The following is a 55,528-nucleotide window of genomic DNA, read 5'->3' as shown; positions in this document are numbered from 1 at the left end:
GGGGAAAACTACGAACTGGACTATCTGCGCCGACTGGGTGATCCCGTAGCCTTCCCGCTTGCGTCGAGGTGAGCCTTACTTTTCAATCGGGCCAAGGACCACGTTCGCCCACGCGCCGTGCAACGATTCTTGATCCGACGGCTGGAAGAGACCAGCGAGAGCATCGCGGTAGAGGCGAGACAGCTCGTGACGGTTGTAGTAGGACGAGCCACCGCACGCGCGAATTGCCTGCTCAACTGCGCGAAGAGTGGCCTCGGCGGAAGCATTCTTTGCCGCCGACAACTGTGGCATCCAGATCGGACCACGGTCAACACCGGCATCAATGTCGCGAGCAAGCTCGCGGATCTGCGGGCCAACCGCGTTCATTGCCAGCGCGGCCTCGGCGATACGCCAACGAATATCCGGATCGTTCGAGTACACCGTCTGGTTCTTCACCGACTTGCGAGTCTTCACGTGCTCGGCAGCGACCTCAACCGCACGCTCGCCCACGCCCTGGTAGGTGGCGCCCAGCAGAATTTCGAAGTTCGAGAAGATGCCGAAAACAACCGGATCCTTTGACGGGCCGGGCTCGCAACGAGTCAGAATACGATCGGCGGGCACGTGAGCGCCCTCGAGGATCGTCGTATTCGACTGGGTCGCGCGCATGCCGAGCGTGTCCCAATCATCCTTGATCGTGAAACCGCCATCTTCGCGGTGCATGATGCCGAACACCGAGTGCGGGCCGTCCTCGCCCGAATCATCGCGACCGAAGGTCAGCAGGCGTGTCCACACGGGAGCAAGAGACGTGAAGACCTTCGTGCCTTCGAACGAGTAGCCACCCTTGCCATCCGGCGTCGCCTTCGTGATCGAACCGAAAAGAACCAAGTCGTTACCCGGCTCGGAAATGCCGAACCCGAAAAGCTCACCGGCAACCGCGTCGCGCAGGATCAGTTCGCCGCGATCGTTTCCGTTGCGCACTAGGTGACGGCCGAGGCCCACGATGATCTGGTGCATATTGATGCCAAGCGCCGTGCCCGGAGCTGCCTTCGCAAGTCGCGTCTGCTCCGCTGCAATTTCAACGAGGCTCAGGCCTGCGCCACCGTATTCCTTCGGAACAAAAGCGGCCAGGTAACCAGCTTCGCGCAGGTCAGCCAGATCGTCTGTCGGGAACGTGTTCTCTTGATCGTGAACGGTAGCGCGCTCGTGAATACGAGCAAGCAGGTCATCAGAGAGGAAACCCATCGTGGTCCTTTCACACAGTTAGCTTTCCCTAACACGCTACTCTTTCTGGGCAAAAATGCACTTCGACTTTCAAAAGCGAACGTACGACAGACCATAGTTGTGTTGCGAACCTGCCGAATCGGCCACTTTTCGAGTAGGTTAAAGACGTGAGTCAACCGCATCCCGCACTTAGCCCTCGTCAGCGCTTCCTTCAAGAACGCCAGCGTCGCCAAAACATGACGTTCGCTGTGACGATCGTCATCATGCTCGTTCTTGCATTGCTCAGTGCGCTGATTCTGACGGGAATTGTTTCAGCTCCCTTTGGCAACTCCTTCTCGAAAGCAGAAAAGTTCGCCACCAGCGGTAAAGTACCGTGCCCACCGGAAAAAGCACTCCCGGTTGACCCCGCATCGGTGAAAGTTCAAGTTCTAAACACCACGTCGCGTCAAGGCATCGCCTCTGACGCAACAGAAATGCTGACCGCAGCAGGCTTCGCCCCCGCTGAACCGGGTAACTACTCCACCGAATACGCTGGAACTGTTGAAATTGATACCGGCATCGCTGGCGTTGTTGACGCATACACGGTCGCGCGATTCTTCCCGAACTCGAAGGTCGTCCTGACCGACGCAACCGACAAATCTGTCACCGTTCTGCTGGGCACGTTCTATGACGGCGCATTGAGCGCTGATGAAATCCAGCAAATCCTCAAGTCCACCGATGCTCTTACAGCTCCTGCCCAGTGCCTGCCCCTGTCTGATGATGACCTTGAGCTGATCGCAAACGGTGGGCAGCTCGGCGCACAGTCGGGCCAGTCCGGGCAATCGGGCGAAACCCCTGAGTCCGGCGCGCCTGAAGAAGCTGCGACGGAAGAATCTGCTTCCTGACTGCTAGGTCGGTTCGACCTGGTATTCCTAGCGCCTAGGCATACCTGTTCTTGTGCTAAAACGCGTGCTATCCACGCGTTTATCCGGGTAATATCCAGTTTCCTATCGCGCCCAGAGTAGGTATTCAAGCTGAAGATGTAGGCGCGGCCTCGTACCCCAGCACCCTAGAACACGGAACGGAAATGTTCCCTCAACGCGTCCCCGTCTGAGCCGAACCACACCGGAATCGAACTCGGCACTGTGCGTAACGCATCCGGATACAGGCATTCGAAAGTACCGTGCGACATAAACTGCTCAATCTCCGACAATGAGCGGATCGCAATCCCCGCAACATTCTCAGGGTGCTCACGCGCGAACTCAGCGTAAATCTCCGGATCGCGCTGCCCATCATCGCCAACCAAATACCACTTCATCGACGGGAACATCCGAGCAAGCCTTCGCAACTCGCGACGCTTATGCTCAAAACCCGAGCGGAACCAACCCGTATTCGACGGCCCAAAATCCGTCATCAAGAACCCGCCACGCGGATAATTCAGGCGATCCAGAAAGTCGCGAAGTGCGGGCACAACATTCCACGCACCCGTCGACAGGTAGATAAGAGGAGCGTGCAACGCCTCGTGCTGGGAGTCGACGGAAGTCTGGGGGATTGTCGATTCAGCCGAAGTTACGGGAGTGTGCTTGTCCTTGGTTTGGGGGTGGGGGGCGTGCGAGTGAGCCGAAGCTTGGCGGTGAGCCGAAGCTTGGCGGTGCGCCATGTCCGCTAAATACGTCAGGAAGCCCGCCATCCCAGGAACAGCCTCTCGCGACGACACACGGTCAACGAAGGAATGCTTCGCGGCAGTGACCAAACGCGGGAGCATCGTCACCATCACCGTGTCATCAATGTCAGACACGACGCCGTACTTTTCGTTATCACCAGCGATGCGTAGGGAAACGCAAACGGGCTTCCCCGCGCGGATCCTCTGCGACCCGTGTCCCGTCTGCCCCGACAGGCGGAGGGCATCTTGCGTTGTCAGACTCTCGCCTTCGCCGATGCCTAGGGTATGAAGATCCCCCTCGTGTAGAACCTGCATCCACGCGTCATGCCAGCCCGGTGTCAGACCATGCCCTTCGACGGTCAGGTCAATGTAGCCACCGCGATCAGCGAAAGTAATTCGACGTTGGCAACCAACCGTGACCAGAACAGGCTGACGAGGAACCTGGGCATCAAAGAACTGGCGCCACCCGCGTCGCTCGGCCAGCCACGAACGCTGGTCGGCGGTGCGTTCCATGAGCACGCGCCCCAGGATGCGCGCTCTGCGCGTGGAGCCGTGCCCACCGAAGCCGACAATGCCGGGGATGAAGCCCCACTCTTCCAATGCGCGTGCGAGGATACGGGAGCTTGCCTCGCCAACTGACGAGGTCAGTGCGAGCAGAAATGACGGGGTTTCGTCATCGATAAGCGGTTCGGCGAGCATGTATCTCCTGAGGGTCAGCTTCCATTGTGCCCGATTTGTTGCCCGTCCGCGTCCTGCTCCTGCGTTGCATGGCCCGACGCGGAGGGGGTGTTGCTTTCGTCTGGCACGGGTGCCACTTCGGCAGTCGAGGTTGCGCCACTCGTCGCGTTACGCACGATCTTCAGTCCAGCCAGCATGACCAGCACCATTAGCCAGGCTGCGACCACCATGAACAGATATCCGCCGTACGATCCGCGCGTGTCGATGGCAGGGCCGGCAAGAGCTGACCCGATGGACAAGCCGAGGTTGAGGGAGGTCGACATCCAGGTGAGTCCTTCGGTGAGGGATTCAGAGGGGACGACTCGCGCGACGATCATATTGACGTTCGTCATGGTGGGCGCGCATGCGACGCCTGCGATCAGCATGATGACGGCCATGACGGGGAGTGAGTGTGCCAGAAGGTACGTGCTTGACCCGATGGCGAGCGCGAAGACGCCGATCGCGTAGAGCTTCCACATGGGGGCTTGCCAGGTGCGCGAACCGTAGACGAGCGCAGCGAACATTGATCCCAGCGAGAAGAGTGCGAGCAGGACGCCCGACATTGCGGGGTAGCCGAGTGCGTCCGCGAAGTCGACGACGGCAACGTCGTTTGCTCCGAACATCATGCCAGCGCCGACGTAGGTAAGGGCGAGGACAATGACGGCGGGTGTGCGGATCACGGATGAACGGCGGTGACCGGTAGGTCGAGGCGAGGGTTCAGGTTCGGTTGCGCGCTGGCTAAAGAATCCGATGCCTCCGATGATGACAAAGATGACGATCAGGATGATGCCGAGTGCCGGGTGGAAAACGGTGCCCAGGACTGTCGAGAGTACGGGGCCGAGCGTGTAGACGACTTCGTCCATCGCGGATTCGTAGGCGTATGCGGTGGTGAGTTGGCGGGGGCGTTGTACGGTTTTTGCCCAGCGTGAGCGGACGAGCGCGGATGGGGATCCCCAGGTCGCTCCGGCAAGTGCTGCGAAAAGGCAGACGAGGCCGGGATACGCATGAAGCAGTGCGACCACAAGCATGCCGGACACGCTAGCGACAGAAATGATCAGGGACGGCACCATGATTTTTGTTTGGCCGTATTGGTCGACCAGTCGGGACAGTGTGGGTGCGGCCAGAGCTGTCGCGATGATGTTCACGGCGGATACTAGGCCAGCAAGGCTGTAGTTACCGTAGGTTGCCTTGATCAGTAGGATGATGGATATACCGATCATCGACATGGGCAGTCGCAGGATGAGCCCGGAGATCGAGAATTTCCATGCGCTGTTGAGGCGTAGGACTTCCGCGTATGACTTGAACACCTTTGCATTCTATCGATGTGGCGAACTGGTCTCATGGAGGGGTTGCTCACCCCTATTCGGTGACCTCGAAGGTTTCTTGCTGGCCCTTTTCGGCGTAAGTCATGGCGTGGTTGACGAAGTTGTCGTGGCCGCTTCGAGGAACCACACGCGGATGTGCTTGCTGACGTGGACCTGCAGTGGGTGAGCCTTGTATTGGAATGCGGTGCCGTTGAAGGTCATGATGTCGGGAGGGACGGTGGCAAGTTTTGGGTTATAGGACAAATTGTGTTGCTGGGGGGGTAGTCCCAGACGTTGTTGTATGGGGTGGAGTGGCGTAGTTCGTTTCATGCGATGGCGTCTGCCCATTGTGGGATAACTCCGTCGGTTTGGTGTTTCAGGCTGGCTTGTTTCCAGGCGTTTTCTATGTAGGTGTCGGTAGGCATGGGTGTAAGGATTTGCGTGGCTGGTAGCGGGGGCGAAGCTGTCCCGGCAAGACCGTTCTTAATGGGGCTACTGAGCTGTGCCTTCTTAGCCCATGTGGTGGTGAGTATCCCTGCAGGGACAGATCGGTTTCGCAACACAGGAGGCCGTCAGGATTCTGGTGAATCCCGACGGCCTCGTCAAACGAATGTCTTGCTACTCAGACTTAGCTAAGGGCATCAGACACAACCTTCTTCGCGGCCTCCTGGACCTGGGCAAGATGCTCGGCCCCCTTGAAGGACTCGGCGTAGATCTTGTAGACGTCCTCGGTGCCGGACGGGCGAGCGGCGAACCATGCGGACTTGGTTGTCACCTTCAGGCCACCGATCGCAGCGTCGTTACCCGGGGCGCGCACCAGCTTCGCGGTGATGGCCTCGCCAGCAAGCTCCGTCGCAGTCACGTCGTCAGATGACAGGGCTGCAAGCTTTGCCTTCTCTTCACGGCTCGCGACCGCATCAATACGGGCGTAGGCCGAAGCGCCGAAGCGAGCAACCTGATCATCGTGCAACTGCGACGGTGTCTTACCGGTGACAGCCGTGATTTCGGAAGCCAGCAGAGCAAGGATGATGCCATCCTTATCCGTCGACCAGACCGTGCCATCCTTGCGCAGGAAGGAAGCTCCGGCAGATTCCTCGCCACCAAAAGCGACCGACGCATCAAGCAGACCGGGGACGAAGTACTTGAAGCCAACCGGAACCTCGATCAGCTTTCGGCCGATGGATTCAGCAACGCGGTCAATCAGCGACGATGAAACAAGCGTCTTGCCGATCGCAGCATCCGTCGGCCAGTTCGGGCGGTGCGTGAACAGGTACTCGATCGCAACTGCCAAGTAGTGGTTCGGGTTCATCAGACCGTCGGGGGTGACGATGCCGTGACGGTCCGAGTCAGCATCGTTACCGGTAGCAATGTCATACGGAGTCTTGTCATTAGCGTCCGGCGTCATTAACTGGCGCAGGGAGGCCATTGCATACGGGGAGGAGCAGTCCATGCGGATCTTGCCATCCCAGTCCAGCGTCATCAACGGCCACGCCGGATCAACGGTCGGGTTCACAACCGTCAGGTCCAGGTCGTAACGCTCAGCAATCGCTGCCCAGTAGTCAACCGATGCGCCACCCAGCGGATCGGCACCGATACGAACATTGGCGCGACGAATCGCGTCAATATCAATGACGGTATCCAGCTGGTCGACGTAGTAGGTCAGGTAGTCGAACTTCTCCAGGTGCTCATCGTTGAACAACGAGGTGCCGATGATGCGCGGAACCTTGCGCCAGCCATCTTCGAGGATCTGGTTTGCGCGGTTCGCGATCCAACCGGTGGCGTCCGTATCAGCCGGACCGCCGTGAGGCGGGTTGTACTTGAAACCACCATCGCGCGGCGGATTGTGTGACGGGGTAACAACAATGCCATCAGCCAAGCCCGGGCCGGATGTGCGCAGAGCCTTGGGCGCGCCATTGGCGCCAAGGATGGCAACAGAAACCGCCGGGGTGGGCGTGTAGGAATTACGAGCATCAATCTTCACGCGCACACCGGCGGCAGCCAGAACTTCAAGAGCGGTGCGCCAGGCGGGCTCGCTTAAAGCGTGGGTATCGCGACCGATAAACAGCGGGCCATCAAAACCCTGGGCTGCACGGTACTCAACGATCGCCGCGGTGGTTGCAACGATGTGTGCTTCATTGAAGGTGCCATTCAGGCTCGATCCGCGGTGACCGGACGTACCGAATGAGACGCGCTGTTCGACCTTGGCCGGATTGGGCTCGATGTCGTAGTAAGCGGAAACGACCTCGTCGACGTTAATGAGGTCTTCTGGAAGGGCGATGGTGCCAGCTCTTTCATGCATGGTCACAGTCTGACACTCGCGCGCCGAAATGGGGAGTCATTTTCGACTGGCGAAACAAAATGGGTAGGTGAATAGGTAAGTGGAGCCGGCCTCGTCGATGAATGAAAAGCGAAAAGTGACAGTATTCGTGAACCGAATTCGCAGACGAGTCACCAATACCGCTAGTATATGTAACGCCGGTCACTCCGGTGCGCGTACGTGACCATGCAACGAAGATGATGCAGGAGGCCCTCGTGGGGTGGTTCGACTCTATTGAGCACAACAGGTGGCTATCAGCCCAAATGCAAGCGTTAATCGCCGAAGCGGAAGGGGCGATTGTGCCCACGGGCTTCGCGCATCTGACCGATCAGGGCGAACCTGACCCGACCCGAAGCATCGACCTTGCCGTCACTGCGCGAATGGCATACGTCTTCTCGCTGGGTGTTCTGATGGGCCTGCCTGGCACACGTCGCTACGCCGACCATGCCATCAAGTGCATGAATCGCTACTTCGTTGACCCTGTCAACGGGGGCATGTGGACCTCCATCAAGTCTGACCCTGACGCCGACGGACACGGCGTCCCGTGGGATGACGGCGTCCGTGACAAGTCGCAGTACCACAACGCGTACGTGATCCTTGGTGTTGCCGCAGCCGCGGTCGCCAACCGCCCGGCTGCCCACGAATTGCTGACCACCCTGCTCCACGACCAAGAACGCCACTGGATCGAACCAAATGGCCTAGTCGTTGATCAATTCGACGAAGCATTCACGCAAGCGTTGCCGGTACGCACTATGGGCACTCTGCTTCACACTGCCGAGGCCTACCTTGCTGCCGCCGAAGCGACCACCGACCCCGTCTGGCTCGAACGCGCCGAAGCGATGGCGGCCTTCGCGTATCGCACCGCGTCCACAAACAACTGGCGCCTGCCCGAGTACTACGACAACTCATGGCGGCCGCTGACCGGAGAACCTCAGGGGCAGACCGACGGGCGTCGCGTCTACCACGGCTACGTCACCGGCCACGCTCTGCAGTGGTCGCGCCTTGCCCTGCAGATTCGTGCCGGCCTACGTTCCATGGATCGCACCGTGCCCGACTATCTGATGGAAATGGGCCTCGAACTATTTGAACGCGCCCGCGTTGATGGTTGGCGTCGTTGCGACGGCGAACCCGGTTTCGCCACCTGCGTTGATGCCATGGGTGAGCCCGTCCCAGGGGAAGATGAGCACCAGCAATGGGTTGTCTGTGAGGGCATTACCGCGGCGGCGTCCCTGCGTCGTGCCTACCTAGATGACGGCGTCACTCCCGGCGAGGTTGAGCACTTCGAACACTGCTACCGTTCCTTCCTTGATTTCGCTAATGACTACCTGATTTCTCAGCCGGGACGCTGGGTTCGTCGCCTCGACGCGCACAACCAGTCCGTTGTTGCGGCGAAGTCGTCGCGCTGGGATGTGTACCACGCTGTTCAGGCGATGCTTGCCGTCCGAGTTCCGCTCTGGCCGCCCTACGCGTCCTCCCTGTCGCGCGGACTGTTGGATCATCCGGAAGAGGCGCCGTCGGATAAGAAGTCGTGGAACCTGTTCCACTTCCGCCACTGAGAATCTCAGTGGGGTGGTGGTTTCGTTACTGATTGACGAGGCCGGCCACGCTTGACTGATCTTCTCGCTTACCGTGGGGCCACGGATTGTGTCATCATGATGCATTCCGTGGCCTCAGGTGTTTGTTCGGTTCTGAGTTTGAATGTTTTTCATGTACTCTGAATCCCACTGGAGGGCTGACCGAGTGGCCGAAGGTGACGGTCTTGAAAACCGTTGTGTCAGCAATGGCACCGGGGGTTCGAATCCCTCGCCCTCCGCTCTGGTATGTGTCGCGACATTGTGTTGTGCAATGTCGCGACACTTTTTTGTGCACCTCGTATGTCGTCGATGGGGTGGCGCTTAACCCGGCTTTATCGCAATTTTTGGTTCATCTTTTTGACTTCGGCGCGAGCCACTAGCCAATTGAATAGCCAAATCAGTAGATAGATAAGCGCTATTGTGATGATTACGCCGAGCATATCGAAGTTAGATCCCCACCATTTAAGGTAACTGCCAGCTGCGATGCCACAGATAAGTATGATCCCGAAATGCAGGGCGGTATTGAGGATAAGCGGGCGGGTTTCGTTACGGTACAGCAGCCCCGCAAAACTACTAATGATGCCGTAGGCTGCGTAAATAAGCCGCTCAATTAATACTGCCACGTTTTTGTTTCCAAAACTGTTTAAGAATTCTGGAACTCCCGGGTAACAGCTAGAGGAGGAAAGAGAAGAAAAAATAAGTTCAATACTGGTGCCGATAGTGATCCCAATGCAAGCCCCTACCAGGGTGAGACCAATTATTTTTTTAGTTTCCATGGGTTTTATCCTTTGCGTGAGTTAGAGGTTTTCTGCGGGGGTTAGATTCCGAGTTTGGATTTGAAAGCTGGAAGTTGCCGGCGGGAGACGTAATAGCGCGAGCCATCTTTTAGCTGCACACTAATCGTTGCCGAGAAAGAAAGATCAAGTTTCTTAATCGCGGCAATATTGACAATCTCCGATTGTGAAATACGTACGAAATCGCCTGCAGGTAGAGATTCTTCGAGTTCGTACATTCGGGCTTTGATCCGCCAATCACCCTTACTGGTGTGAGCAAACACCGCTTTCTTTTCAGTAAAGAACGCGAGGATCGCACGCACTTCCAACACCGTGGCGTCATTGCCACTTGTCCCGATGAGGCGGCGAAGCGGGCGCTCGACTGCGGGGGAGGAAGAGCTATCTAGGCTACCGGAAGCAAGCCTTTGAATCGCTTGCACCTCAGCATCGACCTCCCGCGCCGTTACCTTCACGATAGTTTCAGTTACGGTGGGATCAATCGTGAGCGTGAATTTCATTCCGTTCCAACTCCTTTCCTCTCTCACTTACCGGCGATAATCCGTAAAACCAGGACGTTTGCGTATCTGCTACTTACAGTTAAAAGCCTTATTGCCGGCAGTACAAGTAATCTGAACTAAGCGGTATAAAAACCACGCCAAGCGGGAGGGTTTTGAGGCTCCCGCCCGTCCGCAAAGGTAGATTTTCTACCCTGAAAGTATCCCCAGAAAATGTCCGTGGTTACTGCTGCCCTGAGATCTTGCGTGCAGTCGTTGTGGCGAAGACGCTACCGGGTCTATCTGTAATTTCTAAATACTACTTCTGTCATGAAAAGTACGTGGTGCCTCATGTCAATTTGAGCGCGAAATGAAGTGTCTTGGGTTTTGTTCTGCTTCTTAAATTGGGTGCCAGTTGTCTGGCGTGGGTCTGGTTATAAGTTGTGATGATCTTGGTTGGGGTGTGGTGCTCAAGAGCTTCGTGTAGCCGCTTGGTGTTCTACCAGTGAGCCCAGTTCATCGTCGCGAACTCGACCTCCGTCACTCCTGCTCAGGTCTGGGAGTAGATCAGCTCGGTCTTGTATAGCCCGTTGATTGTTTCTGCTAGAGCGTTATCGTAAGAGTCTCCAACTGTTCCAGTGGACGAGGCGATACTATGCTCGGCAAGCAAACTTCCATAAGCGCTGGAGACGTACTGAGAGCCATGATCACTGTGGTGGGCCAGCGAGGCGAGATTCCCCTTTGGCCTGGCTAATCGCCTGATCAAGGGCTTCCAATGGCAATGCCTCGGTTCGCATGGTTGATCAGGTGGACCAGCCCACAATCATGCGTGAGAATACATCGGTGACAAACGCTGTGTAAACGAACCCGGCCCGGGTGCGGACATAGGTAATATCAGCAACCCAGAGCTGATGGGGGTGCTTAGCGCGGAAGTTACGCTCCATAAGGTCTGGTCGCCTATCCGGTACGTGTGTGGGCTGAGTAGTGATCGGGGATCTGCCCCGACGCGCGCCACTGACACCCTCATGGACAATGCCGGGTCCTGTTTTAACCGCTCCTTGACAAGACACACTGCTCAAGCTTTGAACTCTTGCGAATAATGTTGGGCCATAGCCCTTATCCTCCTCGATAAAACCGAGGAACAAAACCCAGGACCCTTCAAAACCAGCTGAAGAAAACACCTTCCGACAACTTCGCCTCAACCAATGGGTCAAACAAAACGTGCGGTGGATGCCCATGCACGTGTGGAACCAAAACTCTGCCCTTGTTGATCTTTCTGATCTGGAGGGGCGGGTGTGTTACGGCGGGCTGGATCTTGGGGCTAATGAGGGCTAATGCCCGAATCTTAGGGGTGCTGGACGGGCTTTATTTGGGTCAGGGTGCGCGGATAGATGCGTGCCTTCACCTTTGAAATAAGGTGAGCCTAATGTAATGTAGCCATGCCTAAAAAGTCCCAGAAATGAGAGTAGACATGAAAGTTCAACTGCGTGTTGCTGGAGTCGCTACATGTGTGGTTCTTGCTACCAGCATCCTAGTCACCCCGACGGCATGGGCGGCCGGGGCGAACCTGACCGGCGACCGATACAGCCCGGCTTCGAGCATGTTCGGAACCATGCGTGCGCGCTACGCTGACACTCAGCCGGGACCCATAATGGCTCTCGGCGACGCTACCGTCCAGCCACTTGCCGCCAGCCGTTTCGACGTTGAACCGAAAGCAGGCGTCAGCGTTGACTACACCGTGTCGATCCCGCTTCAGCAGGTGAAGGAAGAAAAGAAGGCAACATTCGTCGTCGAAAACGAAAAGGGGCGACTCACTAACTACGACGTCGAGTTTCTTATCGACACCAAGGACCGGAAGCATCTGCCTGCAACCTGTACTCCTGCCAGCCAAAAGATGCCCGAAGGATCAACTGTTGAGGTAACGTGCACGCTTCCCGACAACGCCTACTGGCTCAGTGCATACCATAATCCCGCGTCAGAGTGGGGTTATGAAAGGTATGGAGCCTGGCAGATTGCCTCGCAAGCCCAACCGGAGCCGGGCAAACCTGTTTTTCCTGCTGACCCCGTCGTTACGATCGATGGGAAGCGTGCCACTGGCACTATTGAAAACAATGTCTGGACTGCAACGGTGAGCGTCACTCGCACCGCTCCGGCAGATCACGACATGACTGAAACGCACACGCCGGTGGTGAACGTTGACGGTAAGGATCTGGCAAACGTCCCCTCGTTCACGGTCGCAACCAGCGCAAAGGCTCCTGTTGCCCCGACCGTAAACGCGTTGTGCGACATTGATTCGAAGTCCCAGCAATCGGTGACTGTGGAGTCCTCAAAAGCTGAACTGTCGGGCACTGCAACCGTTACTCACCAAACCAAGGATCGTTGGCAGTACAAGGGGATAACGGGGCAAACCCAAAAGAGTGTCACCGAAGGTGAAGAAGCCTCTTTCGAACTTGTCGCCAATGCTGAGCAAGTTGCTAACCCCCAGGCGGATCTTTACGTTACATATCTGACGATTAAGCATGCAGGTATCGAATCAACGAACTGGACTGCTTCGCTTAATAATGATGCGGAGGGAACCTGCTCGCCCGATCCGCTCTACCTTCCGAAGGTGGATGGCAAGGGCGCTCCTGGCGAAGCAAACCTTGCGTGTGTTTCCAAGAAGAAGCCCGACTACGTTCTGCTGGATTCAAAGGATGACCCGCAGATCCAAGCTACCTTAACCCTGGGTGCAGTTGCAGATCAGTCCAAGGTTCAAGCGTGTGCAGTTAAAGCTCCAATGCTTGAAGTTGACGATCAGCCGGTTGCTGGAACGGTTGATGGAGACACGTGGAGTGCGAAGCTACCGACCCAGATCTTGAAGCCTACGGTGAAGGTCCCTGCAACTCAGACGCTTCAGATTCTTTTCGAGCAGTCCATGCAAGAGCCGGTAACTATTCGTGCACTTGCGGTGGCAAAGCCTAGCGGTGGGAAAAACGAAGTGGCTACACCATTGAGTGGGAGGCCGATGAAGAAAGCTGAATCCACGCTTGCACTCACTGGTGCATCGATTGTGGGACTTCTCGGAGTGGCAGTGCTTGTTGGTCTAGCGGGTGTTGGTGCACTGATATCTCGTCGTCGCAAGGATGAAGACTCGGTAACGGTTGATCGTTCGTAACAGTTGATCGTTCCTGAGGACGAGAGAACTCGGCTCGACTGAGCCGAGTTCTCTCCATCGGGGAGTGCCATGCTTTCGTAATGTGATTTCGATGTGCCAATTTCCCTCACGGCATCGAAACCCGTTAGAATCAGTGGGTACTTCCGTACTGGAGACGTGGCTGAGTGGCTGAAAGCGCACCCCTGCTAAGGGTGTGTACGTGTTGAAGCGTACCGCGGGTTCGAATCCCGCCGTCTCCGCCCTTGAAGCGCTAACCGCCTAGAATGAAACCAGTCCAATTTTTGGGGCTAGTCCATTTCAACGAATGGCGGGGTTGTGTTGTGGTCGCCGGTTCCTGTGGCGTGATTGGCGTTACGTTATGGGCATAATTCCACCGCGCTTCTATGGGCATAATTCCACCGCGCTTCGCACATGCGGTGAACGTATTCCGCGACAATCGTCCAAATCATAAACTGATGGCATCGGTTAAAAGACGCACTTGGGTCATCAAAGGAGTCCCACACCATGCAGATCGGTATTTTCAAGACGGCTGACGAAGTTGCAGACGTCGCTATCAAGGAATTGATTGATGTCCTGTCAGTCGCCGACGTGAAGACGCTGGGCGTTGCTACGGGTTCTACTCCCTTGGCTCTTTATGCTCGTATTCGCGATGCTCACGCAGCGGGGACGTTCTCTCTAACGGATTTCAAGGCGTTCGCGCTTGACGAGTATGTCGGCATCGCCGAGGACCATCCGGAGGGCTACCGTAAGGTACTGTCCCGCGAGCTCGTCGGTGATGACAAGACCGGCCTGACCGAAGAAAACCTCAATGTTCCCAACGGTTTCGCCGACGATCTTGAGGCTGCAGCGAAAGGCTATGACGAGGCAATCAAGGCTGCTGGTGGCGTGACCCTGCAGATCCTCGGCATCGGTTCAGACGGTCATATCGGCTTCAATGAACCGGGCGGTTCGCTGGTGTCGCGCACGCACGTTGATGCGTTGACCAAGCAGACTCGCGAAGATAACTCTCGGTTCTTCGACGGCGACGTGAGCCAGGTTCCGACCCGTTGCATGACGCAGGGCCTGGGCACGATCATGGATGCGAAGCACCTGCTGATGATCGTCACCGGAGAAGGCAAAGCTGACGCGGTTGCAGCGATGATCGAGGGTGGCGTTTCGGCTCTCTGGCCGGCGTCCATCATCCAGATGCACCCCAGCGTCACGGTTCTGCTCGACGAGGCGGCTGCCTCAAAGCTCGCCCACAAGGAGGTGTACACGAACGCGTGGGAGATCCTGCGATGAGCGCCGCGGGTGCACTCCCAGTCAACGGACTGGTCGACGAGGACTCTGTCGTCACTCTAACCGGGCAGGTACTGGACGCTGACGGTCACACGCGTGGTTCCGGCCTGGTTGTGAAGGATGGTCGCGTTGTCGAGGTTCTGCCGTATGACGAGTCCGTGAAGGGCTGGATTACTCCGGGTTTCATTGACATTCACTGCCACGGTGGCGGGGGATGCTCGTTCCCGGATGAGCCGACGTTTGAAAAGATCATGACGGCGATCAACGCTCACCGTCAGATGGGGACGACGGCAATGCTAGCGTCAACGGTGTCGTTGGTGGACCCATTGCCGGCGATCCGCGAACTCGTCGTAGCCTGCGAGTCCGGTGATCTGATTGGCATCCACATGGAGGGCCCGTACATTTCGCCTCACAAGTGTGGTGCGCAGAATCCGGAAGCGGTACGTAACCCCGACCTTGATGAGCTACGCACGTGGCTTGAAGCGGGCAAGGGTTACATTCGCTCGATGACGATCGCTCCCGAAGTGGAAGGTGCTACCGAGGCTGCGAAGCTCCTGTTGGACTACGGCGCAATCCCGTCGTGGGGGCACACGGTGTCGTCGGGGTCTCGTACTCGCGAGGTCATCGCCGAGACGACCGCCTACGCGAAGCAGATCGGATTCAAGACTCTGCCACAGACTGCGACGCACCTGTTCAACGCAATGCCTGGGATCACGCACCGTGCTCCTGGTCCTGTCCGGGAACTGCTCGTTGCTGCTCGTGCGGGTGAGGTCGCCGTTGAACTGGTTGCTGACACGATCCACGTGGACGCTGACTTGGTGTCTGACGTCGTCCGCTTCGTCGAGCCTGAAAACCCACACGGCGTTGTCTTCGTGACCGACGCGATGGCGGGCGCTGGTATGCCCGACGGTCATTACCAGCTAGGTGGCTTGGACGTGGACATCACTGACGGTGTTGCTGTTCTTGCAGGAACGGACACGATTGCCGGTGGCACGGCTCGTATCGCCGAGGAACTGCAACGCTTGGTGCGAGGCGGATTCTTGAGCATTGAACAGGTTGTTCGCGCAGGCGTTGGGGCGCCCGCCGCGGTGCTCGGAATCGAGGGACGCGCTGGCGTGACCCTCACTTTCGAGCCTGGTGTCGTCCTGAATGCCGTTGTCTTTACCGAGGACTTTGAGGTTGCTGAGGTCTACAGGGAAGGCCAGCGTCTGAAGTAGGCCAATCTGGTCGCTGTTTTCACGCATTGAGCGCACGGTGTCCCCGCTGACGAGCACGTCGGCGGGGACACCGTGGCGTATAGGGCATACGTGTGCTGTGTTGGAATGCCTCCGCGGACTACGGCTCATCTATGAGTCGTGACTTCTACGAGCCCTTCTAAGCCGTAGCTCCCTCAAGATACTCGCGTAGAAGAAGCGCCTAGAAAGACGTGCCCGCTGTCTGGGAAACCAGGTAGCGGGCACGCCCTATCAGGAGGGGGTAGTGCTCTGACATTCTCGTCAGATTGTGGGGGCGCAGGCGAGCCTTCACTGTGGCTTTACGGCGCGTGCAGCTGCGCGCGCCGCTACAGGAGCCGCCGCGGCAATTGCTTCAAACTCCCGTTCGCCATGCGAGGCTGACACGAACCACGCTTCGAAGAGCGACGGTGGCAAGGAAACGCCGGCATCAAGGAAAGCATGGAAGAACGCCGGGTGACGCCACGTGTCCTGCGCCTGCATTTGGGCGTAGTTGACCAGTGGAGCTTGCGCGGCCTCGTCCCCAAACGCGATGGAGAACAGTGAACCGGCGCGCTGAATGCCGAAGGGGACACCCTCGGCGACAAGGGCAGACGACACGATGTCGATGACCGTCTGCGCGGCTGAGTCAACATGGTCGTACACGCCCTGATCGGCAAGCTTCAGGGTGGCAATACCGGCTGCGGTCGCCAGCGGATTGCCGGACAGGGTTCCTGCCTGATAGACGGGACCGAGCGGAGCCAGCAGGTTCATCACATCTGCGCGTCCGCCGACCGCCGCCAGTGGCATACCGCCACCGACAACCTTCCCGAACGCGAAAAGATCGGGTGCCCAACCACCTTCGGATGCTGAACGCAAGCCCCACATTCCGCCGGCGGAAACGCGGAAGCCGGTTAATACCTCGTCCAAGATCATCAGCGCACCGTACTTTTCAGTGACGCGACGAATCGCTAGGTTGAACGATCCGGGATCAACGACGCCCATATTGGCCGGCGCACCTTCGCAGATGACGGCAGCAATTTCTTGACCGCGGGTGGCAAAGCATTCTTCGAGGGCCACCTCATCGTGGTAGGGCAACACGATCGTCTGAGCGGTGACCGCAGTCGGCACGCCCGCGGATCCGGGCAAACCTCCGGTAGCAACACCCGATCCGGCGGCCGCAAGCAAGGCGTCAGAATGCCCGTGGTAGCAGCCGGCAAACTTCACGATCAGGTCGCGACCGGTCGCTCCGCGTGCCAGACGCATGGCGGTCATGGTGGCTTCAGTGCCGGTGGAGACGAAACGGACGCGCTCGGCGGCGCTCACCCTGGAACGGATCAGTTCGGCGAGTTCAACTTCCGCCTCGGTCGGCGCACCAAACGACAAGCCTTTCGCTGCCGCCTTCTGAACGGCTTCGATGACTGCTGGATGCGAGTGTCCCAGCAGGGCGGGTCCCCATGAACACACCAGGTCCACGTATGTGCGCCCAGTCGCGTCCTTCACATATGCGCCCTTCGCGGATGTGATGAACGGCGGGACGCCACCGACGGATCCGTACGCGCGCACGGGAGAATCAACTCCGCCGGGAATCACGCCTAAAGCACGGGTGAATAGTTCTTCGTTGGTGGTCATCGGGTTCTCCGTATATTCATGAGTCTAACGTCGTATAGAAATTGACGAGGCCGGTCAGTTTCGCGCTGTTTTGCGCAGTTGCCGGGTGTCGCTGGGTGGTGCGCGGGTTTACTTTCGAAAGCGCTTGGCAACTTCAAGCGCCCAATAGGTGAGCACCATGTCAGCGCCTGCGCGCACGATCGCGGTGATGGATTCGTCGATGATGGCATCGCGGTTGATCCACCCGTTTGCGGCGGCTGCTTCGACCATGGCGTATTCGCCGGACACCTGGTAGGCGGCAACTGGGACGCTCGACAGTGAAGCGACTTCAGCCAAAACATCAAGGTAGGCAAGCGCGGGCTTGACCATGACGATGTCAGCCCCTTCCTCGATGTCGAGCAGAACCTCGCGCACGCCTTCGCGCTTGTTCGCGGGATCCTGCTGGTAGGTGCGACGGTCGCCTTTCAGGGTCGAGTCGACGGCTTCGCGGAATGGGCCGTAGAACGCGGACGCGTACTTTGCCGAATAGGCAAGGATGGCAACGTCTGCGTGCCCATTATCGTCAAGCGCTTCGCGGATTGCGCGCACCTGGCCGTCCATCATCCCCGATGGGGACACCATGTGGGCGCCGGCTTCAGCCTGAGACAGAGACATCTTGACGTACAGGTCTAAGGTTGGATCGTTGTCAACGCGGCCCTGTTCGTCGAGGACACCGCAGTGCCCATGGTCAGTGAATTCGTCGAGGCAGGTGTCGGCACAGATGACGAGTGCATCGCCCACTTCTTCGGCAATGGCAGTGATGCCACGGTTCAGAATCCCGTCTTCTGCCCACGCCTGCGAACCGGTCGGATCACGCACCTCGGGCACACCAAACAGGTCAATCCCGCCGATGCCAGCTTCGGCGCACTCGGCTGCGTAGCGACGCAACGAATCAATGTCGAACTGGAACTGGCCCGGCATTGAAGTGATCGGCACGGGAGAGTCGATGCCTTCGCGGACGAACACGGGTGCGATCAGTTGCTGGGCGCTCACTCGAGTTTCGCGGACGAGGCCACGCATCGCAGCAGACTGTCGAACTCGGCGGGGGCGGAAGAATGGAGCGGGAGAAGTCATGGAAAGTCAGATCCCTTTCTGTGGTGAATGACCAGCATGTGTTTCAAGAATGCGCTTGATACAGTCGGCAACCGCGTCAGGAGTGGGATGATCGGCGACAATGACCTGAGCTTCGGGAGCGATCTCTGCCATCGTTGTGGCGCTCGCCTGTCCCAACACAATGACGGGGATATGGGGGAATAAGTAGGGCGCAACGTCTTTCAAAGCTCGCGCTGATGAGGGGGCGGTGATGACCGTTGCGGCCACGTAGGTGGACGAGCACATTCTGGCAAGCTCGAGAGAATACCGTGGAGCGATCGTGACCGTTGTGTAGACCGGGTAATGACGGACAGGATAGCTGGCCTCGCTCAGTATCTGGCGAAGCTGAACCCTGGCGATTGCCGACTGTGGAAGTAGTACTTCACGAGTCTGGACACTGCGCTCGCGATCGAAAGCGACAACAGCGTTCGCCAAGTCCTCCCCGGACCCTTCGGACTGCAGATCAACGTCGATGCCGAGCGCTTTCAATGCTTTTGCTGTGGCGGGGCCAACCACGCCGATGCGCGCGCCTCGTTCGTGCACGCACTTCATATAATCGACAAAATTCTCGATGCGATGTGCGCATACGCGAATTGTGCGCGCTGAAGTAAACAGAATCCATCCGCACGAACCCGTTGCCGCGTACGTCATGAGATCATCTGCGAAACGCTTGCACTCCTCGTCACTCACTGTGGTGCGAGTGAGTTCCAAAGATTCAGCGTGAACGTGCACGTTCGGAGTCGAGAGGGCTTCGATCGCCTGCCCAAACGGGTCGGGGCGCTCCTTAGAATGCGGGCGCGTGATGAAGACGTGTGCGTCGGTGCTCATTTCGTCTGATTCTTCGTGGCGTGTATGTCAGCGACTTCTTCGGCCCCCGCCCCAAGCAGGGTCTGCGCAAGCGCGCGTCCCAGTAAGATTGCGGCCTCGTGCGTCTTGGTGGAGATCGCGGACGTGGAATCGTGGACCTGGGGAATGGGGCACGAGGCCACACGTTCAAGCACCTGGCTGCCATCGGTCGCGATCACGCGTCCGTGCAGGGTCAATACTCCGTCGTCGATTGTGCCAAGCGCTCCAAGTGGTGCAGCGCATCCGGCACCCAATGCGTTCATGAGCGAGCGCTCTGCAGTTACGCCGATGTGTGTTGCCGGGTCATCCAACGACGCAACAAGAGCGATCAACGCGGGATCCCAGTCGGATCGCACTTCAATAGCCAGTGCCCCTTGGGCGGCGGCAGGAAGCATCTGATTGGTCGGAAGGTACTGTGCAATCGCCTCTGACATGCCTAAACGGTTGAGCCCTGCGGTTGCTAATATGACGGCGTCCAGATCTTCGTTGATGCGTGCGAGGCGCGTCGGAACATTGCCACGAATATCGACGATCTGAATGTCGGGGCGGGTAGCCAGAATCTGCGCACTACGCCTGGGAGAACCCGTGCCAACCTTTGCGCCTTCTGGAAGCTCTGCCAACGGCGCGCCACCTCGCGAACAGAGAGCGTCGCGAACATCCTCGCGCGGTGGCATCGCGACGAGGGTCAAACCGTCAATATCGTCGGTCGGCAGATCCTTACACGAATGCACGGCAATATCGCATTCGCCAGCCAGTAGAGATTCGCGCAGGCGGGCAACGAATACCCCGGCTCCCCCCAGCTTCGACAGAGGAGTTGGGTCAACGTCGCCGTGAGTCGTGATATGAACAAGCTCCACGCGGACGGGGGTGCCCGCATGTGTGCCAGCTTCCTCGATCGCGTCCGCCACCATCTGCGATTGGGTGAGGGCAAGCTTTGAAGCTCGCGTGCCCAGCTTGAGGACGGGGGTATCGGAAGCGGGGATGGGGGAGTTCATGGTCACCATTGCAGATTAGACGAGATGAGGGTAATTCGATAATTGATAGTGACAAAAGTCGGTTCTCTTCACGTAATTCTTCGGATTCAATTATTTTATGACAGAGTGAATTAAAAACTATCTGGAGAGTCGGAATTTATGTGACAGATATTCGGCAATAGGTAATGACGTAATTCGTGTTTCAGGATTAAATGAATTCTTTTCACCTGCCGAAAAGGAGTGAGCGCCTCTCACCCCGTACGCGCTGACGTGCATCTGCCACCACGCTGGCGATTCCGGAACCTGATACCCACGCCCCACAAATCAACAAGCCGGGTAATGATTCCGCCTTCTGACGCAGGGCGCTGATTCGACGAGCCAAGTCGGGTGTCGCCTGCGCCAAAGTGCCATTCCAGTGAATCACCCTGTGATTGATCACGTTCTCGGCTCCAAGATCCGTACCGGTCAGCACGCTAGCGTCATGCAGAAGCTCGCCCAGTGATGGCGTTCGATCTTCATCCCCTGGCCGACCGTGAGACAGGCGAAGAAGATGAACGTGCTCCCCGTGAGCCTCTCGCAATTCGTCGGCAATCCATGCCCACTTCACATCCAGCTGAGAAAGTGCTTTCGCGCCTACAGGGCACTCGGCAACGCTAGAAATATCGGGCGAAACCAGCAATCCAGGACCAACCGGAGCGCTATCCAGTGCCTCTGCTCGAACAGCGAGGAAAGACCGCACAATCGGCGCGCCCGGCGCAAACGCGCATTCTTGGGCTTCCGGGAACAAAGGGGTGAGCACACGCAGAGCGGGTGCGTGCGAACACGCCAGAATGACGCGACTGGCTGTGAGCAGACGTCCGACCGACGTTCGACGAGGTTCTGCGGAAGGAGCTCCAGCCGGGGTCGTATCGCGAATATCCACCTGCCATTGGACGGTGCTCGAGTTGCTGGCGCTGAGAGATGCGCGACAGATCGCTTCCGCGCCGCAACGCGTCGCAATCGCGGAACCCTTTGCCAGAATCTCAGCTGTAAGGGCGTCGATCAGAACCTGCATTCCACCCTCGATGCTGACGTCGCCACGTGACCCGCTCGACTTTTCCAGTCGTGCGCCAACAGCCTTCGCAAGGCTCCCGTGATGGAGTAGGTCAGCGCGCATCCCGGGTAGTACGCGGTCGACATCCAGCTTCTCAGGATCCTGCGAGTGAATGCCAGCAACCAGCGGGCGGACCAAGCGATCAAGCACGACTCGCCCCATGCGGGCTTCAATAAACGAGGCCACGTCGGCGCATTCGGCGCCGACGTGGGGAGGTAAAGTCAGGTCTTCGCATGCGCGCATCGCCCCTTGATCCCCAAGAATTGCCCGGACTTCTGCCGATGCTGGGTCAGAAGGGATGCCCATCATCGAGTCCGATGGGAACCGGTGAAGACCCCATGTGGTGTGGAGAGAATGAGGAACGGGCGGCAGGAAATAATGCGAGCGCCCTCCACTGGGTGCTGTGACTTTCAGCCCCAGCTCTTCAGCCATGGAGGTCATCGCGGTGCCTCGTAGAGCAAAACTCTCCGCGCCGATGTCGACGTGGGCACCACCCACCATCATTGACGCGACCTGCCCGCCCACATAGCCTCGCGACTCAACAAGCAGGGTCGTCTGGCCTGCTTTGACGGATTCCCAGGCGGAAACAAGTCCAGCAATTCCGCCACCGATCACGATCGTGTCCCAGTGATTGCGGGACAATTCGTTTGTCGATGAGATCGTGCGATTTCCGGCGTTCATAGCGAATGCACCAACTCGACCAGACGTGTCAGAACGCGTGGATCTGTGTCCTTTGGAACGCCGTGAGCAAGGTTGAAAATATGGGACGGTGCGGCCTTACCCTGACGAATAATCTGACGCACCTTTGCTTCAAGAATGTCGAATGGAACGGTCAGGTAGGCGGGATCCAGATTGCCCTGCAGGGGAACAGTATCGTCAAAAAGCGCGGATGCTGAGTCCAAAGAAATGCGCTGGTCAACGCCGATGATATCGCCACCTGCATCATGCATCGCGGTCAGCAACTGCGGTGTGCCTGTGCCGAAATGGATCATTGGGGCGCGCGTTCCAGTTGTTGAACTCAGGGCGCGACCGGCAACCTCGATCGCACGCGCTGAATAGGGGGACACGTGGCGCCGATAATCGTCTTCGCCCAGCACGCCAACCCACGAATCGAACAGCTGAGTGGCTGATGCGCCAGCCGATACCTGCTCGGCGATAAACGCTCCGGTGACATCTGCGCACCACGTCATCAGCCGATCCCATGACTCCGGATCCGAATACATGAACGCTCGAGCTTCGCAATGGTCGCGAGAAGGTCGGCCGGCAACCAGGTAGCAGGCGAGGGTAAAAGGTGCGCCACCAAAACCGATCAGGGGAGTGGACCCAAGCTGGGCAACTGTCATGTGTACGGCTTGGCGGATCTGCTCAATTCCGGGCGCGATTGAAAGCGACGCTCCGCGCTCTGTCAGACGATTAACGTCATCCGCGCAACGAATCGGAGACGCGATGACAGGGCCAACGCCCCCCACTATCTCCACATCCACCCCCGCAAGTCGCAGGGGAACCATGATGTCCGAATAGAACACCGCTGCGTCAACCCCGTGGCGACGAACCGGCTGTAGTGTCGCCTCACTTGCCAATTCGGGAGTCAGGCACGCGTCCAACATTGATGCCTGCGAGCGTGCGCGCAGCTCGCGGTACTCGGGCAAAGAACGTCCTGCCTGGCGCATAAACCAGACGGGGGTCGTGGCTGGTCGACGGCCTGACACTGCTTGCATGAACGAAGACTCGGCCACGGGTGACGTGGTGGCCTTCGTCGCCAAGGGCGCGTTGTCCGAAAGGGTCACGGTTTTCCTTACATGGTGGGGGCAGATTCAACAATTTGTTTTTATGTCAAAGTGTCATTTATTTTATCTGTCAGATTGTCGTTAAATGAATTTCCAAAATGATTCACATAAATTGTGAATCATAGGTTTAATTATGGTTTGATTGCGACGAAATGGGAATTCATATTTTATCCGTCAGCCATTCCGACCAGGGCCTTGATGCCGTGGCCGAGGCTAGTCGCACCACCCCGTCGATTGTCGATGAATTCCTCAAAGTCGGAGTGATCGACGGTGCGGTCACGATATCGACCTGTAACCGCGTCGATATTGTTGTCGACTCCGCTGAATTCCCGGTGGCGCTGAGTGAACGACTCGATGCGGTGACATCGCGCTCTGGTCGGGACGCTGTCGCCTACCTGTTTCGCGTTGCCTCGGGCTTGGACTCCATGGTTATCGGCGAACGTGAAATTGTCGGTCAAGTCCGTCGCGCAGCTGAAGTGGCCACGCAACGGGGGACGATCACTCCCGCTCTTTCGCGCCTCTTCCAATCCTCGTCCGCGGTGTCACGCAAAGTAGCTGCGAAAACAAGTCTTGCTGGCCATGGACGCTCCATTGTTCACGTCGCCCTTGACCTAGCGAAGGAAATACGAGGCGACCTCGGCGACCAACGCGCCATCCTCTTTGGAACCGGGTCCTACGCGGGTGCAACTGTCAGTGCCCTGCGCGACTATGGCGTCCGCGAGATCGGAGTCCACTCAGCGTCGGGGCGCGCCGAAGCGTTTTGTGAAGGTCACGGTGCCCGTCCAATTGTCCCCGACACCATTGATGACGAGCTTGCCCACGCGGACCTCATTGTTTCGTGCAGAGGCAGTGGTCAGCCGGTCTTGACCGCAGATCAGATCCGCGCGGCCGTATCCACCCGAGGCGCCGACAGCCCACTGATCATTGTGGATCTTGCGTTGGTTCCCGATATTGAAATCGACGATTTCGAAGCAGACCAGGTGGTTCGCATCGGCTTGGACAACGTCTCTGATCGCCTGCCCGCGGTCCAACGTGAAGACATCGACATCGCCGAAGCCATCATCGCCGACGCTGTCACAACCTTCGTCAACGTCGCCCATGGGGCGGATGTTGACCGTGCGATTGTGAACCTCAGAAACGCAGTTGACGCGATCGTCGAAGAAGAATGTGCCACTCTTTCTCACCGTGATGAGGACGAGGCCGCGCGCACTGCTCGAGCCCTCCACCACTTGGCGGCGCGTTTGGTGAACGCGCCCTGCCGTACTGCCAGGGCAGCAGTAGCAGACGGAAATGCGCATGAATACCTCGAAGCGCTTGAACGAGTCCTTGGAATTGGAGCAGAAAATGTCTGATCTGACCGCACCCTACGATGCGCTTCTCGTGGTTTCCTACGGTGGCCCGAACGGCCCCGACGACGTACTCCCTTTCATGCGTAACGCCACGAAAGGCAAGGGGATCCCGGACGAGCGCCTGCTGGAAGTCTCTGGTCACTACGGACGTTTCGGGGGAGTCAGTCCCATCAACGCCTGCAACGAGGCCTTGCTAGAAGCTCTGCGCGAGGAACTGCACTCACGAGGCGCGGACATCACTATTGGTCTCGGAAACCGAAACTGGCACCCCTTCATGTCGGAAACGATCGCGGAACTTGTCCAGGGTGGTGCCCGCAGAATCCTGATGATGCAGACCTCTGCCTACGCCTCCTACTCCGGATGCCGGCAGTACCGCGAAGATGTCGCTGACGCACTCGCCCTGCTCCCCGATGGTGGCAAGGACGTGATCGTCGATAAGGTTCGCTCGTACCACGATTCCCCCGGCTTTCTTACCGCCCAGATCGACGTTGTCAGCGAATCAGTGAAGACGCTACTCGATCGAGGAACTGTGATTGACGATTTGCACCTCGTCTTCGTCACCCACTCCATCCCCACCCCGATGCAGGGCGGATCCGGTAATTCCGACAAGACCGGCTCAGACTACGCGGGTCAGCATCTCGCGCTCATGGAACTGATCGTCCCCGCAGTCGAAGAAAAGCTTGGACTCAAAGTAGGAACGCTGAAAACCGACTTGGCTTTCTGCTCGCGTTCGGGCAACCCGAACGCATCTTGGCTGGAACCCGACATCAATGATCGGCTCGAAGAACTCAAAGCCGAAGGCGTCAAAGCCGTCTCATGCGCACCCATCGGCTTTATTTCCGACCACATGGAAGTCGTCTTTGACCTCGACACCGAAGCCAAGCAAACCGCTACCGACCTGGAACTCGACTACGACCGCGCGCGCACCGTCGACACACACCCCGCATTCATCGCATCCCTTGCCGACCTCATCCTTGAACGCGCAGCCCGCGCTCGCGGAGAAAACCCAGAACAACCCTCGACCCTTCCGCTGGGCGCGTGGCCGGACGAATGCGCAAGCCACTGCTGTCGCATGATCGAAGGTCTCGACACGGGAAAGACAGTCGTTGCAGGGCCAACCGCCGCGAAGAACGGCGAACTACCCACGCACACTCACCCACGCGACGCACACCACCCCGGCCGAACCCGCCCAGAAAAGTCACGCGAATAAGAACGATGGGCGGCCTCGTCAATCGGAGAAAACTGCCCGCTGAACATTCGTGCCAACTGAAACAAACAACCAAATAGCTTCACACAAAGCTCACATCAAAGGAGAACCAATGAGCCAGACCGGAAAGACCTACTCGCACAAGGATCCGCGCGACGCCACCGACGTCGATATCGACGCCATCAACAACGGCTTCCACTACGGCCTGACCTCGGTCTTCGCGACCGGTGCACCGCTACCGACTGATGAAGTAGAACGCAAGGTCCTGGTTGAGGAAACCCTGGCAGCCATCACCCCCGAGGGCGTGGAACTGCGTGGCACCTACGACCTTGCTGGTCTGCGCGCCGACGCTGACCTGCTGGTGTGGTGGCTCGCCGACGATCCGCTCGCACTGCAGAAGGCCTACCGCGGTCTGCTCGCGTCGCCCCTGGGCGCCTACCTGATCCCCGTCTGGTCCGTCATGGGCCAGCACACCCCCGCAGAATTCAACACCCGCCACGTGCCCGCATGCTTCGCAGGCGTCGCACCGCGCGACTGGATCACCGTCTACCCGTTCGTCCGCTCTTACGACTGGTACCTGATGGAGCCCGAAGAGCGTAGCGCCATCATGGCCGAGCACGGCAAGAATGGCTTCAGCCAGTACCCGGATGTCAAGGGTTCGACCCTGTCCGCATTCGGTATGTCCGACTACGAGTGGATTCTCGCATTCGAGGCTGACACGCTCGATCGCCTGGAGGGCGTGCTTCACGCTCAGCGCTACACCCGGGCTCGCCTGCACGTGCGCGAGGATCGTCCGTTCTACACCGGTCACCGCGTCTCGCTTGGCGAATGGGCTGACGTTCAGCCACAGGCGTGATACTCGCGATGGGGTGAAGCCCCTGACTACATAAACTGACTACATAATCTTTCGGGCTCGTGCCACTACCGTGGTGCGAGCCCGATTGTTGTGACACGCGCGGCCAGGATTCGACGAGTTGGCGAGCTAGGGACTGGCGAACACACTCTGAAGGCGTGGAGCAGAGCTGTTTGGCTCGAATCTCGGCAAGCTTCCATAGTGCGTCGGGAACGTGAATCGTCCGAGGGGTCATTGCTTGGGTTGTGTATTCCCATGCCCGTGGAACCCTCGGTTCGAGGGAGCTGTGAGGGAATCCAGAGTCAATTTCGTCTTTCCAGCGTTCGATGTCTCCGTCGTGCGGTTGCGTTTATGGGCTAGTGGCGAGTCGGAAAAGCGAAGGGGGAGCACCGAAATCTGATTATTCTCACGTTCGTTGAATAAACGGGATCTGAACACCGACTTTTCCTTGCTATTGAGGCGATAATGACGGTGAATATGGGGGAGTGGTTCTTCCCATTTTTCTGCCATGCAAACGCATTTCTACATGGGTACACGTAGGGTTGGACTGTGACCACAGCTCTGTATCGTCGTTATCGTCCAGACACATTCGCTTCCGTCATCGGTCAAGACCATGTGACGGGGCCACTTCGTGCTGCTCTGCGTGCAAACAAAGTGACTCACGCATACCTGTTCTCGGGTCCGCGCGGGTGTGGAAAGACCACGTCAGCGCGTATTCTGGCCCGCTGTCTGAACTGCGAGCAAGGACCGACTGATACTCCGTGTGGAACCTGCCCGTCGTGCGTGGAACTGGCCACCGGTGGTTCGGGGTCGCTCGACGTTGTCGAAATCGACGCGGCCAGCCACGGTGGCGTTGATGATGCGCGTGACCTGCGTGAGCGCGCCACCTTCGCGCCCGTGCGTGATCGCTACAAGATCTTCATCATTGACGAAGCCCACATGGTCACAAATCAGGGCTTTAACGCGCTGCTGAAGCTGGTGGAAGAACCCCCAGAGCACGTGAAGTTTGTCTTCGCAACGACAGAACCAGAGCGCGTGATCGGAACGATTCGTTCTCGTACCCATCACTACCCGTTCCGTCTGGTTCCGCCAGATGTGTTGGAACCCTACCTGCAGCAGTTGGCGGACGAAGAACACGTCAACATTGGCTCCGGTGTTCTGCCACTGGTCATGCGCGCCGGTGGCGGTTCAGTGCGTGACACTCTTTCCGTTCTTGATCAGTTGATGGCAGGCTCCATCGACTCGGCTGTCACGTATGAAACCGCTGTTTCGCTGCTGGGATACACGGACTCTGCTCTTCTTGACGAGATCGTTGATGGCCTCGCTGGTGGCGACGGTGCGGCGGCTTACCGCGTTATTGAACGCATGGTGGATTCTGGTCATGATCCGCGTCGCTTCGTTGAAGACTTCCTTCAAACACTGCGTGACCTGCTGATTATCGCGGTCGCAGGTGACGGCGCAGGCGATGTCCTGACATCCATCCCTGCTGAGCGCCTCGATCGTATGCGCCATCAGGCAGTGAATTGGGGTCCGCGTCCGCTGTCTCGCGCAGCTGATCTGACCGATGAGGCACTTCGCTCCATGACCGGTGCAACATCACCGCGCCTCCAGCTTGAGCTTCTTATTGGGCGCATTCTTGTGCCGACACCTTCTGGCCAGGCCGTTGCAGATATGCCACTTCCCGGCACGGTTGGCATGCCCGGTGGGGGTGCTCCAAGGGAACATCACGGTGCTGATTATGCTGGAAATAAGCCGATTGGTGTCGCCCCTTCAGCTTCTGGCCCCCAGGCGGCTCGCGCTGCGTTGGCGCAGACAGCCCAACGCGCTTCGCGCCCTGATTCGAACCAGCAGAACCAGCCGGCGGATCTGACACCACGTGCCCAAGCTCCTTCGTCTCCACATCGTGATGGGGAATCGGTTCCCGATGCTCCTACCCCAATGCCTCAGCAGGGGTCCTCGTGGCCCGATGTGGTTGTGACCCCTTCATCCTCGTGGGATGACTCGTCGGTCGCCCAGTCCCAGAACAGTGCTCCCGCTGTTGAGCCTGAAGAGCCCGCGCCTGCGCCAAAGGCAGAGCCCCACTCGGTGGACGCGGCCTCGTCAACTGAAGCACCAGCTCGCCAGACACCACGTCAGAACGGCGGGAAGCAGGCGGACATCGTTCGAGCTCGATGGAATGAAGTGCTTGACCGTCTGGCCTCGATGAGCCGCGTCGCATGGTCGCTGATCAACACGAACGCGCAGTTGGGTGCGATCGAGGGGGCGAACCTTGTGCTGGTGTTCCCCTCCGAAGGAATCATGGCGAACTTTGAACGCGGTGGCAGGCATCAGATCGTCTCCGACGCGATCTACGAGGTCACTGGTCTGCGCTATGAACTCAGCGCACAGGTGGGACAAGCATCGGGAGGGCCGGCAGTAACGGCACCTTCGGCACCTGCATCACACCATGCATATTCCGATCCGGCTCACGCCGATCACTCCTATTCAGGTCAGACACCGAACATCCCACTCAACAACAACGCGAACCGAGATGGACGGCCCGATGCTGGATGGGTTTCGGAGCCGCCCCCTTTTGAGCACCGCGTTGTCCAGGCTCCTGACGTCGGTTCACAGGCCCTGGGCGATCCAGCGCCACGTGTTGCCCCCGATTCAGCCCCACACGTCGGCTCTGATCCGGTAGCGTCGGATGACCCGTGGGGTGAAGTAGTTATTCGCACTCCGCACGAAGACGTTGAAGAGCCAGCCCAAGCGCGTGAACCTGAACCGCAGGACGGTCTGAGCGAATCACAACAGGTGCACAACGGCCCGCAACCTCGCCGTGATGACGCTTGGTCAGCTGGGGCTGACTCTGCTTCAACGTGCGTGGATGCGGATCCCGCTTGGCCGCTTGCGGATTCCAGCCCGGGTTTTAAGGTTCACTCGGATTCGTCGGGAGTATCCGATGATCGCCCCTCCGATAGCCACGGCGACGAGCAGGCAGATTCTGACTCTTTAGCTCAGGCAGAACCGGTGCCTACCGGGGGGCCGGTACGCCGTGCCATGAGCGTCTTCACCTACGACGATTTTGACCCGCAAAATACGAGCGATAATCAGCAGACAACGCCCGGTGGTTGGGCGGATGCTCCCGTTGCTCAGACGAACTCGGTGAGCTTTGAAGACTCAGATGATACGGCTCAATCTGCAGGTGATGCCTGGGCTAACGGTGACAACAGCGCTGGTAGCGATGCCCATAATGATGGGCCTATCGATGACGGTCAGGATTCCGCTCCGCTCGACATGGGTGAAGACCTGCCCTCAATGGATGACGAAGATATTGAAACCACAACCATGGTTGGAGTCCCCGTTGTCCTCGACGTCCTCGGTGGCAAGATCATTGAAACAATCCCGAACGGAAGTGAACGTTGACCATGTACGAAGGTGCTCTTCAAGATTTGATTGATGAGTTCGGTCAGCTTCCCGGAATCGGACCGAAGTCTGCACAACGCATGGCCATGCACATATTGGATGCGGAACCAGATGACGTTGCTCGACTCGTCGATGCTATTCAGGCGGTGCGGAAAAAGGTTCACCACTGCTCGGTGTGCGCGAACCTGACAGAAGAAGAAACCTGTTCTATCTGCAGAGACGTCCGGCGTGACCCCACAATGATCTGCGTCGTCGAAGAACCGAAAGACATCCAAGCGATCGAAGCGTCACGGGTATTCCGCGGACGCTACCACGTGCTCGGCGGGGTCATCGACCCGATCCGTGGCATCGGCCCCGAGCAACTCCGCATCCGTCAACTGTTGTCGCGTCTTGAAGACGATCAGATTACCGAGGTCATTATCGCGACCAACCCGAATGTCGAAGGCGACGCAACCGCTGCGTTCATCGTCAGAATGTTGAAGAGCATCGGCGTTTCAACATCGCGTCTTGCCATGGGCTTGCCAATGGGTGGCGACCTTGAATACGCCGACTCGAAGACTCTGGGTCGGGCCCTTGAAGGACGAACCGCCCTGGGTTGACAGTGCCATCCCAGAGCGGTGCGGTGTGTTCGGACTGCAAGTCCGACACAGACGAAGAAACTTAGTCGGTGAGCTCAATGCCGTTGCCGTCGCGGTGCCACTCGCTACCCGGAGCGGACACCAGAATGAGGATGCCTTCAATGAAGCCCCACAGCGAAGCAACACCGAAGGTGAAGATCGTCAGAACCAGCTGAATGATAGCGCGGGTGGTGCGACCAAGGTAAAAGTTGTGGATGCCAAAACCTCCAAGGAAGATGCCCAGGATACCGGCGATAATCTTCGACTTCTGCTGGTAGCCCGCCGGGCCGGAGGGTGCGAATGTAGGCTGGCCGTAAGGCTGTCCCTGCTGGGCGTAAGCTTGCTCTTGGTTGGTGTACTGCGGGTCTGATTGGCCGTTGAACTGCGGAGTCGGCGTTGTCATCGTATGAACTCGTTTCATTGTGAGAACGTTTACGCCACTAAGGTACTGAATACTTACTACGGACACAAGGAAATGTCACGACCTAGACCATGTGTGCAGTGAATGATCACAGGGAACCCACAGCAGGCGAGCGGGACAGATAGTGAGCTAGCGAAACAATCTGGGCATGAGTCCAGCATCTGAATCGTCATGTGTTCGCTCTGATGGCACGCTCGCTCGCATCCTTGGCGTGGATGAAGAGTCTTCGCTTGCCGTCTGCCGTTGTCGCCTAGTGGTTTAACCGTGAAAAGCAGTGTTGGGGGAGTACATCATTGACGTGCTCCCCCAACACTGTTGGTAACGCTTCAGTGCGTCACCGGGTGCTAGGCCAAGAGAGTGCGGTCAGAGAGTCCCTCTCCATCTTTGCCTCGCAGCTTATCGAACTCCGCAAGAAGGGATTCGACAGTTGCATTCTTCTTTTCTTCACCCGCCAACTCGAACATGATGCGACCTTCGTGCATCATGATCAGGCGGTTGCCCATGGAGAGTGCCTGCTCCATGTTGTGCGTGACCATCAGCGTCGTCAGATTCTTCGACGCGACAGCATCTCGGGTCAGCTCGGTAATCAGAGCAGCACGCTTCGGGTCAAGAGCGGCGGTGTGTTCATCAAGAAGCAGGACGCGCGGGTTAGAGAAGGTCGCCATCGTCAGCGACAGAGCCTGACGTTGGCCACCGGACAGCAGACCAACCTTGGCAGTCAGACGATTCTCGAGGCCCTGTTCGAGAGGTGCCAGAATGTCTCGGAATATGGCGCGCTTCTTCGCTGTCAGAGCAGGCCCCAGGGTTCGGCGGTTGCCTCGTGACCATGCGAGCGCAAGATTCTCTTCGATCGAAAGGTGGGGCGCGGTGCCAGCCATCGGATCCTGGAAGACACGCGAAACGTAGCGCGCAACCGCATAATCCGGAAGCTTCGTGATGTCCGTATCATCGATTGTCACGCGTCCCACGTCAGCCTGGTAACGGCCAGAAATAACATTCAGCAGTGTCGACTTGCCGGCGCCGTTTGAGCCGATGATCGTGACGAAGTCACCCTCGTCAAGGTGGAGTGAAATATCGCGAAGCGCCACGCGCTCGTTGACGGTACCGCGGAAGAATGTCTTAGTGACGGCTTCGATATCAAGCATCAGAGCACCACCTTTTCGTTGTCGCGCTCTTCAGGCGTGTGCGTAATGTCAGGTTCGGGAACCAGTGTGTGGGCGCGACGGCGCTCGCGGATCTTCGAGAAGAAACCGACGCGAGGAATCATCAGGGCGAGGAACACGATGATTGCGCTGATCAGCTTCATGTCATTCGCTTCAAGGAACTCGATGCCGAGGGCAAGCTGGATGATGACACGGTAGACGATCGAGCCGATCACGACGAACAGCGAGGTCATCCACATGCCACGCGACCCGATCAGTGCGGTACCGATAATGACCGATGCCAGGCCGGCAACAATCAAACCGATGCCCATCGAAATGTCGGCGTAGCCCTGGTACTGAGCGACAAGAGCGCCAGAGGCGGCAACGAGGCCATTTGAAAGGGCAAGGCCGATAATCTTCATCGTTCCTGTGGGAACACCCTGGGCGCGAGCCATACCTTCGTTGTCACCGGTTGAGCGCATGCCAAGACCGATCTGGGTGGACAAGAACCAGTTGAAGGCGGTGGTGACGACGCCGATCAAGACGGCGAAGATAACGACGGATGCCCACGAGCCGTTCAGGCCCGCCTCGCGCAGGGGAGTGAGGACAGTTTCTACACCACGAAGAAGCGGAACATTTGCTTTGCCGAGAATACGCAGATTGATCGAGTACAGGCCGATCTGCGTCAAAATTCCGGCAAGCAGGGGGTGGATGCCTGCTTTGACGTGAAGGAAACCGGTAATTGAGCCCGCAATACAACCGGCAAAGAAGCCGGCGATCGAGGCAAGCCACGGGTTCTGGCCGGCGGTGATCATGATTGCTGCAACCGCTGCGCCCGTTGTAAAGGATGAGTCGACGGTGAGGTCAGCGATATCGAGTACTCGGAATGTCAGGTACACGCCGAGTGCCATGAGGCCGTAGATCAGGCCAAGGTCGAGAGCTGTAAGCACTGGTTTTCCTTTTCAGGGTTTGTTTTCACGCGCAGGTGCTCAGGAACATTGGTTGTTCACTGAGCACCTGCGCGTGGGTTGCGCGTCAGCGCGTTGAGTTATTCTCCGACCAGGACGGCGGTATCCTTGAGAGCATCCGGAAGAGTCAAACCGATTGCTTCAAGTGTCGTCTTATTGACGGTCAGTTTGTATTCGGTCTGGGATTCGACAGGCATGGTGGCAGGCTCGGCGCCTTCGGTGAGGATCTTGATTGCCATCTGGCCGGTCTGGTAGCCGAGTGCGTTGTAGTCGATGCCGTATGTGGCAAGCGCACCCTTAGCAACGGAATCAGCTTCGCCTGCGATCAACGGAATTTTTGCATCTTCAGCTGCCTGGACGACAGAAGCGAATGCAGAGACGACGGTGTTATCGGTCGGGACGTAGATAGCGTCGACCGTGCCTGCCAGATCCTGGGCTGCCTGCTGAACTTCGGCGGAGTTCGTGATGGTCGTTTCCTTCACGGAAAGGCCTTCGGATTCGGCTATCGTCTTGGCAAGCTTCACCTGGACTTCGGAGTTCACTTCACCGGACGAGTAGATGATGCCGATGCTCTTCGCCCCGGGTGTGAACTGCTTGACCAGCTTGATCTGCTCTTCGACCGGGTTCATGTCGGTGGTGCCCGTTAGGTTCGAGCCAGGGGCGTCGAGCGAGTCTACGAGCTGAGCAGAAACCGGGTCGGTGACGGATGTGAACAGGACGGGAGTGTCAACGATGGATTGCGCAATCGCCTGAGCTGAAGGAGTTGCGATAGCCAGGATCAGGTCGTGATCTGCTTCTGCGAACTTCGCTGCGATCGAAGTTGCGGTTGCCTGATCACCCTGGGCGTTCTGTTCGTCGAACTTCACGTTCAAGCCAGCGTCGGTAAACGCCTGCTTAAAGCCTTCACGTGCCGCATCGAGCGAGGTGTGAGTGGTGATCTGGCTGATGCCGATTGAGTATTCCTCAGACGCGCCGGCTGCTCCCGATTCGGATTTGGTCGATGCTGAGCCGGAGCATCCAGCAAGGACAAGGGCGAGCGCTGCGCCAGTGACGGCACTGATCTGCGCGGTGCGTTTCATGGTGAACTCCACGTGTTGACGTTTACGGTTGGAGGGCCAGCCGGGCTGACCTTCTTCCATGACGCTAACGAGTGAAGTGGTTTCAGGGAGTGGGTGTTCAGTGGGTGAACATAGAGCGGTCGAAAATATCTCAGAATATGAAACCGGCTGCTCTGTTTTCAGCATGCTGATTCTTAGTCGAAACAAAAACGGCTAAAAATCAGGCAAAAACGGTGCTCAATGAAAGAACTCACTCAATTCCAAGAGCTTGGCGCGCGCGATAGCGCCCATCGCCACCATCGAAGGCGCCGACAAGCGCATCGGCGGCTGCGCGACACCGCTCAAGAGAAACCTGACCAAGCTGGGCGCCCACACCGGAAATCGCACTTGATGCCATCGACAGCGATGTCACACCCATGCCCACAAGCACGCACGCAAGAAGCGGATCGGCGGCTGCTTCACCACACACGCCAACGGGCTTGCCCAACCGCAGGCCAGCTTTGACGACCTTACGGATCAGCGCAAGCGGTGCGGGCTGCCACGGATCGGAGTACTCCGCCAGGTTTGCTGACAGACGGTCAGCGGCCATCGTGTACTGGGTCAAGTCATTCGTACCGATAGAAACAAAGTCCACGTACTCCATGATCTGGTCGATCAGGATCGCGGTCGCGGGAACCTCGACCATCACGCCAGCCTTCAAAGACACGCCAAAAACGTCGTTGCGTTCATTAATCAACCCGGCAAACCAGCGTGCTTCAGCGGCAGTAGCGATCATCGGTGCCATCACCCACACGTCGGTGTCGGGGGCAGTCATGGCTGCGACGGCAATCGCGTCCAGCTGATTAGCCAGAACATTCGGGTGAATGCCGTTAATCCGGATACCGCGAACACCCAGCGCAGGGTTCGGCTCATCACGTAGCGTCGCGTAGGCAACGGGCTTGTCAGATCCTGCATCCAGAGTGCGAACCACAACCTTCGAGCCGCTCCATGCCAGCAGTGCCTGAGAATAGGAGCGCGCTTGCTCTTCGACGCTGGGCTCAGTCGGGTGGTCAAGGAATGCCAGCTCGGTGCGCATCAAACCGACGCCCTCAGCGAAGCCGGACTCGTGAGCCGAAGTAGCGCTGGGCCCGTCCTGAACGTTCGCCAACAGTTGGACATGCACCCCATCCGAGGTCTGCGCGGGACCCGTCCATGAACGAATCAGTTCCAGTCGCGCTGCATCAGCCCGGACCTTTTCGAGTGCCACGGCCTCGTCGATTCCGGTTGTGATCGCACCCGTCCCACCGTCGACCAAGACGGGCACCTCCGAAGCGATCTGGTCCACCTGGCGTGCTGCCACGATGCACGGAATCGCCAGCTGACGCGAAATGATCGACGTGTGCGAGGTCGGACCACCTAACTGAGTCACGATCGCGACGCACACATTCGTGTCCAAGCTTGCGGTGTCAGCGGGCGACAGATCATCCGCCAACAGGACAAACGGGCAATCGCAGTCCGGAATACCCGGTTCAGGCACGCCCTGAAGGTGCGCGATCACGCGGTCACGAACGTCGCGCAAGTCGGTCGTGCGCTCCGCCATCACACCGCCGGCAGTCTCGAACATGACGACGAACCGCTCGGTCGCCTTCATCACCGCCTGAATCGCGGGGATGCCGTCGCGGATGCGCTTCGACACGTCCTTCGTCCACGCGCGGTCAGTGGCCAGCGACGAGGTCACGATCAGAACGTCAGCCGCTTGTCCGGTGGTTTTCGAAGCACGATTCATGAGCGAGTCAGCCACGGCATTTGCACAATCAAGGAAGCGACTTACTTCGGCTTCGCGGACATCCTCCGGCAAAGCAGGAGCCGACTCAGGCGGAAGTTCAGGCCTGCGCACCCAGAGTGCCGGGGCGTAGGCAACACCTTGAACAACAGGAGTTCCATAGATTGTGATCGGGTCAGCCATGCGAGCCTCCTTGCTCAACGGGTCACGTGCTGTGACCAGCATAAAAGCTGACTTGGACTCAAGCGATTGTCAACCCTGAGCCTGCACAAGTGACCTAGAAGAGCCCTGATTGATGTTTCGTTTGTCCGCCTATTGTGTTTCCTTTGCCCGTATGGCGGTCGCACTCGAGCTAGATAGGGCGCATCTCTAGGATGAAAGGACGCACGAAGGTGCGTAGTAAAAGAAGAAATGGGGAATCGTGGCACTCATCGTGCAGAAGTACGGTGGCTCATCCGTCGCAGATGTTGAAGCGATGAAACGAGTCGCCCGCCGAGTCGTCGAAACTCACCAGGCAGGACACCAAGTCGTTGTCGTCGTATCCGCAATGGGCGACACTACCGACGACCTGCTCGACACGGCCGCGCAAATCACCCAGCACGCTCCCGAACGCGAGATGGACATTCTGCTGTCCGCCGGCGAGCGCATCTCCATGTCCCTGCTGTCCATGGCAGTCAACGAACTCGGCGTTCAAGCCCAGGCGTTCACCGGCGCTCAGGCCGGCATTAAAACGACTTCACACTATGGGCGTGCCCAGATCGTCGGTCTGGTAACCGAACGCATTGCCCGCACCGTCAAAGACGGCCACGTTGCCATCGTCGCAGGGTTCCAAGGAATCTCCGAAGATGACGACGTCACCACGCTGGGCCGTGGCGGATCGGATACGACCGCAGTCGCGCTCGCGGCAGCCCTGCACGCTGATGTCTGCGAAATCTACACCGACGTCGACGGCCTGTTCTCTGCAGATCCTCGTATTGTCCCCAAGGCGCACCGTCTGCGTCGCGTCACCCAGGAAGAAACCCTCGAACTTGCTGCGCACGGAGCAAAGATTCTGCACCTGCGCGCCGTCGAATTCGCGCGCCGCTACAAGGTGCCGCTCCACGTCCGCTCATCGTTCTCAGAAAAGAACGGCACCTGGATCTTCGACGGTCCAGCAAACCCAGAACTTAAGGGACTCGTTCCCTCAGCCGCACTTGTCGATCCGCAGGAGGACCCCATGGAACAGCCAATCATCTCCGGTATCGCCCACGACCGCTCCCAGGACAAGATCACCGTCACCAACCTGCCGAACACCCCCGGTATGGCAGCGCGCGTCTTCTCCATTTGCGCCGAGGTCGGCGCAAACGTCGACATGATCGTTCAGAACGTTCCAGTCTCTGACTCGACCCGCGCGAACGTGACCTTCACGCTTCCCGAAGGCGATGCGCAGCGCACGCTCAACGCTCTTGAAGCTGCGCGCGACGAAATCGGCTTCGACCAGTTGCGTTACAACCCGAACATCGGCAAGCTCTCGCTGGTCGGCGCGGGCATGCGCACCAACCCGGGCGTGTCCGCCAAGCTGTTCGAGGCCCTGTCTGATGCCGGCATCAACATCGAGATGATTTCGACTTCCGAAATTCGTATCTCCGTTGTCACCCGCCTCGACGATCTTGACCGCGCAGTCCAGGCCGTCCACACGGCATTCGGCCTTGACGCTACCGAATCTGAGGCAGTCGTCTACGGCGGCACCGGGCGCTGAAAGGCGCACCGATCGTCGCTTCGCCCCCCTATGGGGAATATGAGAGAAACGCTAGGTGGCCTCGTCAGTTTAAAATCGCAGACTTCCGCGTGAAAACCACGCCGGATCCCTCGGTCGCCCCACCGTATGGGCGCCCACACCAAAGGAGAAAACAATGACCGGACTGAACGTCGCAGTCGTCGGAGCAACCGGACAGGTTGGCCGAGTCATGCGCACTCTGCTCGAAGAGCGCGACTTCCCCGTGAAGTCGATTCGCTTCTTCTCTTCTGCTCGCTCGGCGGGCACGACTCTGACTTTCAAGGGTGAAGAGATTACGGTCGAAGACGTCGCCACCGCGAACTACGACGGTATCGATATTGCTGTTTTCTCTGCGGGTGCCTCGGCCTCGCTTGAGTACGCGCCGAAGTTCGTTGCTGCCGGCGCGGTTGTTGTCGACAACTCTTCCGCATGGCGCAAGGACTCGGACGTGCCACTGGTCGTGTCTGAGGTCAACCCCGAAGACATCGAGAACCGTCCCAAGGGCATCATCGCGAACCCGAACTGCACGACCATGGCAGCTATGCCGGTCCTGCGCCCGTTGGTTGACAAGGCGGGTGGCCTGAAGCGCCTGTTCGTCTCGTCCTACCAGGCAGTCTCCGGTTCCGGCGTGAAGGGCGTCGAAGAACTCGTGCGCCAGAGTGAAGCCGGCGTCACTCAGAATCTTGCCGGTCTTGCACTGGATGGCCACGCGGTCACTCTGCCCGATCCGCAGGTCTACGTCGCCCCGATCGCATTCGACGTTGTGGCTCTGGCCGGTTCGATCGTTGACGATGGATCGGAAGAGACCGATGAAGAGCAGAAACTCCGCAACGAGTCCCGCCGAATCCTACACATCCCGGACCTCAAGGTGTCGGGCACCTGCGTCCGCGTCCCCGTTTTCACCGGCCACACGCTTTCGATCCACGCCGAATTCTCCGGCGCTATCACCCCCGACGAGGCGCGTTCCGTTCTGGCAACCGCTGATGGTGTACGCATCGTCAACGTTCCGACTCCGCTTGAAGCTGCGGGGCGCGACGAGGTTCTGGTCGGTCGTATCCGCCAGGATCAGGCTGTCGATGACAACTGCGGTCTGGTTCTGGTCGTCGCCGGCGACAACCTGCGTAAGGGCGCTGCCCTCAACGCGATCCAGGTCGCCGAACTGGTGGCAGCTGAACTGCTTGCCTGACCAGGTGCATCAAGCCAATCCTAGGGAAGGGGCGCTGGTGGGATGAAACCCCCAGCGCCCCATTTCTTTACGCGACTTCGTTGTCCGCATCTGAGCTTGGAAGCACCCACCCCGACGTCACATCAAACTCAACCAGTGCACCGACTTCAAAGGGAATTGATGTGTCGGGTGTGCGGACAACCAACGTCCCGATCTCGGTTTCTACGTCATAGGACATATGGGATCTGACGAACGAAGCGGAAATGATTTGCCCGTGACGCCCGATCACCGAATACGGGGCACTGGGAGTCAAATGAATATTCTCGGGCGGAATGCTGATCTGAACGTCTCCCGGCTTCGTGTCGTGGGGAGCAGGAATCGAATAGGTCACAGTCCCACACGTCACCGTTGCCAGAAGAAGCGACGAAGCGGGAGCCTCATCAACACTTTCGACCGTGCCCGACACGATGTTGGGGATGCCCATCAGGTGCGCAACTTCGATGGAACTCGGTTGCGCATACAGCATCCGCGCGGTGTCGATCTGCAGGCACCGCCCCGAATCCAACAGCATGATTCGATCGGCGACCAGACACGCTTCGGTCACATCGTGCGTCACGTAGAGAACTGCACTGCCCAAGCGTCGAACCTCGCGAATCAGGGAAGCTCGGATCGTTGACGCAACGGATGCGCCCACGTGCGCGAGGGGCTCATCCAACAGCAGGACGGAGGGTCGTCGCACAAGTGTCCGTGCCAGAGCGACGCGTTGAGCCTGACCGCCCGACAGCTGGTAGGGGTAGCGTGATGCTAGGCCGACGATACCCATGCGAACCATGATCGAATCGATCAAAGACTCGCGTTGAGCAGGGGGAACATTCGTACTATCCAGCGCGAAAGCAATGTTTTCGTGGACGTTCATATGATTGAACAACGAGGGCGTCTGAAAAAGTAGGCCGGTTGGGCGTTTTCCTGCGGGAAGAGTGGTGATGTCCGAGCCGTCAACGACGATGGAACCACTTCTGGCCGCTTCGATGCCCGCAAGGGTATGTAAGAGCGTTGTCTTGCCGCACCCCGATGGTCCAACGACAGCAAGGATCTCGGCCGGGGCAACGTCGAATGAAATGTCGCTCAGGATGCGTGAGCCACGGTGAACGTCCAGACCACAAACATGCAGTCCGGAGTTCATGTGAGTAGAGGTTGTCATAGGCCCTTCCTGACATATCCGGAGTGACGTGTCGTTGAGGTAATGAATGCGATGCCCAAACTAATCATGACGAGGGCAGATGATGCGGCGAGCGTGCCAAGAGCTAACACTGACCAGTGATCGCCGTGGATGCCAAGTGGAAGAAGCGCAACGGCTGGGAACGCGGAACCGACGGGGACAACGAACGCCGAGGGGGCGCTCATGCACATGAGCAACCCGCTGAGTGCTGCAAATACACCGATCAGTCGACCTGCCAAGGCGGGAATCACCACTGTGAGAGTGGTGCGCGTAGTGCTTGCTCCCAGTTCTTCCGCGGTCCTCATCGCTTGGCGAACAGAGAGCAGTGAGAACGACATCAGGAAATATGAGGCCGGCAGGGCAAGAAGAAGATTGGTGAGAACCACCGTCAGCATGCCACCCGCAATCGAGCCGCCACCCAACAAGCGTGGCAGGATCGTGTGGTCGCCGATTGATATCGGGTGTTGGAAAACTAAGTGAATCAGAATTCCGCCGGCAATGGGGGCGGACAACAAGGCAGTCAGGAACAGGGCGTTGATCGCGTGGGGGAATGCCCAGCGGTGCCTGGCAATCAAGAATCCTATTGCTGCGCTCAGCGGGACGATGCCCAGGATCAGCAGTGATTCTCTGACGGTCTGCCCCAAGAGTTCCGCAGATGCGGTGTGGATGAACCAATTGGACGCTCCGACGAGCATCACGATGATGATTCCTGCACTCATAATTACGAATATCAACGCGAAGGGGATGACGCTTGCGGATAGCGTCGGAAGGTATTCCTTCAGCGGGGTTGGGTACGTTGTCTGCCGGGCTGTGTAACGAGTCAGCGTCAAGCTACGCAAAACGATGAACGTGGTCGCGGACGCGACTCCAACGTAGATGAGTGCGATGTGAGTGGGGACGGAAGAATCGAGTCCTGAGTTCAACGCATTGAGCGCCAACATCGGTAGGTACGGTTCAGCCGACGCGTTCGTGCTTGTTGCTGACACGTCGGAAGCTGCCATGAATGTGGTCAACGCGAATGCGGGGATCAGGGCTGCGCGGATGCGTGGAGCAAGAAGCTTTTTAAAAATGTTTCGCTCGGGGCTCCCGAAAGTGACTGCTGTTTGGACTTCGCCGTGGTTGAAGGACGACAGGATGAAACTCAGCATGAGGACAGCGAAGGGGCTTGCGTTGATGGCAAGGGCGACGACGATTGTTGCCTGCGAGTAGGGTGGGGCGCCCATCCAGATCAGTGCTTGAGCGATGACTGCCGGTGGGATCAGTGCAGGCAAGAGTGCTGGAAGAATCCAGATGAATGTTCGTCGGGAGCGCAGGTACAGGGGGAGTGCGATTGCGATTCCGAGGATTGTCGCGCCCAGTCCGGCTAACGTGCTGATTTTCAGCGTGCGAATGGCAGTGGGGACGAGGTCACTCCATGACAGTTCATCGGCTAGAGGTAAAGATTCAGTGTCTGACACGTGGTGGTTGGCGCGGGGCGCGCCAATGGGGGCGGGTGCGTCCTGGGTGGACGATGGAAGGTAGACGTCTTTCGTCCATCGCTTAATCAGGGTGGCGCGCTGAAGGGAGGCCGCGCTGGGATCATCGCCGAAGATTGATATTCCGAGTGTTTCAAGACGTCGTGAAATGTGTTCGGGGAGGCGCGTACTGACGGGGGATTGGTCTGCGACCTCGGCACCGAGCGCCTGTCCTTCGTCGCTGACAACCCACTGCAGGAACTTTTGTGCGTCCTCTGATTCGCGAGTGCGTCGGGGAAGAGATGCTGCTCCGATTTCGAAGCCGGTTCCGTCAAGTGGGTAGGTGACCATGACGTCGGCGCCATGGTGTGCTTCAAGGCGACAGTAGTTGTCGAAAGTGATGGATGCGGGTGAGCGTCCGATTGCGACAAGGTGTGCGGGGTCGGTTCCTGAGTTCACGTAGGTCAGGGTGTGAGCGTCGACTTGGCGCAGGAATTGGATTGCTTGCGAGGGACTGCCGAAGCGTTCTTTCTGCACGTTCAAGAATGTTGCTGCTGTTCCCGAGGTCAGGGGAGAAGGGACGATCAGGGGGAGGGAAGTTGATGACAGGTCCTGCCACCTTCGAAGACCTTCTGGGGAATGTGTGACCGTTCGTGACTGGCAGAAGGACAAGATGCCACCGTAAATCCCGAACCACGATCGAGAGTGGAAAGCATCGGGTAGCCCACTGGTGTCAACGTCCGGGGCAAGGCGAAGTAGTCCGAGGTTTTCGGCTTGGACGTGCGCTTCGGCTGGACCACCAACCCAGACGTCGAATTCTGAGTGGGCACGGGTTGATATCAGACGAGCAAGGGCTTCTGACGTTGGTACTCGTACGACGTCGACGCTTGTTTCTTCGCGTTGCTCGTAGCGCCTAGCTAGAGCTTCGCACACCGTTGACGTGTTGGAGCACAGGATTCTTAGGCCCGGCTTTGAGTCTGCGAAAAGAAGAAAGAGTGGCGAGATGCTGATGATCCCCACGACCGCCACCGCGATCAGTGAACTGAGGCGGCTTTGGCGTAGGGATTTCATAGGAACCAGACTAGTGCGAGGATGCAGTATCGCCGGCGACCAAGATTGGGAAGTCGCCGGCGATACACATCGGGGAAGAAGGTCACTTATTGGCTACGTGACGCTTCATGAGGGCTCGTTCCTCCTTGCCGACGATCATCATCAGGATGACGGCGACGACGGCAACGACAATAAGGAAGCCGTAGGCGATGTTCCAGCCGAAGTTGTGGATCAGCAGACCAACGCCGGACGATGCCAGGGTTGCGCCGAGCAGGTATCCGAAGAGGCCGGTGAAGCCAGCTGCGGTGCCCGCAACATTCGTGGGTGAAAGGTCGATTGCTTGAAGACCGATCAGCATGACCGGGCCGTAGATCAGGCCACCGATGACGGCGATGAGCAGGTAGAAGACCCAGATGGGGGCGCTGTGAGGCATGAGCCAGTAGGCGAGAAGAGAAATGCCAACGCCTGCCAGGAAGAGGATGCCTGCGCCTGAACGCCAGCCCTTGAAGATCTTGTCGGAAACCCAGCCGCAGAGCAGGGTGCCGGCGATGCCGGCGCCTTCGTAGATTGCGAAGCCAAGGATGCCTTCCTTGACGTTGACGCCGTGAACCTGTTCGGTCAGGTAGATCGGGATCCAGTTGAGGACGCCGTAGCGGAGCGTATAGACGAAGACGTTGGTGACGGCCAGGAGGACGACGACGCGGTTGGTCAGGACGTGCTTGAACAGCATTTCCTTCCACGGCATATCCGAGGTTTCCTTCACCTTTGCCGGGTCGTTGCGGTATTCCTCGATCGGCGGAAGGCCGAGGGCTTCGGGGCGGTCGCGGACAAGGATCAGTGCAATGAGGGCGACGATGAGCGCTGCGATTGCCGGTGCCCAGAAGGCGGGACGCCAGTCAGCATCGGAGGTTGCGAAGGTGTCGAGTGCCCAAGCGGAGAGCAGGCCGACGCCCGCGCCACCAACGTTGTGTGCACAGTTCCAGATCGAGGTCATCCAGCCACGTTCGGTGGTGGAGAACCAGTGGACCAGGACGCGACCTGAGGGAGGCCAGCCCATGCCCTGGAACCAGCCGTTGATGAACATCATGATCGCGAAGAGGCCGACTGATGCGGAAAGAACGGGCACGAATGCGATCAGCAGGTTCATGATTGCCGAGAGTGCCAGGCCGATCGGCATGAAGTAGCGTGCGTTTGCGCGGTCGGACAGCATGGCCATAAAGAACTTCGACAGGCCGTATGCGAAGAGCACTGCATTGGCAACGATGCCGATGCCGGCAGCGTTCATGATGTCGTGTTCCTTTAGGATTGCCGACACTAGTGACACATTGTTACGGATCAGGTAGAAGCCGGCGTATCCGAGGAAGATTCCCATGAACACCTTGAAGCGCCATGAGCGGTACATCGAGTCGACGCGTTCGGGGCTGACGGGCGGTGCTGCCGGTGGCGCCGAAAGGAAACCCAAAGAGTTTGACTGGGAAGACAACAGTGTCTCCTTTAGTTGAAGAGTTAAGACTCAACGATTGTGTCTTCTGGTTGGTGACAATTCGGGCGGGTTTTGGTGGCGTTTGGAAACAGTGCTGTTACCAAAGTGGGCGGGCTACGTTCCAGAGTGTGCGGGCTAGGTGCGTGCGCGCAGTCTGGCGGACATAAGTGGGGGCACGAGGCCCCTTATCAAGCGCGAGTGCTCAAAGTCAGCGTTATGAGGCCTCGATGACGAAACGGTAACCTCGTCCCCTGACCGACTGGATACACGAAGAGTCGATGCCCGCACGTTCTAGCTGACGGCGAAGGCGATACATCGTTGTTTTGATCATGTCGTGTGCGCCGACTTGGTCGGTTGTGGACCAGCCTTCGCTGAGGAGGTCTCGCCAGGGGATGTCCTGGTTTGGTCGCGAGGCTAGGATTGTCAGGACACGCTGTTCGGTAGGGCTGAGCGGAATGACGACTCCGTCCCAGGTTATGCGTTGCATATCAGCGTCGATGGTGATGGGCCCGAGGTGCACGGATTCTTGTTGTCGTACAGGCTGGGTTCGCCTGACGATTGCTTGGGCGCGCAGTGCGAGCTCGCGGGGACTGAAGGGTTTGGTCACGTAGTCGTCGGCGCCTGCCTCGAGGCCAACGATACGGTCTTCTTCATCACCAAGGGCAGTAAGCAAAATGATCGGAACCGCCATGCCGGCGCCACGGATTCTTCGGGTCAGGTCAACGCCTGATCCGGTCGGCGTCATGACGTCAAGGACAACCAGATCAACACTGCGATCTTGAAGGTATTGCCAGGCTTTTGTGGTGTTGGGTTTCGTTTCGCACGTGAAGCCTTGGGTTTCCAGCGCGAAGGCGATGATTGAGAGCATCTGGGGTTCGTCGTCGACGATAAGCGCGTGCTGTCCCATCACTTCCCCTTCGGCAGTACAACGTGGATGACCGTGCCACACTCAGGCAACGAGTCCACCATAATTCTGCCACCGTGCGCCTCGATTATTCGTTGGGAGACCATCAGTCCGATTCCGGATCCCCGGCCATCGGTGGTTTCCGACGTGAAAGCGTCGAACATTTTTTCTTGGGTTTCAGGGGTAATTCCCGGGCCGGAGTCCTCGACGGTGATTTGCGCTCCGCCATCTTCGGTTGAGGCGACGCTGATCGTGATCGGCGAGGTGCCGTCTCCGTGGTGGAGTGAGTTGTTGATCAGGTTCCACATGACTTGCCGGAGCATGGAAGCGTTCGCGTGGATGTTGAGGACTCCCCCGACCGCGTTCACATGGATGGGGATGTCGGTGATGCGTCGCATTTCTCGTGCGGTTGAGGCAACGATGTCTCTCACGTCGACGAGCTCGGTTGACAGTGTTCCGCCACGTGAGAGTTTGAGGTCGGTGATGATTGACTCGGTCAGGTCGATGACCTGCTGAGTGTTCGTTGTCATGGTGCGAACGAAGTGGTGTTGCTGTTCGTTCAGGTCGCCAGCAAGACCTTCTTCGAGCAGTTCGCCGGCTCCGCGGATGAGTGCCAGCGGAGTACGGATTTCGTGGGCGATGATGGCGGGCCGGTATCTCAGCAGATCGTCGCCTGTTTCGTCATCGTGATTCTTCTTTTTCAGCAGGATGGCACCTCGCGTTTTTTCGCCGTTGTGCGCCCGTGAAATGACGTAAATCAGGGTGATTGCGGTTGCAATAAACAAAAGCCACCCGACGATTGTGAAGATCATCGTCGGGTGGCTCATGGTCCAAGTGTGTCGCTAATAGTGCGACTTGCCAAACCTGGAAGGTGGGTTTTCTGCCGGTTTACTTTTGGGATTCGGCAATGGATGCGCGAACCTGATCCATGTCGAGGTCGCGGATCTGCTGGATCAGATCGTCGAGTGCAGCACCCGGAAGGGCGCCGGACTGACGGAAGACGGCGATGCCGTCGCGGAACGCCATGATCGTCGGGATGGACGAGATCTGAGCTGCGCGAGCAAGGTTCTGCTCTGCGTCAGTATCGACCTTGCCGAAGACGATGTCGGTGTGCTTGTTGGAGGCTTCTTCGTAGACCGGACCGAACTGGCGGCACGGGCCGCACCAAGTTGCCCAGAAGTCAACCAAGACGATGGCGTTTTCGGCGACGGTGGTTTCAAAGTTGTCGTTGTGAAGCGTGACGGTGGCCAATGCGGTCTCCTTATGTGCGGGGTTCGAGTGAACCCGAGGTGCGATTGTATGAGCGTGATCTATTGCTGGGAATCGCTTTGATTATTTCGTTGCGGTTTCCCGTTTCGTAGAGTTCAACGGCCTGAGTAGTGAATCTATTCCCTGTGATTGGTTTAGAGGTATGGTGTGCGTCGCACGTCTGTGACGGTAAGGCTGTTTCAGGGGGCCTCGTATCTGCGCGTCAGTGCGCGACCGGGCACCGCATAAAAGAGGCCTGGGTATTGTGCTCTTCGGCTTCGGCGCGCTTTTTCGGCGAGGGGAGTGCGTGGATTTTCTCCGACGAGGCTCCAACTGCGCGCAAGACGAACGCTTCCGATGCTACGCAGAGTGTGCGTCGCTTGTCGGGATCCGAGGGCAGGCGTTGCCCGGACAAGCAGGCGTGGATCAGCGCGACCAGAATGTGCGGGTCCTGCATGGGGATCGCTTCGCACTTCATTGCATCGATGAGGATGTTGAGAAGGAGGTTGCCGATCACGCCTGCATGCTCGTGAAGATGTTCAGACTTTTCCGTCGACATCTGATCGCGCAGGTGAACGCGACTTGCTAGGTGGTAGCGACTGGTCATCTCCAAGTGTGCGTGCACGTAGATGCGGAGGCGCTCAATCGGGTCGGGTTCTGTGTCGATTGATTCGTGAAGAAGTGCCGAGAATTCTGCGGTTGCCTCGTTCATGTAGGCAAGGAGCAGAACTTCTTTATCTTCGAAGTGGTTGTACACAGCGGTGCGTCCGACGTTGGCGCGTGACGCGATCTGCGACATGGTGATCGTGTCGAAAGACTGTTCGGCGAGGAGCCCTCCGAGCGCGTCGAAAAGCTTGTGGCGAGTCAGAGCGCGGTGGTTTTCTAGGGAGTCTCCGATGATCTTAGGCATAGGACTATTCTGACAGATGTACCCCATATGTCGCCAAATTATCTAGGTATTTGGTCATATATTCAGGCTCTTAGCGGTCCGCTGGCTCGAAACCGGATGTGCGTGCAACGGCCATCGCAATCTCAAGATCGCAGCCAATCCAGTCAAGCGTGTCGACCTTGTCTAAAGGAGTCCAGCGGAACTCACTATGGGAACCATTCAAAGTGGGGGCGGGCGCGTCCGGCGCTAGTTCAGCTAACCAGACTCCCATCGTGCGCCCCTGCAGGATCGGCCACCACGTGCCCTCTTCCGTCATTACCTGAGCGCCCACGCGGATGGCGGTGTTCATTTCTTCGCGTATTTCGCGGTGAAGTGCCTGAAGCGGGGCCTCGTCGCGATCGATCTTTCCACCGGGAAGCTCAAATTTTCCTGCCAGCTCGGGCGGGTATGAGCGTGCGGCGCAGAGCAACTGCGTTGGGTTGTCGAGCGAGTCGACGATGGCGGCGGCAACAACTAAGCGGGGCATGACTGCAGTGTAGGCAGTGTGTGGGACGAAGGTAATATAGTGGTCATACGAACTTGAAAAGATCTCCCTTCAACGAGCCGTTGAAACTGCCGATTTTAAGCTTGGCCACACGCGTCCTGATGGATCTCGTTGATCTGATCTGAATTCCAACGGAGTCGAAACCCACGCGGAGGTACTTGCGTGGGGTGGGCGCACCGTCTCTGCCGCTGTTGATCTGCGTGCGCCAGGCTGATGCTGTCGGCCTAGTCAAGCGTTGATCAAGAGGAGGGGCGCGATTCCTTGTGGGACAGCGTCCCTCCTCTCTTTGTCTGTCGCCTTGGCTGACCAGTATGTTTGACCTCTGGTATGATCAAACCTGTTGCCAATGGCGATGAATTGCGGGCGTAGTTCATCGGTAGAATGGAAGCTTCCCAAGCTTCAGAGGCGGGTTCGATTCCCGTCGCCCGCTCCACTTGGACGTCGAAAATGATAAGTAGGCGTTTGCGTTAGCGCGTACGCCCCAAGGGGGTCAAGAAAATCGCTTGCGTTAGCGAGTGTGTAGCGCGTTTGCCCTGACCTGCGGAAATGCTTCCTGAGCACTATCGCTTCCCCTGTTGCCATGATTTCTGGGCATGAGAAAAGCCCGTCCGCGCTCATGCACGAACGGGCCAGAATCTTCATCTCAAATCTAAAGCTGAACCCTCACTACCTCACCAACTCGGAATACGAACCGGATCGTATCTTCGCCTACGATGGCGTGGTCGATGAGTGCGCTCCATTGTGCGGGGTGAAACTCGCTCACCGGTTCCCCTGTCAGATCATTCAGGGTTGTGGTGATGGCGGCGTGCTTGGCGGTGTTCGCTGCGATATCTGCCTCTAGGCTCGCTTTGCGTGCGAGCGTCTTACGGTAGGCAGTATCGAGCTCTGTGTAGTGGGCTTGGTAGGCGTCTTGGTCGAGCGCGCGTTGCTGGTTTTCCGCAATCAGTGCTTCGATCTGCTCGGTCAGCTCCACGATTTTCGCCTGGCAGGCGGCGGCTTGTTCTTCCAAACGGCTCGTATCGAACATGTCGCCAAGCACCTGCGGTAGGTGGCTTTCGTACCGGTGGCGGGCGATCAGTTGGTTGAGCGCTTGCACGAAAGAATCCTTGATCTGCTCGTCTTTCACTGTCGCGCTGCTGCAAGGGTGCTGCCCTGCGTATTTGTGGTTGCATTGCCAGACTGTGTACTTGTATTTCGTGTTCGATGCCCACGTTTTACGCCCATACCACGCACCACACTGAAAGCATTTGAGCCGGGTGGAGAACAACCCGACTTTCGCTGATGATATGTTGCCATGTCTGGTGGAGAGTTCGTATTGCACCTGATCCCAGATATGCGGAGCAATAATCGGCTCGTGATTGCCTGTTACGTAGTATTGGGGTACTTCGCCTTCGTTGACCTTCATCTTTTTAGTAAGGAAATCGGTGGTGAACGTCTTTTGGAGAAGAGCGTCGCCTTTGTATTTTTCGTTGGATAGAATGGAGCGCACTGTCGATGTTGACCATACTTCTTTCCCGCGCGGGGTGAGAATCTTGCGGGCAGCGAGTTCGGTTTTAATCTCACTGATCGCCATCCCGTCAAGGAACAGCTGGTAGATCAGCCTGACGGTCGGTGCCTGGGTTTCGTCGATGACGAGACTGCCGTCCGCTCCTTTCTTATATCCGAGTAGTGATGCGTAGGGAACCATAATCTTCCCATCGGCAAAACGTTTCCTGTGTCCCCAGGTGACGTTTTCGGAGATCGAGCGGGATTCTTCTTGCGCCAGACTCGACATGATCGTGATGAGTAATTCGCCTTTGGTGTCAAAGGTGTAAATATTTTCCTTCTGAAAATAGACCTCGACGCCTGCGTCTTTGAGCTTGCGCACGGTGGTCAAGGAGTCGACGGTGTTGCGTGCGAACCGGGAGACGCTTTTGGTGAGGATGAGATCGATTTTGCCTGCCAGGGCGTCATCGATCATGGTTTGGAATCCCTCACGGTGCTTCATAGAGGTGCCAGAGATACCTTCGTCGCAGTACATGCCCGCGAACTGCCAATCATTACGGGAATGAATGTAGGTGGTGTAGTAGTCGATCTGAGCCTCATACGAGGAGGTTTGTTCTTCCATCTCGGTAGAGACGCGAGCGTAGGCAGCGACCCGTCTGCGTGCCGGTGCGCCAGATGAGGCTGTGGCAGATCGAAGCTTCTTTGTTGCGGGTATCGCTGTGACGGTGCGGCTCATGCCAGCCTCCCCTCACTGGTTAACCCCACTGGTGCAATGGTTCCATCCGCGAGGTGGAAGGTGAGCTGATGCTCGAAGGCCTCAATCATCACGACCTGCTCAGCAACCGCAGCGGGGTCGAAACTTTGGGTGCCGAGCATGTCTGCGCAGGCTTGTTCGAGGAGTGTTTCGCGCAGGTTGTGCCCCCTACAGGGGTTGCCATTCCCGGTGCAGGCACTCCAGCACCGCCAAAACTTATACGAGGTTCCAGACTTGTAGGTGCGGGTTTTGCGTTGATAGTTCTTCCCGCACGCCGCGCAGCAGATCCGCCCGGTGAATACGCCCGTGTTCTTCGACGGGGTCGCAGCCGGGCCCACCTCACGCCTGTACGCGATTTCTGCTTGCACCGCGTCAAACATCGCCTCGTCAATGATTGGCGGGAGGGCTTGCTCGACCCAGTAGCGTGGCAGCTCCCCGTTGTTGAGGGAGCATGTGGGTGCTTGGATTGTGGGGCGGTACATTTTCTGTAGCATTTGGCAGCCCTTGTAGCGCTCGTTTTCGAGCATGCGACGAAACACTGACCCGTAGAACCGTCCCCCTCCCCGAGAGCGTTTACCTTCAGCATTGAGCATCGTCGCGGTTTTCTCCGGGCTAATCCCATCGAGATAATTGGCAAACAGTAAGCGCACAATCTTGGCTTCTTCGTCAATGATGGTGAACTCGCCGTCTGTCCAGTGGTAGCCATAGACAACGAAGGAGTTCGTGCCCCCGTTCTTGTATCGGTTGCGGATCGCCCATTTCACGTTGTGGGATAGCGAGCGGGATTCTTCCTGGGCGAACGACGCCAACAAAGTCAGCAACAGTTCCCCGTCAGCGCTAAGGGTGTCGATGCGTTCGCGTTCGAACCGTACGGCCACGCCAAGGTCTTTGAGCTCACGGACCGTAGCCAGTAGATCGACAGTGTTGCGGGCCAGGCGTGAGATTGATTTACACAACACAATATCGACACCCCCGCGCCTGGCTGCGTCCATCAGGTCTGCCAGGCCTTGTCGGGATTTTGTTGACGTGCCGGTGATACCCTCGTCGGTAAACACCCCGACATAGGCCCATCCGGGTGTGGACTGGATCAGGCGCGAGTAATACGACACTTGCGCCGATAGGGATGCTAACTGCTCTGTGCCGTTCGTTGAGACCCTCGCGTATGCCGCCACGTTGACCAGTTTTGGGGTCGGCGGCCGAACTGGTGTCACCACACTGATGTGTGCCACGTTTTCTCCTTTCGCGTTAGGTCTATACACGCTCTAAAGGCGGTGTTTATCCAGTCGTTTTGCCCACAATCTGTGGTTGATAGATCGGGCTCCACGCCTGGAACAACAACCGGTGAGCACGCTGATGCTCTGCGGGTGTGAGCACGCCCCGACCTGCCAGCATGCTCAAGATGTGAGCGTCCGTGATGAAGGCGAGTTCTCGGGCGAACACGTCAGGTTGGGCCAGTTGATCAACAGGAGCGGCGAGCGTGTTCATGGTCGTCCGCCCCTGGTGCCGAAGCGAGCACGTACATAGCAGGCGTGACAGCAAAACTTTTGACCTGGCTTGTCCACGATCGCGAAGCAGCGTCCGCAGTGCGTACAGGTCTGCTCGCGCATAGGCTCAGTTTTCTGTCGATGCCGCCAAGCTTTATGCCTGCAGGCGGGCGAGCAAAACCGAGCCCGAGCTGCTCCCTGTATAGGGTTGGCACACCACTGGCACACGTGCTCGACCATCACCGGAGCAGCGTCAAGGTTTCGGGTTGTGCAGTACGAGCGGATCTGGTCACGAGTCAGGGCGCAAAACTCGGCAATCGCTTTATACCCCCAGCCCGCCGTGCGCAGGTTACGGATACGTTGTTCATCAAGATCATTCACAGTGGGGTCACTCCCTTCACCCCACTGCCGACGAACCCCCGTTTGTTAAATCCATCCATGAAACGACGAAAAGCCCCGCCACCACCGGCTCCCCGAGGATTGGGAAGTCACAGTGGTGACGGGGCTCGTATGAGCAGATAGATAACTGCCCGAAAAAAGGACATAAAAAAATCCCTCCAAATTTAAAAACAAATTCAGAGGGTAATTTAGGGTATAACAAAATAACCCACCCGAATATCGTTTTTTTATTTGGTGAGTTTGTTCTTTCAAATACGAAACAAAAAGAGCCGATGATTCGTGAATTGTTCCACAATTTCATCGGCTCTGCGTCTTAAGCGTCTGGCTCTTTGATGACAGTTATCTTCAAGTTGTCAACTTTAATCAATCTTTCTTGTCTGCATTTTGGACAATAAAGGGGATAATTCTCCAAAACAGTGTCCTTCCTAATTTTATTACGGGTTTTGCTCCCACAAACAGGACACAATATCCATTCGCATTTCATCATAATTAGTCTCTAATCCTTTCAAATCTCATTTTATATGACTTTTGCAAGCTGTTAAGCTAACTTGTGGAACATATGCCGAACCTTATCTATACGGCTATTCGGGCGGCGGGGTTGGCAAATAAATTTACCAATAGCTGGATGGTATCCTTTTAACTCTGTCAAGCAGACTCCCTGCCCATTTGTGAAATAAGTTAAATCGTTCCTGTATTCTTGAATACATCTAGCAGGGATTTCTCCTTTCAGAATGACCTCGTCATTCTTTATCTGAGTACTTACAATATCTGCACAATACCTTGGAGCATCATGATACGCCCGTGAGAGATATTCCTGCGGTGCATAAATTTCAAAGTGGAGATATGGCTCTAATAGTTCTGTCCCTGCTTTTTTTAAAGCCTGCTCCAATACGATAGGGGAAAGCAGCCGAAAGTCTGCGGGGGTACTTACAGGACTATAATACAATCCATATTCAAAACAGATTTTACAGTCTGTCACTTTCCATCCATACAGCCCCTGCTCGCAGCCATAAAGAACCCCCTCCATAACCGCATTTTGGAACGATTGATTTAAATATCCAAGTGAAACTCTGCTTTCATACTGCACTCCGCTTCCAATAGGGAGCGGCTCTATGGACAACCCGACAGAAGCCCAGAAAGGATTTGGCGGGACTTCTATGTGGATGGTATATTCTGCTTTTCTAAGCGGTCTTTCCATATATATAACAGTAGGCTCTTTTATTTCTGCCTCCACATGATATTTTTCCTCAAGGATGGCACAAATGACTTCCATCTGCACATTCCCCAAAAAAGAAAGTATAATCTCATGCGTTGTAGTATCCACATAATATTTTAAAAGAGGGTCGCCATCTGAAATTTCTGTAAGTGCCCCAAGCAATATTTCCCGCTGTTCAGATTTCTTTACTGCAATCGTTGTTTGGAGCATAGGGAGAGGATTTTCAATAAATTTTCTCTGCGGCAACAGTATTTCGTTCCCCAAAATACTGTTTAGCTGCAAAACATCATTTGGTAAAATTACAATATCACCAGAGCAGGCTGTATCGGATGAATATAATTCACCGTTTGTCGGAACACACATCTCTGTGATTTTTATTTTCTCTTTTTCAGATATTCTAATAACATCCCTCAAATGCAATGTTCCGCTATATATACGCACATAAACAAAACGCCGCCTTTTCTCTGAATATTCAATCTTAAAAACCTGCCCGCATAGTTCAGATTGACCTTCAGGCGTTGATGAATAAAATTTACTGGCAATTACTTCTATAAGCTGCCGAATCCCCAGATTGTTTTTAGCGCTTCCGTGATAAACGGGAAATAACGTTCCGTTTTGGAATCTCCTGTTTTCTTCCTGTTCCAGTTCTGACATTTTAAACGGTTTCCCTGACATATATTTCTCTAATAGTTCATCGTTTCCCATAATTACCGCATCCCACTGTTCCATATCGTCATTGTCCGTTACATTTATATGGGGATGCTGCCCAACCTTTTGCTTCACTATAATTTCCGAAGAAAGCTTTGCTTTCATTTCCCGATATACCATTGGCAAATCAATCCCCTCTTGGTCAATTTTATTGATGAAAAAAATTGTCGGAATCTTCATTATCTGTAGTGCATGAAACAGTATACGGGTCTGTGCCTGTATGCCATCCTTTGCAGAAACTAATAATACTGCTCCGTCTAATACGGATAAAGAACGGTATACTTCCGCCAAAAAATCCATATGGCCTGGCGTATCTATAATGTTGACTTTTACATCCTCCCACTGAAAAGATGTCACTGCTGTCTGGATAGTGATTCCCCTTTGACGCTCCAAATTCATTGTATCTGTCCTTGTTGTGCCTTCATCTACGCTCCCTAGTTCTGCAATTGCACCACTGGTATACAATAAACTTTCCGTTAATGTTGTCTTTCCTGCGTCAACGTGAGCCAGAATGCCTAAGTTAATTATTTTCATGTGATTTTCCTCCTATCAACACCCAAAAAAGGGCATAAAAATACCCAGTGATAAATACTCCTATCACTGGGTAAATAACTCCAATAGCCCCAAAACACTTATATGTTTTCGGGCATATAAAATTACATGATAAAAGTATTCTTAAACTGGGTACAAAAAACTAAGCCCCATATTAAAAGTGAAACGGGACTGCTACTTTTTGTTCCCACTATCAAATTGACAGTTTATTTAAGAATACCTTGCCGCATATTTATTAACTCCTTGTATAATACTGAATCTAATTATATTCCTTAACCCTTTATTTGTCAAGCTGACAAACTAAAGCAGAAAAAGCGGCAGGATTTCCCCCTGCCACTAATCATCTGTTTATGCAAAAATAATTTCCTTTTCCACAATCTCCCTCGCACAAGCCCTTATGTTATTGAGGCATCCTGTCCATTCTAAGGCGTTTTCTGCCTTTAGCTGTTCCGTTATGCCCTGTGCCTGTTTCATACCCTCTATGAGCCTTTCAAAGCGTTCCTGTGCCTGTCTGTTGATGTCGGCAAGGTAGGCGTTTAGCCTGCCGCTTGTAAGAAGATTGGTGTATGTAACTTTACGGTACTGTTTTAGATAATCTAAATGCCGTTGCCCCCAGATGCCTATTGCCTGTTCTTCTTCGGCGGGTACAGTTAAGCACGGTATCAAATAATCCCCTTGCCTTTCGTATTTGCCGCCCAGTTCCTCAAATAATGATTTTGCCATTGTCTGTTACCTCCACATTCTTTTTTATTTTGAATGTCCGCAAAATCCGTCCTACATCAGTCGCTCCGACGTGGCGCGGATGTTTAGTAGCCGAGCTTGGCATTCACGCGCGCCTGAACAGCGGCGTAGAGGTTGCCCAAGCGGCGCTTACGCTCCTCACCATTGCCATAGTCGCCACGGATCACGGCGTCGGCAAGCGCGTCGATGTTGGGCCCTGCTGGCTTCGTCGGCGTGTTGCCAGAGAGCTTCTCGTTCACTCGCTGCTGGACAGCCGCGTAGTTGGCTCCGAGGCGGAGCTTACGCTCCTCCCCGTTCCCGTAATCACCGCGAATGACAGCGTCAGCCAATGCGTCGATGTTCGGTGCTGCAGGAGCGGGTGCTGGTGCGCTACCGCTCATCTGGTCATACCAAGACTGTGCGCGGGACATGTAGGCGGCATGCTGGGAACCAGCAAGAGAAGCCGGGCAAGCCGTGGCAGAGAAGTCTTTGTGCCCGAACACGTTCTTGCCCCACTGGGGTCGGCCAAGGCCGTAGAACTTGCAGATCGCGGCGACGAGGTGTGCTCCGTTATCGAGGCACGCCTCCGACACAGCCCACGGGCTGGAGC

Annotated in this window: 44 protein-coding genes, 3 tRNA genes and 1 pseudogene; 15 read left to right on the top strand and 33 right to left on the bottom strand. The window is 57.1% G+C overall.

Going from position 1 to position 55,528, the window contains the following annotated elements:
• Positions 1 to 75: 75 nt before the first annotated feature.
• Positions 76 to 1,221: an acyl-CoA dehydrogenase family protein gene (locus AC5RE1_RS04255; protein WP_493938399.1), complete on the bottom strand. Its 1,146-nt coding sequence runs from the start codon at positions 1,219 to 1,221 to the stop codon at positions 76 to 78.
• Between the two features lie 146 nt (positions 1,222 to 1,367).
• On the opposite strand from AC5RE1_RS04255, the gene AC5RE1_RS04250 reads away from it, so the two are divergent.
• Complete coding sequence (locus tag AC5RE1_RS04250) at positions 1,368 to 2,084, top strand: LytR C-terminal domain-containing protein (RefSeq protein WP_006680420.1); 717 nt, start codon at positions 1,368 to 1,370, stop codon at positions 2,082 to 2,084.
• A 164-nt stretch (positions 2,085 to 2,248) separates the two neighbouring features.
• On the opposite strand, the gene AC5RE1_RS04245 is transcribed toward AC5RE1_RS04250, so the two are convergent.
• The 3 genes from AC5RE1_RS04245 to pgm all read right to left on the bottom strand — a co-directional run bounded on the left by AC5RE1_RS04245 (position 2,249) and on the right by pgm (position 7,162).
• On the bottom strand, positions 2,249 to 3,541 hold the full coding sequence (locus tag AC5RE1_RS04245; protein WP_493938398.1) for an App1 family protein phosphatidate phosphatase: 1,293 nt from the start codon (positions 3,539 to 3,541) through the stop codon (positions 2,249 to 2,251).
• Positions 3,542 to 3,555: 14 nt separating this feature from the next.
• Positions 3,556 to 4,866: an MFS transporter gene (locus AC5RE1_RS04240; RefSeq protein ID WP_493938397.1), complete on the bottom strand. Its 1,311-nt coding sequence runs from the start codon at positions 4,864 to 4,866 to the stop codon at positions 3,556 to 3,558.
• A gap of 625 nt (positions 4,867 to 5,491) precedes the next feature.
• Positions 5,492 to 7,162, bottom strand: coding sequence for a phosphoglucomutase (alpha-D-glucose-1,6-bisphosphate-dependent) (gene pgm, locus AC5RE1_RS04235; RefSeq protein WP_493938396.1), 1,671 nt, complete (start codon positions 7,160 to 7,162; stop codon positions 5,492 to 5,494).
• A gap of 233 nt (positions 7,163 to 7,395) precedes the next feature.
• Between pgm and AC5RE1_RS04230 the strand changes: the two genes are divergently transcribed.
• Positions 7,396 to 8,736: an AGE family epimerase/isomerase gene (locus AC5RE1_RS04230; protein ID WP_493938395.1), complete on the top strand. Its 1,341-nt coding sequence runs from the start codon at positions 7,396 to 7,398 to the stop codon at positions 8,734 to 8,736.
• Positions 8,737 to 8,906: 170 nt separating this feature from the next.
• Positions 8,907 to 8,993, top strand: a tRNA-Ser gene (locus AC5RE1_RS04225).
• Between the two features lie 93 nt (positions 8,994 to 9,086).
• Here AC5RE1_RS04225 and AC5RE1_RS04220 read toward each other — a convergent pair.
• The 3 genes from AC5RE1_RS04220 to AC5RE1_RS04210 form a co-directional block, all read right to left on the bottom strand.
• On the bottom strand, positions 9,087 to 9,530 hold the full coding sequence (locus AC5RE1_RS04220) for a DUF3021 domain-containing protein (RefSeq protein ID WP_179370014.1): 444 nt from the start codon (positions 9,528 to 9,530) through the stop codon (positions 9,087 to 9,089).
• 41 nt (positions 9,531 to 9,571) lie between these two features.
• Positions 9,572 to 10,045 (bottom strand): LytTR family DNA-binding domain-containing protein, encoded by a 474-nt coding sequence (locus AC5RE1_RS04215; RefSeq protein WP_179370013.1) that lies wholly within the window; start codon positions 10,043 to 10,045, stop codon positions 9,572 to 9,574.
• 779 nt (positions 10,046 to 10,824) lie between these two features.
• Entirely contained in the window at positions 10,825 to 10,965 is a 141-nt protein-coding gene (locus AC5RE1_RS04210; RefSeq protein WP_006680413.1) for a DDE-type integrase/transposase/recombinase, read from the bottom strand.
• 527 nt (positions 10,966 to 11,492) lie between these two features.
• On the opposite strand from AC5RE1_RS04210, the gene AC5RE1_RS04205 reads away from it, so the two are divergent.
• The 4 genes from AC5RE1_RS04205 to AC5RE1_RS04190 all read left to right on the top strand — a co-directional run bounded on the left by AC5RE1_RS04205 (position 11,493) and on the right by AC5RE1_RS04190 (position 15,670).
• Positions 11,493 to 13,175, top strand: a complete 1,683-nt coding sequence (locus AC5RE1_RS04205; RefSeq protein ID WP_493938394.1) for a hypothetical protein — start codon at positions 11,493 to 11,495, stop codon at positions 13,173 to 13,175.
• Positions 13,176 to 13,325: 150 nt separating this feature from the next.
• Positions 13,326 to 13,414, top strand: a tRNA-Ser gene (locus AC5RE1_RS04200).
• A gap of 265 nt (positions 13,415 to 13,679) precedes the next feature.
• Positions 13,680 to 14,456, top strand: coding sequence for a glucosamine-6-phosphate deaminase (nagB, locus tag AC5RE1_RS04195; protein WP_103632955.1), 777 nt, complete (start codon positions 13,680 to 13,682; stop codon positions 14,454 to 14,456).
• Entirely contained in the window at positions 14,438 to 15,670 is a 1,233-nt protein-coding gene (locus tag AC5RE1_RS04190) for an N-acetylglucosamine-6-phosphate deacetylase (protein ID WP_493938393.1), read from the top strand. The genes nagB and AC5RE1_RS04190 overlap by 19 nt, the downstream gene beginning before the upstream one ends.
• A 306-nt stretch (positions 15,671 to 15,976) precedes the next feature.
• Here AC5RE1_RS04190 and hemL read toward each other — a convergent pair whose 3' ends face one another.
• The 6 genes from hemL to hemE form a co-directional block, all read right to left on the bottom strand.
• Positions 15,977 to 17,296 (bottom strand): glutamate-1-semialdehyde 2,1-aminomutase, encoded by a 1,320-nt coding sequence (gene hemL / locus AC5RE1_RS04185; protein WP_493938392.1) that lies wholly within the window; start codon positions 17,294 to 17,296, stop codon positions 15,977 to 15,979.
• Positions 17,297 to 17,404: 108 nt separating this feature from the next.
• Entirely contained in the window at positions 17,405 to 18,388 is a 984-nt protein-coding gene (gene hemB, locus AC5RE1_RS04180; protein WP_179370008.1) for a porphobilinogen synthase, read from the bottom strand.
• A 6-nt stretch (positions 18,389 to 18,394) separates the two neighbouring features.
• Positions 18,395 to 19,234, bottom strand: coding sequence for a uroporphyrinogen-III synthase (locus tag AC5RE1_RS04175; protein ID WP_179370007.1), 840 nt, complete (start codon positions 19,232 to 19,234; stop codon positions 18,395 to 18,397).
• A complete protein-coding gene (hemC, locus tag AC5RE1_RS04170) occupies positions 19,231 to 20,247 on the bottom strand; it encodes a hydroxymethylbilane synthase (protein ID WP_219585493.1) in 1,017 nt (338 codons plus the stop codon). The genes AC5RE1_RS04175 and hemC overlap by 4 nt, the downstream gene beginning before the upstream one ends.
• A gap of 202 nt (positions 20,248 to 20,449) precedes the next feature.
• Complete coding sequence (locus AC5RE1_RS04165; protein WP_103632961.1) at positions 20,450 to 22,000, bottom strand: protoporphyrinogen/coproporphyrinogen oxidase; 1,551 nt, start codon at positions 21,998 to 22,000, stop codon at positions 20,450 to 20,452.
• Positions 21,997 to 23,106: a uroporphyrinogen decarboxylase gene (gene hemE / locus AC5RE1_RS04160; protein ID WP_285068146.1), complete on the bottom strand. Its 1,110-nt coding sequence runs from the start codon at positions 23,104 to 23,106 to the stop codon at positions 21,997 to 21,999. The genes AC5RE1_RS04165 and hemE overlap by 4 nt, the downstream gene beginning before the upstream one ends.
• Positions 23,107 to 23,258: 152 nt before the next feature.
• On the opposite strand from hemE, the gene AC5RE1_RS04155 reads away from it, so the two are divergent.
• The 5 genes from AC5RE1_RS04155 (at position 23,259) to recR (ending at position 30,519) form a co-directional block, all read left to right on the top strand.
• Positions 23,259 to 24,458 (top strand): glutamyl-tRNA reductase, encoded by a 1,200-nt coding sequence (locus tag AC5RE1_RS04155; RefSeq protein ID WP_103632963.1) that lies wholly within the window; start codon positions 23,259 to 23,261, stop codon positions 24,456 to 24,458.
• The gene (locus AC5RE1_RS04150; protein ID WP_181002160.1) at positions 24,403 to 25,665 is read left to right on the top strand and encodes a ferrochelatase; all 1,263 of its coding nucleotides are present in this window, start codon (positions 24,403 to 24,405) and stop codon (positions 25,663 to 25,665) included. The genes AC5RE1_RS04155 and AC5RE1_RS04150 overlap by 56 nt, the downstream gene beginning before the upstream one ends.
• A gap of 109 nt (positions 25,666 to 25,774) precedes the next feature.
• Positions 25,775 to 26,518 carry a hydrogen peroxide-dependent heme synthase gene (gene hemQ, locus AC5RE1_RS04145; protein ID WP_103632965.1) on the top strand — a complete coding sequence of 248 codons (744 nt, stop codon included), beginning with the start codon at positions 25,775 to 25,777 and terminating at the stop codon, positions 26,516 to 26,518.
• Between the two features lie 546 nt (positions 26,519 to 27,064).
• Positions 27,065 to 29,920: a DNA polymerase III subunit gamma and tau gene (locus tag AC5RE1_RS04140; RefSeq protein WP_493938391.1), complete on the top strand. Its 2,856-nt coding sequence runs from the start codon at positions 27,065 to 27,067 to the stop codon at positions 29,918 to 29,920.
• A gap of 2 nt (positions 29,921 to 29,922) precedes the next feature.
• Entirely contained in the window at positions 29,923 to 30,519 is a 597-nt protein-coding gene (gene recR, locus AC5RE1_RS04135; RefSeq protein WP_006680398.1) for a recombination mediator RecR, read from the top strand.
• A gap of 61 nt (positions 30,520 to 30,580) precedes the next feature.
• Here recR and AC5RE1_RS04130 read toward each other — a convergent pair whose 3' ends face one another.
• The 5 genes from AC5RE1_RS04130 to ptsP all read right to left on the bottom strand — a co-directional run bounded on the left by AC5RE1_RS04130 (position 30,581) and on the right by ptsP (position 36,071).
• Positions 30,581 to 30,958: a TM2 domain-containing protein gene (locus AC5RE1_RS04130; RefSeq protein ID WP_493938390.1), complete on the bottom strand. Its 378-nt coding sequence runs from the start codon at positions 30,956 to 30,958 to the stop codon at positions 30,581 to 30,583.
• Between the two features lie 344 nt (positions 30,959 to 31,302).
• Positions 31,303 to 32,103: an ABC transporter ATP-binding protein gene (locus tag AC5RE1_RS04125; protein WP_493938389.1), complete on the bottom strand. Its 801-nt coding sequence runs from the start codon at positions 32,101 to 32,103 to the stop codon at positions 31,303 to 31,305.
• Positions 32,103 to 33,050: an ABC transporter permease gene (locus AC5RE1_RS04120; protein WP_006680395.1), complete on the bottom strand. Its 948-nt coding sequence runs from the start codon at positions 33,048 to 33,050 to the stop codon at positions 32,103 to 32,105. Before AC5RE1_RS04120 ends, AC5RE1_RS04125 begins: the two co-directional genes overlap by 1 nt.
• Before the next feature lie 98 nt (positions 33,051 to 33,148).
• Positions 33,149 to 34,147: an ABC transporter substrate-binding protein gene (locus tag AC5RE1_RS04115; protein WP_103633020.1), complete on the bottom strand. Its 999-nt coding sequence runs from the start codon at positions 34,145 to 34,147 to the stop codon at positions 33,149 to 33,151.
• Between the two features lie 229 nt (positions 34,148 to 34,376).
• Complete coding sequence (gene ptsP / locus AC5RE1_RS04110) at positions 34,377 to 36,071, bottom strand: phosphoenolpyruvate--protein phosphotransferase (protein WP_493938388.1); 1,695 nt, start codon at positions 36,069 to 36,071, stop codon at positions 34,377 to 34,379.
• Between the two features lie 238 nt (positions 36,072 to 36,309).
• Here ptsP and AC5RE1_RS04105 point away from each other — a divergent pair, with 238 nt between their 5' ends.
• Together AC5RE1_RS04105 and AC5RE1_RS04100 are read left to right on the top strand one after the other, a co-directional pair.
• Positions 36,310 to 37,626, top strand: a complete 1,317-nt coding sequence (locus AC5RE1_RS04105; RefSeq protein WP_006680392.1) for an aspartate kinase — start codon at positions 36,310 to 36,312, stop codon at positions 37,624 to 37,626.
• Positions 37,627 to 37,780: 154 nt separating this feature from the next.
• The gene (locus AC5RE1_RS04100) at positions 37,781 to 38,830 is read left to right on the top strand and encodes an aspartate-semialdehyde dehydrogenase (RefSeq protein ID WP_103632969.1); all 1,050 of its coding nucleotides are present in this window, start codon (positions 37,781 to 37,783) and stop codon (positions 38,828 to 38,830) included.
• Between the two features lie 67 nt (positions 38,831 to 38,897).
• On the opposite strand, the gene AC5RE1_RS04095 is transcribed toward AC5RE1_RS04100, so the two are convergent.
• The 8 genes from AC5RE1_RS04095 to AC5RE1_RS04060 form a co-directional block, all read right to left on the bottom strand.
• Positions 38,898 to 40,010 (bottom strand): ABC transporter ATP-binding protein, encoded by a 1,113-nt coding sequence (locus AC5RE1_RS04095; protein ID WP_493938387.1) that lies wholly within the window; start codon positions 40,008 to 40,010, stop codon positions 38,898 to 38,900.
• Complete coding sequence (locus AC5RE1_RS04090; RefSeq protein WP_493938386.1) at positions 40,007 to 42,553, bottom strand: substrate-binding domain-containing protein; 2,547 nt, start codon at positions 42,551 to 42,553, stop codon at positions 40,007 to 40,009. The genes AC5RE1_RS04095 and AC5RE1_RS04090 overlap by 4 nt, the downstream gene beginning before the upstream one ends.
• An 82-nt stretch (positions 42,554 to 42,635) precedes the next feature.
• A complete protein-coding gene (locus AC5RE1_RS04085; protein ID WP_006680388.1) occupies positions 42,636 to 44,015 on the bottom strand; it encodes an MFS transporter in 1,380 nt (459 codons plus the stop codon).
• A 214-nt stretch (positions 44,016 to 44,229) separates the two neighbouring features.
• Complete coding sequence (locus AC5RE1_RS04080) at positions 44,230 to 44,922, bottom strand: response regulator transcription factor (protein ID WP_006680387.1); 693 nt, start codon at positions 44,920 to 44,922, stop codon at positions 44,230 to 44,232.
• Positions 44,922 to 45,746, bottom strand: coding sequence for a sensor histidine kinase (locus AC5RE1_RS04075; protein ID WP_219810995.1), 825 nt, complete (start codon positions 45,744 to 45,746; stop codon positions 44,922 to 44,924). The genes AC5RE1_RS04080 and AC5RE1_RS04075 overlap by 1 nt, the downstream gene beginning before the upstream one ends.
• Positions 45,747 to 45,807: 61 nt before the next feature.
• Positions 45,808 to 46,170 carry a thioredoxin gene (gene trxA / locus AC5RE1_RS04070; protein ID WP_103632972.1) on the bottom strand — a complete coding sequence of 121 codons (363 nt, stop codon included), beginning with the start codon at positions 46,168 to 46,170 and terminating at the stop codon, positions 45,808 to 45,810.
• 220 nt (positions 46,171 to 46,390) lie between these two features.
• Complete coding sequence (locus AC5RE1_RS04065) at positions 46,391 to 47,077, bottom strand: TetR/AcrR family transcriptional regulator (RefSeq protein ID WP_493938385.1); 687 nt, start codon at positions 47,075 to 47,077, stop codon at positions 46,391 to 46,393.
• A gap of 70 nt (positions 47,078 to 47,147) precedes the next feature.
• Complete coding sequence (locus AC5RE1_RS04060; protein ID WP_103632974.1) at positions 47,148 to 47,582, bottom strand: (deoxy)nucleoside triphosphate pyrophosphohydrolase; 435 nt, start codon at positions 47,580 to 47,582, stop codon at positions 47,148 to 47,150.
• A gap of 377 nt (positions 47,583 to 47,959) precedes the next feature.
• Between AC5RE1_RS04060 and AC5RE1_RS04055 the strand changes: the two genes are divergently transcribed.
• A tRNA-Gly gene (locus AC5RE1_RS04055) sits at positions 47,960 to 48,033 on the top strand.
• A gap of 216 nt (positions 48,034 to 48,249) precedes the next feature.
• Here AC5RE1_RS04055 and AC5RE1_RS04050 read toward each other — a convergent pair.
• From AC5RE1_RS04050 to AC5RE1_RS04020, 7 genes and pseudogenes are all read right to left on the bottom strand, one after another.
• Positions 48,250 to 49,821 carry a recombinase family protein gene (locus AC5RE1_RS04050; protein ID WP_004007593.1) on the bottom strand — a complete coding sequence of 524 codons (1,572 nt, stop codon included), beginning with the start codon at positions 49,819 to 49,821 and terminating at the stop codon, positions 48,250 to 48,252.
• The gene (locus AC5RE1_RS04045; protein WP_004007594.1) at positions 49,818 to 51,068 is read right to left on the bottom strand and encodes a recombinase family protein; all 1,251 of its coding nucleotides are present in this window, start codon (positions 51,066 to 51,068) and stop codon (positions 49,818 to 49,820) included. Before AC5RE1_RS04045 ends, AC5RE1_RS04050 begins: the two co-directional genes overlap by 4 nt.
• Positions 51,069 to 51,114: 46 nt before the next feature.
• A complete protein-coding gene (locus AC5RE1_RS04040; RefSeq protein WP_004007595.1) occupies positions 51,115 to 51,324 on the bottom strand; it encodes a hypothetical protein in 210 nt (69 codons plus the stop codon).
• A gap of 711 nt (positions 51,325 to 52,035) precedes the next feature.
• Entirely contained in the window at positions 52,036 to 52,206 is a 171-nt protein-coding gene (locus AC5RE1_RS04035; protein ID WP_004614788.1) for a cysteine-rich KTR domain-containing protein, read from the bottom strand.
• Between the two features lie 54 nt (positions 52,207 to 52,260).
• Positions 52,261 to 54,180, bottom strand: coding sequence for a tetracycline resistance ribosomal protection protein Tet(O) (gene tet(O), locus AC5RE1_RS04030; protein ID WP_004007597.1), 1,920 nt, complete (start codon positions 54,178 to 54,180; stop codon positions 52,261 to 52,263).
• 366 nt (positions 54,181 to 54,546) lie between these two features.
• Positions 54,547 to 54,921, bottom strand: coding sequence for a TnpV protein (locus tag AC5RE1_RS04025; RefSeq protein ID WP_001129922.1), 375 nt, complete (start codon positions 54,919 to 54,921; stop codon positions 54,547 to 54,549).
• A gap of 83 nt (positions 54,922 to 55,004) precedes the next feature.
• Positions 55,005 to 55,528 (bottom strand): annotated as a pseudogene (locus AC5RE1_RS04020) (N-acetylmuramoyl-L-alanine amidase); the annotation flags it as partial.

Source organism: Actinotignum sp. usb-actsch-rep-73 (assembly GCF_059082735.1).
Note: the sequence above shows the minus strand (reverse complement) of the source record. Positions and strands in the feature narration are given on the sequence as shown.

Excerpts from the sequence above, each read along its gene's own strand:
- pgm (WP_493938396.1), bottom strand. The coding sequence starts at position 7,162 with ATGCATGAAAGAGCTGGCACCATCGCCCTTCCAGAAGACCTCATTAAC.
- AC5RE1_RS04050 (WP_004007593.1), bottom strand. The coding sequence starts at position 49,821 with ATGAGCCGCACCGTCACAGCGATACCCGCAACAAAGAAGCTTCGATCT.
- AC5RE1_RS04175 (WP_179370007.1), bottom strand. The coding sequence starts at position 19,234 with ATGAGCACCGACGCACACGTCTTCATCACGCGCCCGCATTCTAAGGAG.
- AC5RE1_RS04130 (WP_493938390.1), bottom strand. The coding sequence starts at position 30,958 with ATGAAACGAGTTCATACGATGACAACGCCGACTCCGCAGTTCAACGGC.
- AC5RE1_RS04090 (WP_493938386.1), bottom strand. The coding sequence starts at position 42,553 with ATGAAATCCCTACGCCAAAGCCGCCTCAGTTCACTGATCGCGGTGGCG.
- ptsP (WP_493938388.1), bottom strand. The coding sequence starts at position 36,071 with ATGGCTGACCCGATCACAATCTATGGAACTCCTGTTGTTCAAGGTGTT.
- AC5RE1_RS04075 (WP_219810995.1), bottom strand. The coding sequence starts at position 45,746 with ATGAGCCACCCGACGATGATCTTCACAATCGTCGGGTGGCTTTTGTTT.
- AC5RE1_RS04125 (WP_493938389.1), bottom strand. The coding sequence starts at position 32,103 with ATGCTTGATATCGAAGCCGTCACTAAGACATTCTTCCGCGGTACCGTC.
- AC5RE1_RS04155 (WP_103632963.1), top strand. The coding sequence starts at position 23,259 with ATGGGAATTCATATTTTATCCGTCAGCCATTCCGACCAGGGCCTTGAT.
- recR (WP_006680398.1), top strand. The coding sequence starts at position 29,923 with ATGTACGAAGGTGCTCTTCAAGATTTGATTGATGAGTTCGGTCAGCTT.
- hemQ (WP_103632965.1), top strand. The coding sequence starts at position 25,775 with ATGAGCCAGACCGGAAAGACCTACTCGCACAAGGATCCGCGCGACGCC.
- AC5RE1_RS04065 (WP_493938385.1), bottom strand. The coding sequence starts at position 47,077 with ATGCCTAAGATCATCGGAGACTCCCTAGAAAACCACCGCGCTCTGACT.
- AC5RE1_RS04025 (WP_001129922.1), bottom strand. The coding sequence starts at position 54,921 with ATGGCAAAATCATTATTTGAGGAACTGGGCGGCAAATACGAAAGGCAA.
- AC5RE1_RS04165 (WP_103632961.1), bottom strand. The coding sequence starts at position 22,000 with ATGAACGCCGGAAATCGCACGATCTCATCGACAAACGAATTGTCCCGC.
- hemC (WP_219585493.1), bottom strand. The coding sequence starts at position 20,247 with ATGAACTCCCCCATCCCCGCTTCCGATACCCCCGTCCTCAAGCTGGGC.
- AC5RE1_RS04205 (WP_493938394.1), top strand. The coding sequence starts at position 11,493 with ATGAAAGTTCAACTGCGTGTTGCTGGAGTCGCTACATGTGTGGTTCTT.
- AC5RE1_RS04100 (WP_103632969.1), top strand. The coding sequence starts at position 37,781 with ATGACCGGACTGAACGTCGCAGTCGTCGGAGCAACCGGACAGGTTGGC.
- AC5RE1_RS04220 (WP_179370014.1), bottom strand. The coding sequence starts at position 9,530 with ATGGAAACTAAAAAAATAATTGGTCTCACCCTGGTAGGGGCTTGCATT.
- AC5RE1_RS04060 (WP_103632974.1), bottom strand. The coding sequence starts at position 47,582 with ATGCCCCGCTTAGTTGTTGCCGCCGCCATCGTCGACTCGCTCGACAAC.
- AC5RE1_RS04080 (WP_006680387.1), bottom strand. The coding sequence starts at position 44,922 with ATGGGACAGCACGCGCTTATCGTCGACGACGAACCCCAGATGCTCTCA.
- AC5RE1_RS04095 (WP_493938387.1), bottom strand. The coding sequence starts at position 40,010 with ATGACAACCTCTACTCACATGAACTCCGGACTGCATGTTTGTGGTCTG.
- AC5RE1_RS04040 (WP_004007595.1), bottom strand. The coding sequence starts at position 51,324 with ATGAACACGCTCGCCGCTCCTGTTGATCAACTGGCCCAACCTGACGTG.
- nagB (WP_103632955.1), top strand. The coding sequence starts at position 13,680 with ATGCAGATCGGTATTTTCAAGACGGCTGACGAAGTTGCAGACGTCGCT.
- AC5RE1_RS04215 (WP_179370013.1), bottom strand. The coding sequence starts at position 10,045 with ATGAAATTCACGCTCACGATTGATCCCACCGTAACTGAAACTATCGTG.
- AC5RE1_RS04255 (WP_493938399.1), bottom strand. The coding sequence starts at position 1,221 with ATGGGTTTCCTCTCTGATGACCTGCTTGCTCGTATTCACGAGCGCGCT.
- AC5RE1_RS04210 (WP_006680413.1), bottom strand. The coding sequence starts at position 10,965 with ATGGAGCGTAACTTCCGCGCTAAGCACCCCCATCAGCTCTGGGTTGCT.
- AC5RE1_RS04245 (WP_493938398.1), bottom strand. The coding sequence starts at position 3,541 with ATGCTCGCCGAACCGCTTATCGATGACGAAACCCCGTCATTTCTGCTC.
- hemL (WP_493938392.1), bottom strand. The coding sequence starts at position 17,296 with ATGACCACCAACGAAGAACTATTCACCCGTGCTTTAGGCGTGATTCCC.
- AC5RE1_RS04115 (WP_103633020.1), bottom strand. The coding sequence starts at position 34,147 with ATGAAACGCACCGCGCAGATCAGTGCCGTCACTGGCGCAGCGCTCGCC.
- AC5RE1_RS04150 (WP_181002160.1), top strand. The coding sequence starts at position 24,403 with ATGAATACCTCGAAGCGCTTGAACGAGTCCTTGGAATTGGAGCAGAAA.
- AC5RE1_RS04035 (WP_004614788.1), bottom strand. The coding sequence starts at position 52,206 with ATGAAATGCGAATGGATATTGTGTCCTGTTTGTGGGAGCAAAACCCGT.
- hemB (WP_179370008.1), bottom strand. The coding sequence starts at position 18,388 with ATGACTTCTCCCGCTCCATTCTTCCGCCCCCGCCGAGTTCGACAGTCT.